General features: G+C 61.1%; 48 protein-coding genes, 1 tRNA gene and 4 pseudogenes (2 of these 53 only partly in view). 22 read left to right on the top strand and 31 right to left on the bottom strand.

Annotated features, from left to right (window positions below; all coding sequences use genetic code 11):
- The 4 genes in view from SPO_RS20610 to SPO_RS20595 are tightly spaced (at most 18 nt apart) and all read right to left on the bottom strand, a layout consistent with a single transcriptional unit that may run on beyond the window.
- Window positions 1-1,121: the 5' portion of a parallel beta-helix domain-containing protein gene (locus SPO_RS20610; protein WP_011241935.1), read on the bottom strand. It extends 256 nt beyond the left edge of the window; 1,121 of the gene's 1,377 nt are visible here — the first part of the coding sequence; it begins with the start codon at window positions 1,119-1,121; the stop codon falls past the left edge of the window.
- Window positions 1,122-1,138: 17 nt separating this feature from the next.
- Complete coding sequence (locus SPO_RS20605) at window positions 1,139-2,215, bottom strand: tetratricopeptide repeat protein (RefSeq protein ID WP_011241934.1); 1,077 nt, start codon at window positions 2,213-2,215, stop codon at window positions 1,139-1,141.
- Window positions 2,216-2,233: 18 nt separating this feature from the next.
- A complete protein-coding gene (locus tag SPO_RS20600; RefSeq protein WP_044029520.1) occupies window positions 2,234-3,352 on the bottom strand; it encodes a cytochrome-c peroxidase in 1,119 nt (372 codons plus the stop codon).
- A 1-nt stretch (window position 3,353) separates the two neighbouring features.
- A complete protein-coding gene (locus SPO_RS20595) occupies window positions 3,354-3,971 on the bottom strand; it encodes a c-type cytochrome (RefSeq protein ID WP_011241932.1) in 618 nt (205 codons plus the stop codon).
- Window positions 3,972-4,091: 120 nt separating this feature from the next.
- On the opposite strand from SPO_RS20595, the gene SPO_RS22345 reads away from it, so the two are divergent.
- Window positions 4,092-5,108 (top strand): helix-turn-helix transcriptional regulator, encoded by a 1,017-nt coding sequence (locus SPO_RS22345; RefSeq protein WP_051420471.1) that lies wholly within the window; start codon window positions 4,092-4,094, stop codon window positions 5,106-5,108.
- A 24-nt stretch (window positions 5,109-5,132) separates the two neighbouring features.
- Here the strand turns inward: SPO_RS22345 and SPO_RS20585 are convergent, their stop codons facing one another.
- The gene (locus tag SPO_RS20585; RefSeq protein WP_011241930.1) at window positions 5,133-6,449 is read right to left on the bottom strand and encodes a PLP-dependent aminotransferase family protein; all 1,317 of its coding nucleotides are present in this window, start codon (window positions 6,447-6,449) and stop codon (window positions 5,133-5,135) included.
- Window positions 6,450-6,553: 104 nt separating this feature from the next.
- On the opposite strand from SPO_RS20585, the gene SPO_RS20580 reads away from it, so the two are divergent.
- Window positions 6,554-7,711, top strand: a complete 1,158-nt coding sequence (locus tag SPO_RS20580) for an MFS transporter (RefSeq protein ID WP_011241929.1) — start codon at window positions 6,554-6,556, stop codon at window positions 7,709-7,711.
- Window positions 7,712-7,812: 101 nt separating this feature from the next.
- Here SPO_RS20580 and bhcD read toward each other — a convergent pair whose 3' ends face one another.
- Genes bhcD through bhcA form a run of 4 tightly spaced genes read right to left on the bottom strand, consistent with a single transcriptional unit; the run spans window position 7,813 to window position 12,161 of the window.
- Complete coding sequence (gene bhcD, locus SPO_RS20575) at window positions 7,813-8,775, bottom strand: iminosuccinate reductase BhcD (protein ID WP_044029519.1); 963 nt, start codon at window positions 8,773-8,775, stop codon at window positions 7,813-7,815.
- A gap of 60 nt (window positions 8,776-8,835) precedes the next feature.
- On the bottom strand, window positions 8,836-9,999 hold the full coding sequence (bhcC, locus tag SPO_RS20570; RefSeq protein WP_011241927.1) for a 3-hydroxy-D-aspartate aldolase BhcC: 1,164 nt from the start codon (window positions 9,997-9,999) through the stop codon (window positions 8,836-8,838).
- A gap of 5 nt (window positions 10,000-10,004) precedes the next feature.
- Window positions 10,005-10,958 (bottom strand): beta-hydroxyaspartate dehydratase BhcB, encoded by a 954-nt coding sequence (gene bhcB / locus SPO_RS20565; RefSeq protein ID WP_011241926.1) that lies wholly within the window; start codon window positions 10,956-10,958, stop codon window positions 10,005-10,007.
- Between the two features lie 12 nt (window positions 10,959-10,970).
- Window positions 10,971-12,161 (bottom strand): L-aspartate--glyoxylate aminotransferase BhcA, encoded by a 1,191-nt coding sequence (gene bhcA, locus SPO_RS20560; protein ID WP_011241925.1) that lies wholly within the window; start codon window positions 12,159-12,161, stop codon window positions 10,971-10,973.
- 186 nt (window positions 12,162-12,347) lie between these two features.
- Between bhcA and bhcR the strand changes: the two genes are divergently transcribed.
- A complete protein-coding gene (bhcR, locus tag SPO_RS20555; protein WP_011241924.1) occupies window positions 12,348-13,193 on the top strand; it encodes an HTH-type transcriptional regulator BhcR in 846 nt (281 codons plus the stop codon).
- 511 nt (window positions 13,194-13,704) lie between these two features.
- Here the strand turns inward: bhcR and SPO_RS20550 are convergent.
- Window positions 13,705-14,217, bottom strand: coding sequence for an RES family NAD+ phosphorylase (locus tag SPO_RS20550; RefSeq protein WP_011241923.1), 513 nt, complete (start codon window positions 14,215-14,217; stop codon window positions 13,705-13,707).
- On the bottom strand, window positions 14,217-14,567 hold the full coding sequence (locus SPO_RS20545) for an MbcA/ParS/Xre antitoxin family protein (RefSeq protein WP_011241922.1): 351 nt from the start codon (window positions 14,565-14,567) through the stop codon (window positions 14,217-14,219). Before SPO_RS20545 ends, SPO_RS20550 begins: the two co-directional genes overlap by 1 nt.
- A 405-nt stretch (window positions 14,568-14,972) precedes the next feature.
- Between SPO_RS20545 and glmS the strand changes: the two genes are divergently transcribed.
- Window positions 14,973-16,796, top strand: a complete 1,824-nt coding sequence (gene glmS, locus SPO_RS20540; RefSeq protein WP_011241921.1) for a glutamine--fructose-6-phosphate transaminase (isomerizing) — start codon at window positions 14,973-14,975, stop codon at window positions 16,794-16,796.
- A 24-nt stretch (window positions 16,797-16,820) separates the two neighbouring features.
- On the opposite strand, the gene SPO_RS20535 is transcribed toward glmS, so the two are convergent.
- Genes SPO_RS20535 through SPO_RS23240 form a run of 4 tightly spaced genes read right to left on the bottom strand, consistent with a single transcriptional unit; the run spans window position 16,821 to window position 19,263 of the window.
- A complete protein-coding gene (locus tag SPO_RS20535; protein WP_044029518.1) occupies window positions 16,821-17,360 on the bottom strand; it encodes a GNAT family N-acetyltransferase in 540 nt (179 codons plus the stop codon).
- Window positions 17,360-17,836, bottom strand: coding sequence for a DUF2948 family protein (locus SPO_RS20530; RefSeq protein WP_011241919.1), 477 nt, complete (start codon window positions 17,834-17,836; stop codon window positions 17,360-17,362). The genes SPO_RS20535 and SPO_RS20530 overlap by 1 nt, the downstream gene beginning before the upstream one ends.
- The gene (gene murA / locus SPO_RS20525; RefSeq protein ID WP_011241918.1) at window positions 17,836-19,101 is read right to left on the bottom strand and encodes a UDP-N-acetylglucosamine 1-carboxyvinyltransferase; all 1,266 of its coding nucleotides are present in this window, start codon (window positions 19,099-19,101) and stop codon (window positions 17,836-17,838) included. The genes SPO_RS20530 and murA overlap by 1 nt, the downstream gene beginning before the upstream one ends.
- Window positions 19,102-19,107: 6 nt before the next feature.
- Window positions 19,108-19,263: a hypothetical protein gene (locus tag SPO_RS23240; RefSeq protein WP_011241917.1), complete on the bottom strand. Its 156-nt coding sequence runs from the start codon at window positions 19,261-19,263 to the stop codon at window positions 19,108-19,110.
- A gap of 127 nt (window positions 19,264-19,390) precedes the next feature.
- Here SPO_RS23240 and SPO_RS20520 point away from each other — a divergent pair.
- Both SPO_RS20520 and SPO_RS23380 read left to right on the top strand, forming a co-directional pair.
- Window positions 19,391-19,465, top strand: a tRNA-Thr gene (locus tag SPO_RS20520).
- 278 nt (window positions 19,466-19,743) lie between these two features.
- Window positions 19,744-19,893, top strand: a pseudogene (locus SPO_RS23380) (IS6 family transposase); the annotation flags it as partial.
- Window positions 19,894-20,248: 355 nt separating this feature from the next.
- On the opposite strand, the pseudogene SPO_RS22685 reads toward SPO_RS23380, so the two are convergent.
- Window positions 20,249-21,007, bottom strand: a pseudogene (locus tag SPO_RS22685) (IS5-like element ISSpo7 family transposase).
- Window positions 21,008-21,116: 109 nt separating this feature from the next.
- Between SPO_RS22685 and SPO_RS20505 the strand changes: the two are divergent.
- The 9 genes and pseudogenes from SPO_RS20505 to SPO_RS20465 all read left to right on the top strand — a co-directional run.
- A pseudogene (locus SPO_RS20505) lies at window positions 21,117-21,670 on the top strand (IS6 family transposase); the annotation flags it as partial.
- Window positions 21,671-22,049: 379 nt separating this feature from the next.
- Window positions 22,050-22,994 (top strand): PDR/VanB family oxidoreductase, encoded by a 945-nt coding sequence (locus SPO_RS20500; protein WP_011241916.1) that lies wholly within the window; start codon window positions 22,050-22,052, stop codon window positions 22,992-22,994.
- Window positions 22,995-23,016: 22 nt separating this feature from the next.
- On the top strand, window positions 23,017-24,357 hold the full coding sequence (locus SPO_RS20495) for a Rieske 2Fe-2S domain-containing protein (protein WP_011241915.1): 1,341 nt from the start codon (window positions 23,017-23,019) through the stop codon (window positions 24,355-24,357).
- Complete coding sequence (locus SPO_RS20490) at window positions 24,354-24,827, top strand: aromatic-ring-hydroxylating dioxygenase subunit beta (protein ID WP_011241914.1); 474 nt, start codon at window positions 24,354-24,356, stop codon at window positions 24,825-24,827. The genes SPO_RS20495 and SPO_RS20490 overlap by 4 nt, the downstream gene beginning before the upstream one ends.
- 1 nt (window position 24,828) lies before the next feature.
- Window positions 24,829-26,448, top strand: coding sequence for an AMP-binding protein (locus tag SPO_RS20485; RefSeq protein ID WP_011241913.1), 1,620 nt, complete (start codon window positions 24,829-24,831; stop codon window positions 26,446-26,448).
- Window positions 26,448-27,623 (top strand): thiolase family protein, encoded by a 1,176-nt coding sequence (locus SPO_RS20480; protein ID WP_011241912.1) that lies wholly within the window; start codon window positions 26,448-26,450, stop codon window positions 27,621-27,623. Before SPO_RS20485 ends, SPO_RS20480 begins: the two co-directional genes overlap by 1 nt.
- Window positions 27,620-28,858 (top strand): SDR family NAD(P)-dependent oxidoreductase, encoded by a 1,239-nt coding sequence (locus tag SPO_RS20475; protein ID WP_011241911.1) that lies wholly within the window; start codon window positions 27,620-27,622, stop codon window positions 28,856-28,858. Before SPO_RS20480 ends, SPO_RS20475 begins: the two co-directional genes overlap by 4 nt.
- A complete protein-coding gene (locus SPO_RS20470) occupies window positions 28,855-29,646 on the top strand; it encodes a cyclase family protein (RefSeq protein ID WP_011241910.1) in 792 nt (263 codons plus the stop codon). Before SPO_RS20475 ends, SPO_RS20470 begins: the two co-directional genes overlap by 4 nt.
- Entirely contained in the window at window positions 29,643-30,368 is a 726-nt protein-coding gene (locus SPO_RS20465; protein WP_011241909.1) for an SDR family NAD(P)-dependent oxidoreductase, read from the top strand. The genes SPO_RS20470 and SPO_RS20465 overlap by 4 nt, the downstream gene beginning before the upstream one ends.
- 259 nt (window positions 30,369-30,627) lie before the next feature.
- On the opposite strand, the gene SPO_RS20460 is transcribed toward SPO_RS20465, so the two are convergent.
- From SPO_RS20460 to SPO_RS20450, 3 genes are read right to left on the bottom strand one after another with little or no spacing between them, the layout of a single operon-like run.
- Window positions 30,628-31,521 (bottom strand): hypothetical protein, encoded by an 894-nt coding sequence (locus SPO_RS20460; protein WP_011241908.1) that lies wholly within the window; start codon window positions 31,519-31,521, stop codon window positions 30,628-30,630.
- Window positions 31,522-31,534: 13 nt separating this feature from the next.
- Window positions 31,535-34,495: an AAA family ATPase gene (locus SPO_RS20455; RefSeq protein WP_011241907.1), complete on the bottom strand. Its 2,961-nt coding sequence runs from the start codon at window positions 34,493-34,495 to the stop codon at window positions 31,535-31,537.
- 36 nt (window positions 34,496-34,531) lie between these two features.
- Window positions 34,532-37,432 carry a CHAT domain-containing protein gene (locus SPO_RS20450; protein ID WP_051420469.1) on the bottom strand — a complete coding sequence of 967 codons (2,901 nt, stop codon included), beginning with the start codon at window positions 37,430-37,432 and terminating at the stop codon, window positions 34,532-34,534.
- 289 nt (window positions 37,433-37,721) lie between these two features.
- On the opposite strand from SPO_RS20450, the gene SPO_RS20440 reads away from it, so the two are divergent.
- On the top strand, window positions 37,722-38,654 hold the full coding sequence (locus SPO_RS20440; protein WP_011241905.1) for an IS5-like element ISSpo9 family transposase: 933 nt from the start codon (window positions 37,722-37,724) through the stop codon (window positions 38,652-38,654).
- A 444-nt stretch (window positions 38,655-39,098) separates the two neighbouring features.
- On the opposite strand, the gene SPO_RS20435 is transcribed toward SPO_RS20440, so the two are convergent.
- The 10 genes from SPO_RS20435 to SPO_RS20390 form a co-directional block, all read right to left on the bottom strand.
- Window positions 39,099-40,757, bottom strand: a complete 1,659-nt coding sequence (locus tag SPO_RS20435; RefSeq protein WP_011241904.1) for an alkaline phosphatase family protein — start codon at window positions 40,755-40,757, stop codon at window positions 39,099-39,101.
- Between the two features lie 56 nt (window positions 40,758-40,813).
- Window positions 40,814-41,752 carry a tripartite tricarboxylate transporter substrate binding protein gene (locus SPO_RS20430; RefSeq protein ID WP_011241903.1) on the bottom strand — a complete coding sequence of 313 codons (939 nt, stop codon included), beginning with the start codon at window positions 41,750-41,752 and terminating at the stop codon, window positions 40,814-40,816.
- Between the two features lie 135 nt (window positions 41,753-41,887).
- Complete coding sequence (locus SPO_RS20425) at window positions 41,888-43,429, bottom strand: tripartite tricarboxylate transporter permease (protein WP_011241902.1); 1,542 nt, start codon at window positions 43,427-43,429, stop codon at window positions 41,888-41,890.
- An 11-nt stretch (window positions 43,430-43,440) separates the two neighbouring features.
- Entirely contained in the window at window positions 43,441-43,980 is a 540-nt protein-coding gene (locus SPO_RS20420; RefSeq protein ID WP_011241901.1) for a tripartite tricarboxylate transporter TctB family protein, read from the bottom strand.
- Window positions 43,981-44,017: 37 nt separating this feature from the next.
- A complete protein-coding gene (locus SPO_RS20415) occupies window positions 44,018-44,794 on the bottom strand; it encodes a maleate cis-trans isomerase family protein (protein WP_011241900.1) in 777 nt (258 codons plus the stop codon).
- 1 nt (window position 44,795) lies between these two features.
- A complete protein-coding gene (locus SPO_RS20410; protein ID WP_011241899.1) occupies window positions 44,796-45,713 on the bottom strand; it encodes a fumarylacetoacetate hydrolase family protein in 918 nt (305 codons plus the stop codon).
- Window positions 45,714-45,730: 17 nt separating this feature from the next.
- Window positions 45,731-46,855, bottom strand: a complete 1,125-nt coding sequence (locus SPO_RS20405; RefSeq protein ID WP_011241898.1) for a cupin domain-containing protein — start codon at window positions 46,853-46,855, stop codon at window positions 45,731-45,733.
- An 18-nt stretch (window positions 46,856-46,873) separates the two neighbouring features.
- A complete protein-coding gene (locus SPO_RS20400) occupies window positions 46,874-47,908 on the bottom strand; it encodes a carbon-nitrogen hydrolase family protein (protein ID WP_011241897.1) in 1,035 nt (344 codons plus the stop codon).
- Between the two features lie 2 nt (window positions 47,909-47,910).
- On the bottom strand, window positions 47,911-49,299 hold the full coding sequence (locus SPO_RS20395; protein ID WP_011241896.1) for an aspartate aminotransferase family protein: 1,389 nt from the start codon (window positions 49,297-49,299) through the stop codon (window positions 47,911-47,913).
- A 5-nt stretch (window positions 49,300-49,304) separates the two neighbouring features.
- Window positions 49,305-50,819 (bottom strand): aldehyde dehydrogenase family protein, encoded by a 1,515-nt coding sequence (locus SPO_RS20390; RefSeq protein WP_011241895.1) that lies wholly within the window; start codon window positions 50,817-50,819, stop codon window positions 49,305-49,307.
- Between the two features lie 115 nt (window positions 50,820-50,934).
- On the opposite strand from SPO_RS20390, the gene SPO_RS20385 reads away from it, so the two are divergent.
- From SPO_RS20385 to SPO_RS22340, 5 genes are read left to right on the top strand one after another with little or no spacing between them, the layout of a single operon-like run.
- Complete coding sequence (locus SPO_RS20385; RefSeq protein WP_011241894.1) at window positions 50,935-53,109, top strand: indolepyruvate ferredoxin oxidoreductase subunit alpha; 2,175 nt, start codon at window positions 50,935-50,937, stop codon at window positions 53,107-53,109.
- Window positions 53,106-54,677 (top strand): indolepyruvate oxidoreductase subunit beta family protein, encoded by a 1,572-nt coding sequence (locus SPO_RS20380; protein WP_011241893.1) that lies wholly within the window; start codon window positions 53,106-53,108, stop codon window positions 54,675-54,677. The genes SPO_RS20385 and SPO_RS20380 overlap by 4 nt, the downstream gene beginning before the upstream one ends.
- Before the next feature lie 17 nt (window positions 54,678-54,694).
- A complete protein-coding gene (locus tag SPO_RS20375) occupies window positions 54,695-55,174 on the top strand; it encodes an acyl-CoA thioesterase (protein WP_144084096.1) in 480 nt (159 codons plus the stop codon).
- 20 nt (window positions 55,175-55,194) lie between these two features.
- Window positions 55,195-55,668, top strand: coding sequence for a MarR family winged helix-turn-helix transcriptional regulator (locus SPO_RS20370; RefSeq protein ID WP_011241891.1), 474 nt, complete (start codon window positions 55,195-55,197; stop codon window positions 55,666-55,668).
- On the top strand, window positions 55,652-56,137 hold the full coding sequence (locus SPO_RS22340) for a MarR family winged helix-turn-helix transcriptional regulator (RefSeq protein WP_051420468.1): 486 nt from the start codon (window positions 55,652-55,654) through the stop codon (window positions 56,135-56,137). Before SPO_RS20370 ends, SPO_RS22340 begins: the two co-directional genes overlap by 17 nt.
- A 299-nt stretch (window positions 56,138-56,436) precedes the next feature.
- On the opposite strand, the gene SPO_RS20360 is transcribed toward SPO_RS22340, so the two are convergent.
- Window positions 56,437-56,856 carry a PhoU domain-containing protein gene (locus SPO_RS20360; protein ID WP_044029512.1) on the bottom strand — a complete coding sequence of 140 codons (420 nt, stop codon included), beginning with the start codon at window positions 56,854-56,856 and terminating at the stop codon, window positions 56,437-56,439.
- Here SPO_RS20360 and SPO_RS23000 point away from each other — a divergent pair.
- A pseudogene (locus tag SPO_RS23000) lies at window positions 56,794-56,952 on the top strand (IS5/IS1182 family transposase); the annotation flags it as partial. The gene SPO_RS20360 and the pseudogene SPO_RS23000 sit on opposite strands and share 63 nt — an antisense overlap.
- Here SPO_RS23000 and SPO_RS22680 read toward each other — a convergent pair.
- Window positions 56,943-57,050 carry the end of a 2-thiouracil desulfurase family protein gene (locus tag SPO_RS22680; RefSeq protein WP_230981826.1) on the bottom strand. 144 nt of this gene lie beyond the right edge of the window, so only the last 108 of its 252 coding nucleotides appear in the window; its start codon lies off the right edge, out of view; the stop codon is at window positions 56,943-56,945. The pseudogene SPO_RS23000 and the gene SPO_RS22680 sit on opposite strands and share 10 nt — an antisense overlap.

Raw genomic sequence — 57,050 nt, 5'->3', positions numbered from 1 at the left:
TAGACCGGCTCGTCCGCACCGCCCTCGATCCGCGCGGTGACAAGAGCGGCACTGTTCTCGTCGGCGCAGTCCTGCCAGCGGTTGGTGCCCAGCGTATCGACCCCGTCGGCCGGCAGGACACAGCTGTCGCGGCCCTTGCCCATGGCCAGAACCTCGATCCCGGTCCGGCCGGTCGCCGTCAGCATGTCGGCCAGCATCCCGTTCATGTTCTCGCCGTTGTTGCGCCAGGTGTTGCCCAGCACCCGGACCCCGTCGGAATAGGGGTCCAGCTTGGGGTCGCTGTCCATGCCAAAGGTGATCAGGTCGGCCACGAACACGCCGACATTGTCATTATCGGCGATCTCGTTGTCCACGATGGTGATGTTGTCGGGCCCCACCACCAGAATGCCGGTGCCGCTGGGAACGCCCGCCGCGATCGAGCTTGCGGGGGCAAAGTTCTCGTGGTTGTTGCCAATGATGCGGTTGTCGCGGATGACCTGAGAATGCGCGTCCTTGACCGGCAGGCCAGGCACCAGCGTCAGCGTGATGCCGGCGGCATTGTCGTAGACATGGTTGCCCGCCATCAGCGCGTTGCGGGTGTTCTCGAACTCGATCCCCATCACATTGCCGAAGGCCACGTTGTCGATCACGTCCACATTGTCGGACATGCCCACATAGATGCCTGCGTCCTCGGCACCGGTGACGGTGTTGCCGACCACCAGCCCGTTGCGGCCGAATTGCGGGAAAATGCCGTAAAAGGCGCCTTCGACATAGTTGTTGGAGATCTCGAAGTTGTTGGCCCCCTGGGTCATGATCCCGTTGCCCTTGTAACCGGTGACCTTGAACCCGTCGATGACGATGGAATGGCCCGAGGCGATGATGCCGTCGTTGAGCTTCATCTCGCCATCCAGCAGCGCCCAGGCGTCGCCCTTGCGCAACCCGCGCAGGGTGATGTGCGGTTTGTCCACATAGACCGACTGGTGATAGGCGCCCGGTTCGACCAGAATGGTGTCGCCCGGTGCGGCCAGATCGACGATAGCCTGAATATCGCCGCCCGAGGGTACGGTCAGCTCCGCCGCCATCGCGGTCGACCCCAGAAGAGAGGCGATCACCGCCCCTCGCAGAATGCCAGTGTTTTTCATCGCGTGTCTCCGTTCACTCAGTTGAGGTCGTCGGGCTTCTTGCCGGTCAGCGGGTCGGCGCCGCCATGGCCAAGGGCCGCCATTTCCTTGCGGGGGTCGAGTTGCGGATGCGCCGCCAGTATCGCGCTGCGGTGCCCGGCCATCTGCCGGGCCAGATCCGGCGCACCGGCCCGCAGGGCCAGGCCGCCGAGATATTTCATCTCGTCTGCGTAATCCTGCGGGTTCTCTGTCGAAGGGTCGATGCTGGCCGCGTGCCGCAGAAGCGCCAGCGCCTTGTCGGTCTCGCGCTCGCCCAGATAGGCCTCGACCAGGGTGTGATGGACGCTCAGATCGGTGGGATTGAGCGCATGGGCCTGTTCGAGCAGGTCGATCGCGGCCAGGATATCGCCGCCCAGGAACTCGGGCAGCACCGCCAGGACCTGCCCCAGCAACAGCGGCCCCAACCCGTCGAGGGCCTCGGGATTCTCGGCGATGGCGATCTGCAGATCCTCGAGCGCAGCCGCCACGGCAGTATTCTGCACCTCTGGCGGAGTTTCACGCAACGTAGAGGCCAGAAGATAGGCGGCGCGCAGCAACCGCGCCTCGGTCAGCTTGGGGACCAGCGGGTCGATCCGGGTCATCAGCGTTTCGGACCGCTCGCGCGCCTGCTCCCAACGCAGGCCCAGTTCGGTTGCCATTTCGATGCCCTGATAATGGGCTGAATAGCTCTTATCGAGGACCTCGAAGTAATCGAGATGGGCACCCAACACCTGCAGATGGGTCTCGATATTGTCGGTTCGAAAGGTCGCGACTGCCCAGATCAGGTTGGTCGGCAGCGACAGGGCCTCCATCGCGCGCGCCCCGTACTCGGTGGCGCAGCCCATCGCGGCGCGGTCCCATTTGCTGGCTGCGTCCTTGGCAAAGGCGGCCATCAGCGCCGCGTCGCCTTCGATTCTGGGGCAAGCGATCCGTTCGGCGGCGGCGGCGCGATATCTCGCCTGCACCTCTTCGTTTTGCAGGTCCGACAGGACCGATCCGGTCTGGGCCGAAAGCGGCGGGCCCAGCAAGGTGGCGCAGGTGCCCAGCAAGGCGAATGTCTTTCCATATCCGGTCATCTCAAGTCTCTCCTTGTCTCAATCCTGGGGAAGCAATCCAGATGGCAGCGTGTCGGGGCGGCGGGGCATCAGGCTCTCGTCTTCGAGCGCACCCAGAAAGGCGACGATATCGGCCACGGTTCCGGCGCTCAGCTTGGGCCCATCGGTCATGTGCACATGCCAGTGAATGCGCAGGTCCTGCCCCTCGGGTGCGGCATGGCCGGCGGTGTTGTTGTAGAAATCGACCACACCCTTCAGCGTGTCGAACTGGCCTGCGTGGAAATAGGGTGCGGTGCGGGTGATGTTGCGCAGCGTGGGCGTCTTGAACGCGCCCAGACGCGCCGGGTCCGCCGCGAGCGCCCCGGCGCCGGGATCGGCAAAGCCGCGCTCATCAGCGGGCGCCCCCACCACCGCCAGTTCGAAATCGGTGAACAGCGGCGGGATGTGGCATTGCGAGCAGCGTGCGACAAAGCCGCGAAACGCGTTCATGCCACGAATTTCCTGTGGGTTCAGCGCCGTGGCATCGCCATGGGCATAGCGGTCATAGCGGCTGTTGAGGCTGATCAGGCTCGACTGGAACGCTGCCAGCGCAATTGCGGTGGTCTCAAGGCTCGGGCTCTTGCCAAAGGCGGTCTGGAACAGTGAAACGTAACCCGGTGCGGCGTTCAGTGCCGTTTCGATCCCATCGGCGTTTGCCGCCATTTCGGCGGGGTTGAACAGCGGCAGCAGCGCCTGCTGTTCCAGCGTCTCGGCCCGCCCGTCCCACATCAGCGACGACGCAAAGCCGACATTCCACAGGCTCGGGGTCGAGCGGTTCAGCTCGGTCACACCAAGGCCGCGCTTGCGGCCATCGGACAGGCCCTGTGCCGGATCGTGACACGAGGCACAGCTGAGATCGCCGCCACTCGACAGGATTGGATCAAAGAACAGATAGCGGCCAAGGTCGATCTGTTGCGGCGTATAGCGGTTCGCTGGCGGATCGAGCCGGGCGCGCAGCCCGCCATGCTGAGGCGGGCTGTCGTAGAACTGGTAGAGCGTCACCAACTCGCAAGTGCCGTCGGCCAGCAACTGAAAACTGGGCGGACAGGTTTCTGCCAGCGTGATCTCGTCCGCCATGACGGGCGCGGCCAGTGCCATGAGAAAGAGCCAGGCCCGCATCTCAGGGGTCCAGCGTCGCGATATAGGATACCAGCGCGGCGATATCGGCCTCGGATCCGATCGCATCGGCCATCGCCTTCATCTGCCGACCCGGGTCATCCTCGGGATGCGCGCCGCGCCGCCCGACGCGGAAGGCGTCCAGTTGCTCGGCCAGATACCAGCCATATTGCCGGGCCAGCCGGGGTGCATTCAATGCCTCGATGCCCTGCGCCCGCGCGCCATGGCACGAAATGCAGCCGGAATAGAGGCCCCGGCTGCGAAATCCGGGCGGATCGTTGTCATCCTCCAGCACCGGCAGCGGCAGGCTGGCCAGGTAGCTGGCAATTTCGGCGGTATCCGCCTCGCTCACATCGGGCAGCAGTTCGACCATGGCAACGGCCATGTCGTTGTCCGGGTTCACCTGTCGAACGCCGGATCGGAAATGCCCGACCTGCCGGATCAGATAGCCCGCGTCCAGCGCCGCCAGTGCCGGAGCGCGCAGCTCGCCATTGCCCTGACCCGTTTCGCCATGACAGCCCGCGCAGCTCTCTGCGTAAAGCGCAGCACCATCGGCGTCGGCGGCGCTGGCGGCCAACAGCGCCACAGGCAGGACAAGGACTGAGAATGCGCGAAAAATCATCGGCGGCGGGACCCTTCTGAAGCGGCGATTTGAACAAGCCTATGCAGGGACGCGGCGGAAATATTGACAGGCTCGGCAAGAGAATTGACATTTTCGGCCATGAATCGTGCCACGCTCTCTATGCAGAACACCCATGCCCCGGTCACGCCCTGCGGCTGGCTGGTCGCGGCGCTGCTGGAGGCCGGGGTGCCGCTAGCCGAGATCGAGGCCTGGCTGGGCCAACGGCTGCCGCCGGATCATCGGGACCGGACGGTCCTGCCGTCAGAGCAGTATTTCCGCTTGTTCGAATGGGGCGCCGGCGTCACCGCAAACCCCGATCTGGGCATCCAGATCGCGGCGCATCTGACCAGCCGGGATTTTGGCCTGCTGGGCTATCTGCTCGAGAATTCGGATAGCCTTGGCACCTGGCTGCATCATCTGACCACCTATAACGCGGTGTTTTCGCAGGATGCCGAGATTTCGGTTATGCGCGCGCAGGGCAGCGTCGTTGTCGGGTATAGCCCGGTTCCGGTTGCGGGGTTCACGCCGCTTCAGGATATCTGGAGCAGCATTGGGATGATCGTGCACGCCATTCGCGTCGCGACAAGATGCGATTGGTATCCCGCGCGCTGCCGGTTCAGCACGCCCTGCCCCGCCGATACATCGGCGCTTGAAGCCCTGCTTGGGCCAGAGCTGCATTTCGATCACAAGACCAACCAGATCGAGCTTCCCGTGCGCGATCTGGACCTTGCCATTCCCGGCGCCGACCCGGTTCTGCTGGAGATCCTGAAGCGGCAGGCCGACGGAATCGTTGCCACGCTCAGACAGCAGGAAGAGATCGTCAGCAGGCTGCGCCTGATGATCACCGCTCATCTGGCCGAAGGTGGCTTCGACACGGTTCGGGCGGCGCGTGCCCTCAATATGTCGGTGCGCAAGCTGCACCGCACGCTGGCCGAACGCGGGACATCATTTCGCAATTTGCGCAACGAGGTGCTGGGTGAAACCGCCCGCGCGCATCTGGCAGACCCCGGCATTCAGATCACCGAGATCGCGCACAGGCTGGGATTTTCGGAAACCAGCGCCTTTACGCGGGCCTTCAAGGCGTTGGAGGGGATGACACCCAGGGACTTCCGGGCGCGTTCGCTGGGCAAGACGTGAGCCCGCATCGCCGTGGCCTGCCGGTTACGCCATGTCCAGAACCGTGCTGATGGTTGTCAGGCTTGACCGCAACAGCGCGTCGTTCAGCCCGCCAAAGGCCAGACGCAGGGCGTTCGGCGTGGTTGGACCGACGGCATAGGGTTTTGCCGTGGAAACGGCGATGCCGCGATTGGCAAGTCTGGCCACCACCTCTTCGGCGCGCAGTCGACCGGGCAGCGGCACCCAGGCAAAGCCGGCGTTGCGATGGGCGCTGAAATCGTGGTGGCCCAGGCAGGCCCGGCAGATCGCCTGCGCCCGCGCGCCTGCGGCGCGGCGGGTCTGTTCGAAATGCCCGATGGTGCCGTCCTCGATCCACTGGGTCACCAGCGCGGTGATCAGCGCTGGCGTGTTCCATGTGGTCGCCCGGATCGCCATGCTGAGCGCCCCGGCCAAATCCGGCGGCACCACGACATAGCCCAGCCGCAATCCGGTGGCGAGCACCTTGGAGACGCCGCCGATATAGACCGTCCGCTCGGGTGCCAGTTCCAGAAAGCTGGGCGGGGGATCGGTTTCGAGAAAGTCATAGGCCCCGTCCTCGAAGATCAGCAGGTCGTGGTGCCGGGCAATGGCGACGATGGCGCGGCGGCTGTATTCGTCCATCACCGTGCCCAGCGGGTTGTGCACGCTGGGCATCAGGTAAAGCGCGCGCAGCCGCGTTTTGGCGCAGACCCGCAGCAAGGCAAGCGGATCCATGCTGCCAAGCTGCCCGGGCACCGGATGCAGTTCCAGATCGCGCAGCCCGACAACGGCGCGAAAGCCCGGATAGGTCAGCGGATCGGTTGCGATCCCGTCGCCGCGTTTGAGCAGGCCAAACGCAACGACGGAAAGGCCGTGTTGCGCGCCAGAGGTGATGAACAGCCGCTCGGGCTCGATCTTGCCCAGGCGCGGTGACAGGTAGTTGGCGATGACACGGCGTTCGGCCAGCACGCCGCCATGGGGCTGATATCGCAGCAGCGCGTTCAGATCGCCCCGGCCCGCCAGCCCGCGCAGCCCGGCGCGCAGAACCTCGCCATCGCCCGGATCGCCGGGCATGTTGAAGACAAGGTCGATGCCGGGCGCCTCCTCGGGCTGTTCGATCCCAAGCGTTGGCGGCACCTCTGGCTGGCGCACGAACATGCCCCGACCGCCCTCGCCCACGATCAGCCCCCGCTGTTTCAGCGTGTTATAGACACGGGTGGCGGTGGCCAGCGCGACGCCATGTTCCTCGGCAAAGGCGCGATGCGTCTTCAGGCGGGTGCCCGGCCTGATCTCTCCGGCCTTGATCCGGGCCGCGAGCGTTTCGACGAGTTTGGAATATTTCATCACGGCCCTCGGAGCGCTTCCAGCGTACTTGATACAATAAGTTTATTGTACTGCATTTGATCGCGGGTCAACCATTGCTGCATCGCTCCGAGAAAGGGAAACCGATGCGGGATCATGTCAGCCGCGCCATTCTTGCCAGTGCCCTGTTTGCGGCCACCTATGCGGTGAACCTGCAAGCGCCGCTTTATGCGGTTTATGCCGGGAACAGCGGGGTTGGTGCCGCCGCAGTGACCGTCGCCTTTGCCGCCTATGTCGCCGGGCTGATGCCGACACTCATCCTGTTGGGTGGCCTGTCCGACCGGATCGGGCGGCGCCTGCCGATCGCGCTGGCGCTGTGTCTGGGCGCGGCGGGAACGGCGCTGCTGGCTGTTGTGCCGACCTGGCCGTCTCTGGTGCTGGCCCGCCTGCTCCTCGGTGTCTCGACCGGGCTGGCCACCACCGCGGGCACCGCCTATATGGCCGAACTGTTTGGTGCCGACCGGACCCGGCAGGCCACGCTGCTTGTCACATCGGCGACCTCGCTGGGCTTTGGTGGCGGCGCGCTGGCCACCGGGCTGTGCCTGAGCCTGGGCGGTCCAAGCGTGATGCCGGCCAGCTTTGTTGCGCTGTTCGTGGCCGCGCCCCTGCTGGCGCTGGCGGTGCTTGGCTTGCCGCGCGCCGATACACCCCACCCGGTCGCGCTGTTGCGGCTGCCGGTCTTTCCGGCGGGCAGCTGGCAATTCGGCGCCGCGCTGGCGCTGGCCTGGTCGGCCACCGGCATGACCATCGCGGTGGTACCGCTGCAACTCGCGGCGCAGGGGCTGGGCGCCTATACAGGCATGGTGATCTTTCTGGCGATCTTCGTGGGCTTTCTGTCGCAACCCCTGGCGCGCAGGCTGGGTAACAGGGTGGCGCTGTCGGTGGGTTTCGTGCTGGTTCCGACGGGTTTTGTGACCTTGCTTCTGGGGGTCTGGACGCAATCCATCGGGCTGGTTCTGGCCGGAACCGCCATAACCAGCGCGGCAAGCTACGGGTTCACCTATCTCGCCAGCCTGGCCGAGTTCGCCCTGCGCGCGCCGGACAACCGCGCCCGCGCCGCCGCCGGGCTGTTTGTCTACGCTTATGTCGGGTTCTCGCTGCCCACGATTGGCAGCGGCGCGCTGGCCGATCGGTTTGGCCTGTTGCCTGCGATGACGGTCTTTGCTGCCCTGCTGGTAACGCTCACCTGGGCTGTGGCCTGGCGTGGGGCAAAGGTGGCCGAACTGCGCCAACCCGCGCAGTAGAACCGAAGCCCGACATGCGCAGACGCGCCGGGCGGATCACTCTGCCGGCGCGTCTGTCGAACATGTCGGCCGCTCCGCCGCCGCTCCGCCTGTGGACCGCGTCAGAACGCGATCTCGGTGCCAGCGCCGGCGGCGCGGGCGCGCTCGACCACGGTGGCGGCGACCGCCAGATCCTGCAATCCCACACCCGTGCCGTCAAACAGGGTAATCTGCGCATCGGAGGTCCGGCCCGGGTTGGTCCCGTTGATGACCGCGCCAATCTGTGCCACGTCAGCCGCCTGGATCAGGCCATGCGCCACCGCGTGCTGCGCTTCGCCGATAGAGATGGACTGTGCGACCTCATCGGTGAACACGTCTGCCATCACCAGCAGTTGGGGATCGACCTCCTGTTTGCCTTTGGTGTCTGTACCCATGCAGGCAATATGGGTGCCGGGGCTGACCTGATCCGCCTTCAGGATCGCGTCAAAGGACGAGGTGATCGTGATGATCACATCCGCCTCGCGCATGCCGTCCAGCTCTACCGCCTCAAAGGGAAGGCCGGCTTCGTCCGCCACTTCCTGCAGGTTCACCAACATCTCGGGATGGAGGTTCCAGCCGATAACCTTCTCGAAGTTGCGCTGCTCCAGCGCCGCGCGCAGTTGGAACTTGGCCTGGTGTCCGGCGCCGATCATGCCGATCACCTTGGCGTCCTGGCGGGCCAGATGCTTGATCGAGACTGAAGAGGCCGCGGCCGTGCGCAGCGCGGTCAAGAGGTTGCCGCCCACCACAGCCTGGCATCTGCCCGTGTCGGCATCGAACAGGAACACGGTCGATTGGTGGTTTGTCAGCCCCTTGTCGGCGTTGCCGGGCCAGTATCCGCCGGATTTCAGACCGAGATTGAGCGCCTGGCGATCAAACCCCGATTTGAACCCGTAAAGCGCATCCGCATGGCCGATCGCCTCGCGGATCACCGGAAAATTGCGGGCGGTCCCCGCCGCCATGGAGGCAAAGACCTGTTCGATCGCCTCGAAACAGTCCTGGCGGCTGATATGGTCTTTGATGATGGCTTCCGGAACGATGTACATGCTCTGTGCCTCTTGTGAAAAAACGGGGCGGGCGCACCCGCCCCAGTCAGGGGAGGTAAATCAATAGGCCTTGCCGCGGGCCGAGACCGGCCAGACGCATTCGACCTTGCCGCCGCGCACGCCGACATACCAGTCGTGCACATTGGCGGTGGGATCGCAGTGACCGGGCACCAGACGCAGCTTGTCGCCTACCTTGAGTACACCGTTCGGGTCGGCGACCACGCCATGCTCGTCCGAGCATTTGATGTATTCCACATCGTCGCGACCATGGACAAAGGGCAACCCGCTATCGACCGACTGCGCCTTCAGCCCGGCATCGACAATCGCCTTGTCGGCTTTGGCGTGGCTCATCACCTGGGTCAGGATGAACATGGCGTTTTCCCATTCGCCCTTGTCGATCCGCTGGCCGTTCTGATCGAGGATCCGGCCGTAATCGGCATCCATGAAGGCGTAAGAGCCGCATTGAAGCTCGTTATAGACGCCTGAATTGGCCTCGAAGTAATAGCTGCCGGTGCCGCCGCCGGACACAAGTTCGGGGTCCAGCCCCACCGCTTTCAGACCCTGAACAGCGCTTTCCACCATCTCGATGGCGATATCCAGCTTGGCCTTGCGGTCCTCGTATTTATCCAGATGCTGCATCGCGCCCTGATAGGCCTGAATGCCCGTGAATTTCAGGTTTTCGGCCGCATCGACCGCCCGGGCGATGGCGACCACATCCTGGGTCGTGCCGACCCCGCAGCGCCCGGCGCCGCAGTCGATTTCGATCAGAACCTCCAGTTCGGTGCCATGTCTGAGCGCCGCCGCTGACAGATCGGCCACATTGGCCAGATCATCGACACAGACGATGATGCGGCTGCCCAGTTTGGGCAGTTGTGCCAGCCGGTCGATCTTGAGCGGGTCGCGCACCTGGTTTGACACCAGCACGTCCTTGATGCCACCGCGCACAAACACCTCGGCCTCGCTCACCTTCTGGCAGCACACGCCCACGGCGCCGCCCAGGCGTTCCTGCAACTTGGCCACATCCACCGATTTATGCATCTTGCCATGCACCCGGTGGCGCATCCCATGCGCCTTGGCATAATCGCCCATCTTCTTGACGTTGCGCTCCAGTGCGTCGAGGTCCAGCACCAGGCAGGGGGTCTGAATTTCGGCCGCATCCATGCCCGGTTTGGCCGGAATGTCGAAGCCGACTTCGAAATTGTCCAGATTGGTCATGTCTTTCATCTCGCTCACCCGTTCATCCAAGGAAGTTTGTCCAGATCGACGTTGCCGCCGGTAATGATTACGCCCACGCGCTTGCCCGCAAATGCCTTGCGGTTCTTCAGGATCGTCGCCAGCGGCACCGCGCTGGAGGGTTCCATCACCACGCGCAGGTGTTTCCATGTCAGCTTCATCGCCTCGATGATCTCCTGCTCGGAGGCCGTGTAGATTTCGGCCACATGGTTGCTGACGAAATGCCAGGTCAGATCCTTGAGCGGTACCAGCAGACCATCGGCAATGGTCTTGGGTGCGTCATCGGCGATGATATGGCCCGCCTTGAAGCTGCGATAGGCGTCATCGGCCTGTTCCGGTTCGGCCGCGATCACTCGGGTCTCGGGCGCCAGTGTCGACAGGGTCAGGCAGGTGCCAGAGATCATGCCGCCACCGCCGATCGGTGCCACCACGATATCCAGACCATCGGTCTGTTCCATCAGTTCGCGCGCGCATGTCCCCTGCCCCGCGATCACCCGGGGGTCGTTATAGGGATGCACGAAATCGCCCCCGGTTTGCGCCTGCACCCGGGCAAAGGTCTCTTCGCGCGCGCTGGTCGAGGGGGCGCATTCGGTGATGACCCCGCCATAACGGCGCACCGTGTCCTTCTTGGCCTGCGGCGCGGTGCTTGGCATCACCACGTTGCAGGGGATACCGCGCAGCATCGCGGCATAGCTCAGACACGAGGCATGATTGCCCGATGAATGCGTGGCGACCCCCTTTGCGGCCTGGGCATCGTCCAGGCCAAACACCGCGTTGGTAGCGCCGCGTATCTTGAACGCGCCCGGCTCCTGAAAGTTCTCGCATTTGAAGAACAGCTGCGCACCGGTCAGCTCGTTGAGGTAATCCGAGACCCGAACCGGCGTGCGGCGGATATGGGGTTCGATCCGCGCATGCGCGGCAAGCATGTCCTCAAAGGTCGGTATATACATCTCTCACCTCTCTCAGGCCGCCGCGAGCAGGGAGGTCGCGCTATGGGAGCGGAAGTACTCCTGCGCGGCCGCCACGCCCGATCCAAGCCCTATGTCGAGACCCAGATCGGCCATGCACATCTCGGCGGTGGCGATGCCCGACAGCGTCATGACATCGGTCAGGCTGCCCAGATGGCCGATGCGGAACACCTTGCCCGCGACTTCGCCCAGCCCGACGCCAAAGGCGACGCCATATTTGCTGGCGGCATGGGTCACGATATCGGTGGCATTGAACCCCTCGGGCGTGCGGATGGCGCTGACCGTGTCGGAATAGAGATCCGGCGAGGCGGCACACAGCTCCAGCCCCCAGGCGTGAACCGCCGCGCGCACCCCTTCGGCGATGCGGTGATGGCGGGCAAAGACATTCTCCAGTCCCTCGTCCAGCAGCATCCTGCAGGCCTGGTTCAGCCCGTTCATCAGGCCCACGGCGGGGGTATAGGGATAGGCGTTGTTGGCATAGCCCCTGGCCATGTCATGCACATCGAAGAAGGTGCGCGGCAGAGTGCCGGTCGCGGTGGCCTCCATCGCTTTGGCACTGAACCCGACAATTGCCAGCCCGGCGGGCAGCATGAATCCCTTTTGCGAGCCGGTGACGGCCACATCGACCCTCCATTCGTCGAAGCGGAAGTCCATCGAGCCGATCGAGCTGACCCCATCGACGAACAGCAGCGCCGGATGGCCCGCCTTGTCGAGCGCGCGGCGTACCGCTGCGATATCCGAGCGCACGCCGGTGGCGGTTTCGTTATGGGTGGCCAGAACCGCCTTGATCCGGTGATGCGTGTCGGCGGCCAGGATCTCTTCGTAGCGATCCGCCGGCAGCCCCTCGCCCCAGGGTGTTTCGACCACCTCGACCGCCAGCCCATGACGCTGGCACATGTCGATCCAGCGATGGGAAAACATGCCGTTGCGCGCGGCCAGCACTCCGTCACCCGCCGACAGCGTGTTGGTCAGCGCGGTTTCCCAGCCCCCGGTCCCGGTGGAGGGGAAGATGAAGATCTCGGCGGTTTCACTCTTGAGCACCGCCCGGACCCCCGCACGCGCCGGGTGCAGGATTTGCCCGAACAGCGGCGACCGGTGGTCGATCGTCGGCATGTCGCAGGCCTTGCGCAGGCTTTCCGGTATATTGGTCGGCCCAGGGATGAAAACGGGGTTCTGGAAACTCATCTTGTGCCTCGTTCAACGGATTCGATGCCCCATCATCGACCGGATCAAACCACTTGACAATTTTTTTGAAATTGTTTTTCATTTACTGATGAAGAGACATTATTGCTTTGATAGCAGCGATTTATAATTTTTCACTTGTAACATTCAAAGATCAGAGAAACGAAAAATCGGCAGGAGTGCAGCGGTTTGGCGACGGAGAAGCGGAAAAGAGGGCGGCCCAAAAGCTTTGCCGACAAGAGCGAGCAGAACACCAATCAGTCGCTTGACCGGGCCATCGACATCCTCGAATGCCTCGCCTCGGCCCGCGGGCTGGCGCTGTCAGAGGTGGCCGAGCGGCTCGATCTGGCGCCGGCCACGGTGTACCGGGCACTGCACACTTTCGAGAGCCGTCGCCTGACCGAGATCGATCCGGAAACCCAGACCTGGCATATCGGGCCCGACCTGTTCCGCCTGGGCTCGGCTTTTCTGTTGCGCAGTTCCCTGGTGGAGCGCGCCCGGCCGGTTTTGCGCAAGCTGATGGAAGTCACCGGCGAGACCGCCAATATCGGGATCGAGCGCGACGGCGAGATCCTGTTCCTGAGCCAGGTGGAAACCCAATCCAACATTCGCGCCTTCTTTCAGCCCGGCACCCGCGCGCCGCTGCATGCCTCTGGCATCGGCAAGGCGCTCCTGTCGCAATATGACCGCGCCCGCATCGACAGGCTGCTGCCCGAGATGCGGCTGGAACAGTTCACGATGAAAACCCGGTTCGACAAGGAACAACTGCTGAGCGAGCTCGACCTGATCCATCGCCGGGGCTGGGCGCTGGATGACGAAGAGCGCACCCATGGCATGCGCTGCGTGGCCGCCCCGATCACCGATTTCACCGGCGAGGCTATTGGCGGCATCTCGGTATCGGGCCCCTCTGACCGGATGCCCGACGCGCGGCTGACCGAGATCGGCAATATCGTGCGCGACGCCGCGCTCGACCTGTCACGCAGGTTGGGTGCGCCCTTGTCCGTCAGCATCCGCCCCTCCACCGATGAGGCGTGAGCGCAAGGTAAAATCATGACTATGCATGATTGCGATGACTCATTGGGGCAGCAGCAACGAGCAGGTCGACGAGCAAGCCCACCCGGGCATGCGTATCGCTGACAAGCGCACGTGCCAGGCTCAGCATCGGCACGATGACCGACCAATGGCCAGGCCGCGGCGCGCGCCGGCCGGCCTATTCGGCGGAAAGACTTTGCAACGTTGTCCAGTGCCCCGAAGATGCCGCGAAGGCCCTCACCCAGTTCGGGGGTCTCGCCAAACAGCGTGCCCTTTTGGTTGTGCCAGAACCGCGCCGTGCGAGGGGTTCGCGAGCGTGCCGATCGCACCGAACTCCTCGGCGACCCGTGCTACGGAGCCGCCGGTCCGGGCGTGAACTCTTTTTCCCGCTACAGCATGACCAGCCGGTGAGTGGCCCGATCATGCCACTTGTCATTTGTAGCCGTCTTGCATTCTTGAACATCTCAGATGGCTTCGCACCGCCTCAACGTGGAAATCTATATCCTCCGGGGATTTACATGCGGCCCAGACGGTTCTCCTCGTCGATTACCCCGAGGGTGCAGCCATCCCCCGCCCATCGCCACAGCACGATGTTCAGGTCGCTGTCCGAGGCGCCCTTGGCATGGCTTTGGACGAGAAGACCCACATAGCCATCTGCCACAAGCCCGCGCGCGAAATCCTGTGTCGGCACCTCTCGCCCGTCCAGCATTGCCTGACGCCAGCCGGGATCGGCAAGCATCCGGGCGCTGACGCCCCGCTGTTCCAGTTCTCCTGTGTCGCGGCTGTCAAACACGGGTCCAAGATCGGCGCGGTATGAAACCAGGATTGTCGGTTGCAAGCTGCCGACCTGATTGGCTTCGCGCAATGCGCTGGCCGGATCAAGCGCGGTATAAAGCGCCGGGATACCCCTGGCGTTGAACCGCCCGCCATAGCGTTCAGCGCCGCGCCCGGACAAGGGCTCGCGGGCATAGACCGGGTTCAGGGCACGGTAGAGCGGCCCCCTATAGCGCCCGTGCCGCAATGGCATCAGGCAAAGACGCCTGCATCGACCGCGTCGACATAGTCCAGAACCTGCTGCACCTTGCCCTCTTGCACAAGCTGCATCGCCGTGCGGCCATCAAAACCGGGCAGTGGTTCGGATCGGTACCAGGCATAGGCCATCAGTTCCGATCCAAAGCGCGGCTCGACCTTGTTGAGCACCTCCACCAGTTCCCGCAGGCGGCGTTGGGTCTTGTCCGAATTGATGCGGGCACGGCGTTGCAGCGCGTCCTTGCCCAGACCCACCGTCATAGCGACCTCTTCGGCCGAGGTCCGCAGCGCCGCGGCGATCTTGCGCGGTTCGAACTGTCCCCCTTCGGCAAATTTTGTGATGTGCATAACTGCGCCTCGCCGGTAACTTTGACGATATATAGCGTCATAATCGCCGAATTACAAGGCGCTGCCCGTCTTGGATCAGACGAAGGTACCCGATCGTCAGAGGGGCATAGGGATCGGCTCGCCGCTGCGCCCGCCGGTTCCAGGCAGCGAATTTGAGCAAAATTCTGCTGGCCGCGCGGTATCTCAGGGGGGGTGTTTCCCCCTCTCCGCCCCCGGGAAGGTATCGCTTCGTCGCGGAAAGACAGGCATTTGGCGGGGCCGGTTCCCCTTTCGCGGGATGCAAGGCGCCGCAGCTCACACCCTACAGTTCTGAAACAGCGCGTGATTTCGGGTTCGATTGCCATCGCGATATCAGAAGACAATTGCGGGCGTCACAAGGGCCCGGGCAGGACAAGGGAAACGCCTATGTGTGGAGTGGTCGGTGTCGCCGGTGTGGGTGACGCACAGAAAGAGATCCTCGGGATGCTGACCAATCTGGAGTATCGCGGCTACGACTCTTCGGGCATGGCGGTGCTCAGCAACGGGCGGCTGCATGTCGTCAAACGGCAGGGGGCGCTGTCAGAGCTGAAGAAGGAACTGGCCAAACCCTCGGTCCCGTTGCACGGCTCTTCGGGGATCGGCCACACCCGCTGGGCCACCCATGGCGCGCCCTCGGACATCAATGCACATCCGCATCTGTCCAGCGACGGCAAGGTTGCCATCGTGCACAATGGGATCATCGAGAATTACAAACCGATCAAGGAACAGCTGCTTGATGACGGCTATGTGTTCCAGTCCGAGACCGATAGCGAGGTCATCGCCAATCTGGCCGCGAAACTCTATCAGGAGTGCGGCGCCGGCAGTTACCGCCAGGTCCTGTCGCGCTTGCAGAGCCGGCTGGTGGGCGCCTATGCGGTGGTGATCCAGTTCGCCGACGCGCCCGACCTGATCGGCGGCATCCGCAACGAATGCCCGCTGAACTATATCCAGAACGACGGCCAATCGGCGATCTCGTCCGACCTGTCCAGTCTGGTCTCCTATGGCAGGGACGTCTTTTGCCTGAAGGACAAGCAATGCGTGATCCTTGGCAATGAGGGGGTCGAGGTGTTCGACGAGTCGGGCGCCGAATCCGAGGCGATTGCGATCACCATCAACTGGTCGGTCGAAAAGGCGCGAAAGGATGGCTATGACACTTTCCTGCAAAAGGAAATCCACGAGGAGCCGGCTGCGGCGCAGGCGTTCTGTCGCGAGATCCGCAATCACAGGGCAGCGCTTGACGCCTATCTGAAGCAACACAGCTTTACCAAGATCGTGGTTGTGGCCTGCGGTTCGGCCTCGTTCAGCGCGATCTTTGCCGAAGCCCTGGCACGGCAGTTCGAACTGCCGGTCGACGTGATTTCCGAGGTGGGTTCGGAGATGCGGTACAATCCTCCCATCATTTCGTCCACCACTCTGGTGCTGGCGATCAGCCAATCGGGCGAGACCGCCGATACCATCGGCGCGGTCAAGGCAGCCAAGCAGAAAGGGGCGCAGGTCGTCGCTTTCGTCAATGTCGCGGGCAGTACGCTGGAATTTGTCTCGGATCTGGTGCTGCCGCTTTCGGCGGGCCCCGAAATCTCGGTGCCCAGCACCAAAACCGTGACCAACATGTTCCTTGCGGTCTATTTCTTCCTCGACGCCATGCGGCAGGCCCTGAGCGGCGCGCGCGACGAGAGCTGGTTCACCTCGGCCGAGGACTTTCGCGCGGCGCTGGCCGAAATGGTCGGGCGGGAGCGTGAGTTCCGCAGCATCGCCGATCGGATCTCGGGCTATCAAAGCTGCTTTGCCATCGGGCGTGGGGTCGACTTTTCGATCGCCAAGGAAACCGCGCTCAAGTTCAAGGAAACCTCGTATCTGCATTGCGAGGCGATGAATGCGGGCGAGTTCAAGCATGGCAGCATATCGCTGATCGAATATGGCATGCCGGTGCTGTGCATCCTGACCGACCAGGCGCAGCGCAAGAAAATGGTTTCCAACATCAACGAGGTCCGCGCGCGCGGGGCGCAATGCATTGTCATTTCCGACCTGCAACCCACCGAAATCGAGGATGCCGAGGCAATGACGGTGATCACCGTTCCCGCTGTCGGCCCCGTCTGGAACACCATCCTGACGCTGGTGGTTGCGCATTACATCTCGTTCCTGATCGGCACGCTCAGGGGGATTGATGTCGATCGGCCGCGAAACCTGGCAAAATCGGTCACGGTGGAATAGGCGGCACACGCAGGGTGCGGGTGATCAGGGTGCGAGGGTCTTGGCCATCGGGTGGCCCAGGATCCAGCGGCCCCGGCGCGGCGGACCATCGGGCCGCCAGCCGCGCGACAGATAGAAATCGCGCGCGGTGGCGGTGCTGGTCAGCAGCCCGCGCTCTATGCCCTGTTCGCTCAGCCGCGCCTCCAGCCCCGCCAGCAGGGCGGCGCTGGCGCCCTGACCGCGACAGGCAGGATCGACATAGTTGAGCGTGACGCGCCCGGTGCCCGCGGTCTGGTCGATCTCGGCCAGGGCACCCACCGCCGCGATCTGGCCGGCGCGGGTGAGCAGCCAGAACTCCGCCCCCTCGTCCATCATCTGCGCGCGCAGGGCCTGCGGTGTCTTGTTGGCGCACCAGCGCGCAATCGCCTCCGCATCACCGCCGTGATCGGCGGTGCACAGCTGGCTGATCGACCGCGTCAGCACCCGGGACATGTCAAAGAGGTCAAAGAGGGTGGCACGCCGCAACAACTCGCCCCCGGTGCCGGCGGGGGAAAAGGCCTGCGATATCCCCCGCTTGTTCTGCATCAGTCCGAGTGATGCGGGGCCTGGCGCGAGGGGGCCAGATAAGGGCGGGTGACATCCTTGAGCGTGACATCCAGCGCCTCGACGGTCAGCCGGATGGCGCCGTCGCCCGCAAGCGTCAGCAGGATCTGTCCGGCGCCATCGGTCTCCGGCTCGAATGTCACCGACAGGAGCGACAGCACCGTATCGGTGTCGGACCGGTCGATGCCCTGGCTGGCGACGCCCAGCACGCTGTCGATCACCAGCAGCGATTGCACCCGCTCATAGCCGCGCCCGCGCTGCTCGGCGGCGGTGCGGTCCTCCCACCGGAACCGGTTCAGCAGCAGGGCAAACCGGCGCGTTCCCGGACGCCAGGACATTTCGGTGATCGGAAACACCGCATCCTGCACCAGGGTCGAGATGATCTTGAGGTCATCGCCGTCCTCTGCGCCCAGGTTCAGCGGCGCCTCGCGCCCGTCCTTGAATGTTGCGTCCGACATCAGCCCTTGATCCGTTCGATTCTGGCGCCCACAGCTTCGAGCTTTTGCACCACATGCTCATATCCGCGATCCAGATGATAGACCCGGCTGACCAGGGTCTCTCCCTCGGCGGCCAGCCCCGCCAGAATGAGCGAGACGCTGGCGCGCAGATCGGTGGCCATCACCGGCGCGCCTTTCAGCCGTTCGACCCCGCGCACGGTGGCGGTTCCGCCATGCACCTCGATCCGGGCGCCCATGCGGGTCAGTTCCGGCGCGTGCATGAAGCGGTTCTCGAAGATCTTCTCTTCCAGCACGCTGGTGCCCTCGGCGGTGCACAACAGCGCCATCATCTGCGCCTGCAGATCGGTCGGAAAGCCAGGGAAAGGCTCGGTCGTGACATTGACCGCACTGACCCGGCCATTGCGGCGACTGACCTTGAGACCCTTGTCGGTCTCGGCAACGTCGATACCGGCTGCATCCAGCTTTTCCACAAATGCGCCAACCAGGTCGAGACGGCCGCCCAGCAACTCGACCTCGCCGCCGCAAATGGCGGGGGCCAGCATATAGGTGCCCAGCTCGATCCGGTCGGTCACCACCTGATGGGTGGCCCCATGCAGACGGTCGACGCCCTGGATTTCAATGGTCGATGTACCCTCGCCCTCGATCTGCGCACCCATCGCACGCAGGCAGCGTACCAGATCGACGATCTCGGGCTCGCGCGCGGCGTTTTTCAGCACAGTGGTGCCCTTGGCCAGAGTGGCGGCCATCACCATGTTCTCGGTCGCGCCGACCGAGGCGAAGCGCATTTCGTGCACCGCCCCTTTCAGCCCGCCGGGCGCCTTGGCATGCAGATAGCCATCGCGCAGCTCGATCTCGGCCCCCAGCGCCTCGAGCGCCTCGATATGCAGGTCCATCGGGCGGGCGCCGATGGCACAGCCGCCGGGCAGTGACACCACCGCCTGACCCAGCCGCGCCAGCATCGGCCCCAGAACCAGGTTCGAGGCGCGCATCTTGCGCACGATATCGTAGTCGGCAGTATGGCTGGTCAGGTCATGGCTCGACATCGCCAGCACCTTGCCATCCTGCAGCGACGACACCTCGGCCCCCAGAGACTGCAACAGCAGCGTCATCGTCTTGATATCCGACAGCCGCGGCGCATTGGTCAGCGTCAGCGGCTCGTCGCTGAGCAACGTGGCGGGCATCAGCGTGAGGCAGGCATTCTTGGCCCCTGCAATGGGGATCTGGCCATTCAGCGGCCCGTTGCCGGTAACGAGAATCGAATCCATCTGCTCTTAACCTTTTTTGTTGTGATCCGCGCCGTCCTGCGCGGTCCGCGCCTTGGCCTGCGCCTTGCGCCGGGCCAGATTGGCCTTGAGCGCGGCCTTGAGCCTGTCCTCGCGGTCAGCCGGTGCGGATTTGCTTTTCGAAGGGTTTTTTTGCTCTGCCATGTCCTTTCTCTACAGGAGGCGAAAAAAACCGTCCAGATGCCCTTGCGCCGCGTTTCGTTTGAGTCTAATCACCCGCTCACCGCGACGCTGCGGCCCACCAGAGGGTCCTGCCGCGTCGGTACAGCGGGCTGCTGTAGCTCAGTGGTAGAGCACTCCCTTGGTAAGGGAGAGGTCGACAGTTCAATCCTGTCCAGCAGCACCACCCACCCTACGAAAGCAAGCACTTACGGGACCGGTGGCGGGACAGCACTGCGTTACCCTAGGGTTACCCGGGTGGACCTGAGCCCGGGTGAAACATTGACTACATGTTGTGGAATCTGCCCAATGCACCGCAAGGCGCGGAGGCAACGCATTGGCAGAAGAGCGGTTTCACATAGCGGAGTGGTATGGGCACCCGTTCCGGGACCTGGGCGACTGACACAGGGTGGGACTGTTGCATTAATCACCTAACTTGGCGAGATTTGGGTTTTGAGGTCGATCTTGGCGAGTAGATCACCGTTCAAGCACCAACGCTTTCCACGTGACGTTATCCTTTGTGCGGTGCGGTGGTATCTACGCTACCCGCAGTCCTACCAGGATGTGGTTGAACTGCTGGCGGAGCGCGGGATCACAGTTGATAGGCCGACCGTGTAATGCAACAGTCCCATTCAGAGAACGCAACGCCGCCAGAGACCCCGACCGCCAGACGGCCGACATCCACATCGTGCTCATGAACCGCTTCAACGCCGCCTAGATCGTTAGCATCGCCTGATGTCAATGAGGTAAGGGGACAGCACGCCTCAAGCCTAAGTTCTGCAGCGATGCCGGTGTGGGTGAAATAGATCAATCCTCATAAATTTGCTCCTGCGCTTCTTTCCCGTGCTCCATTCTATCGATGGCCGCTGCGCGAGAGAGCCTTGGATTTCCCGTCTGAACAGCTATCACTTCAATTACGGAATCTTCATACTTCCTGAGGGGTCTTTTAGGCTCAGGACTCGTTCTCGGGTCATAACCAGAACAAAACGGTTGCGGCTAGCATGATCGCGGAGAAGAACGTTTCCGCGCACCGGTCGTATCGGGTGGCGACGCGCCTCCAATCCTTCAACCGGCCGAACATGATCTCGATCCGGTTGCGCCGTTTGTAGCGCCGCTTGTCGTATTTGACGGCCTTCTTGCGGGATTTCCGGCCGGGGATGCAAACCTTTATCCCCTTGTCTTTCAACGCTTCTCTGAACCAATCGGCGTCATAGCCCCTGTCGGCCAGCAGCCAACCCGCCTTCGGCAGACTGCCCAGAAGAGCCGCGGCGCCGGTATAATCGCTGACCTGCCCGGCGGACATGAAGAACCCGATCGGCCGCCCCTTGGCATCGGCAACGGCGTGCAGCTTGGTGTTCATACCGCCTTTGGTGCGCCCGATTTGGCGCCCGCGCCCCCCTTTTTCACGCACAGGCTCGACGCAGTGCGGTGTGCCTTGAGATAGGTCGCGTCGATCATGATCGTCTTGTGCTCGGCGCTTTCGGTGGCCAGGCCCACCATGATCCGGGCGAAGGCCCCGTTGTCGCTCCAGCGTTTCCAACGGTTGTAGAGGGTCTTGGCCGGGCCGTATTCCTTCGGCGCGTCACACCAACGCAACCCATTGCGATTGATGAAGATTATGCCGCTGAGGACGCGACGCGTCATCGACGCGGGGCTTGCCATGGCTCTTGGGAAAGAACGGCTTCAGGCGCTCCATCTGGGCGTCGGTCAGCCAATACAGATTGCTCATCGATCAGATCTCCTTGCGGAGCCTGAATCACGCCAGAAGCATGAAATCAATGGGTCTGGAGCCTAGCCTGTCGATAGTCTGAACAAGGTTGTCCTCGATGTCATAAGTGTACGAGGCGCTTTGGACCGTCAAGTTCGGACCCGTGATCGTCCATGCTCTACAGAGACGGCAGCCGCGCCCTGGCGATGTCTGGCACCTGGACGAAGTCGTCGTTAAGATCGCGGGCCGGCCGTACTGGCTCTGGCGTGCGGTCGATCAACACGGCGCCGTTCTTGATGATATCCTGCAGCCCAGGCGGGACAAACGCGCGGGAAATCGGCTTCTGGTCAAGCGGATGAAACGGTGGGGCTTCGTTCCCAAAAGGGTCAGCACGGACAAACTGCGCTCATATGGGGCCGCAAAGCGCGAGGTCGCGCCTGGCCTCGACATTGGTCACATCAGGGGCTGAACAAGCGCGCAGAGAACAGCCATCTACCTTTTCGAGAACGCGAGCGGGTGATGCAGGGCTTTCGATCGCCGGGGGCATTACAACGCTTCGTTTCCATGTAGTCCGCAACCCGTAGTCGTTTCTCAGTTCCAGCCCGCCGCCGCGCCGCCCTCACCATCCGATACCACCGTCTCGAAGCACTCGAGGCCTGGAACTATGCGTCAAATGTCGCCTGAGAATCGACCGCTACGTTCGCTCACAAGCTGCTCGAGTTAATATGAAAACACCACCATTCTCATCATCTGTAGATGTTGGCGGATAGATGCGCTGGCCAGCTGTCGGTCCCAGGACCGAATGCGGCGATTACAATGGCGTCCAGCATTCTGTGATCATCCGGGCGCACGGCCGAAACCAAGCAGTTCAAACAATACCTTTCACGCCGTCGCAATTCTGCAGGTGTCTCTACTGGGTGTCAAACTCGACGTTGGTCACGGCAAAAGCAATTTGTCTAAGGCAAGATGACGAATCCACCCTTCTTGAGCAGGCATGCTTGACAAACTTTATTTTATAACTAAACCTTTGCAAATGCATACGAATGATTCATGAGGAGCATACATGCCGTCCGTCGCCGCAGAAGTCATCGCCGTCTCCTCGGAAACTCGTGACATCAAAAGATTTATTCTGAAACCTCAGGACCAGGGTCTGTGCACATGGGAAGCAGGGGCGCACCTGCGAGTCGTGGTTTCCGACGGCAGCACCCGCGCCTACTCCTTGCTGCGGTTGCCCGACTTGTCCGATGATCAGATCGCGCTTGGCGTCTTGTTGGAGGCCAAAAGCGCCGGTGGCTCGAAATTCATGCATGCGCTGAAACCCGGTGACATGGTCAAGGTTTCGGATGCGGCCAATCAGTTCCCCCTAGGGGGCCACGAAGAACACGCGGTGCTGATCGCAGGAGGCATCGGTGTTACGCCAATCCTGTCCATGGCGTCCGATCTTGTGGCGGCCGATCGTTCGTTCGAAATGCACTATGCCGGCCGGACCGAAGGCGCGCTTAGCTTTGTTCCGGAACTCAAGGCTATCTGCGGCGATGCGCTGCACATTCACTATGACGATCAGCCAAGCGCCATGAACATCCAGGCAATCCTGGAAAATACGCCGACAGGATCGCATGTCTATTTCTGCGGCCCGTCGGGCATGATCGAAGCGGTGAAACGCACCGCGAAAGAGCTTGGATGGAGCGACGAGCGCATTCATTTCGAACTGTTCGCGACGGCCGCCGACGAAAGCCAGAACACCGCCTTTGACATTGAGGTCAGCGATACCGGCCAGATCATCCACGTGCCTGCCGACAAAAGCATCATCGAAGCGCTGGAAGAGGCCGGTCTGGACCCGCTTTACGACTGCCAGCGCGGGGATTGCGGCATTTGCCAATGCGATGTCATCGAGGGCATTCCCGATCACCGCGACGTCATCCTGAGTGACGCCGAAAAGGCATCGAACACCGTCATGCAGATCTGCGTTTCGCGGTCCAAGACGCCGAAACTGGTCCTTGACCTTTAACCGACAGACGAAGGAGAGCAGCATGGATCGCTATCGTGGCAATGCCGAGGCCGTCAAGAACCTGGTCAGAGGACATGCCGTGCACCGGGATGTCTATGTCGACAAGGAGGTTTTCGATCTGGAGATGGAGCAGTTGTTCCCGAACTCCTGGGTCTATGTCGGCCATGAAAGCCAGCTGAAAGACCCGGGCGACTACATCACCAGCAAGATCGGCCATCAGCCCATTCTGATTTCGCGGCACAAGAACGGAACCATCCACGTTCTGCACAACCGCTGTCCTCACAAAGGGGTCAAGATCGCGTCCGAGCCCTGCGGCAATACCGGAAAGTTCTTTCGCTGCCCCTACCACGCGTGGAGCTTCAAGACCGATGGATCGCTTTTGGCGATCCCGCTGAAGAAGGGCTACGAGGGCACCGGGTTTGACAATGACAGGGCAAAAGACGGGCTGCCCCGGGTCGAAAACGTGCACATCTACCGGGGGTTCATCTTTGCCCGCCTCTCTGACACCGGCCTGAGCTTCGAAGACTATTTCGGCGATTCCCTCTCGACGATCGACAACATGGTGGACCGGTCCCCCAAGGGCGAGGTCGAGATCATCGCCGCGCCGATCCGCTATATGCACACCTGCAACTGGAAGATGTTGGTCGATAACCAGACCGACACCTGCCACCCGATGGTCGCCCATGAGAGCAGCGCGGGAACCGCCGTCAGCGTGTGGGAGCGCGAAAAGCACCGCTTTACGGAAACACCGATGGCGGTGCAGCTTTATGCGCCTTTCATGAGCCCCTATGAATTCTACGAAAGCGCGGGCATCCGCGTCTGGCCTAACGGGCACGGGCATTCCGGCGTCTCGGGCTCGATCCATCAGGATTACGACGACGTTGATGGCTATCTGGAGATGATGGTCGAGGCCTACGGCGAGACCCGCGCCCGCGAGATCCTTGGCGATATCCGGCACAACACGCTGTATTTCCCGAATGTCATGGTCAAGGGGCCGGTTGGCATCCTGCGCAACTTCATCCCCGTAGCGGTCGACAGGACGCTGGTGGAAAGCTGGGCGTTCAGACTGGTTGGGGCGCCGGACAAGATCTATGAGCGCGCGCTGATGTATAACCGGTTCATCAACGCGCCCACGTCGATTGTCGGACATGACGATCTGGAAATGTATGAGCGCGCGCAGGAAGGCCTGCTTTCGGACGCCAATGAATGGATCAATCTGCGCAGGCTCTACGAGGAAGGCGAACCGGAGGATGTGACCGAGGTGGTCAATGGCACCTCGGAACGGCAGATGCGCAACACCTTCTATGCTTGGCGGAAGTTCATGGTTCAGGGGATGGAACAGAAGCAGGAGGTCAGCGCATGACCCCTGAGACGCTGATCGATTTCGTCTATGACGAGGCGGCCACCCTGGATGAGATGCGGTGGGAGGACTGGCTTGCGCTGTTCCACGAGGATGGCCGCTATTGGATGCCGCTGGAGTGGCAGCAACAGGACCCGATCCTGCAACCTTCGCTGATGTATGAAGACCAGCTCTTGCTGACGGTGCGGGTGGAAAGGCTGTCGGGCGAACGTACCTTCAGCCAGAAGCCCAAAAGCCGCTGTCACCACCTGTTGCAGCGCCCGCGCGTGCTGTCGCTGGGTGAGGGTGACGGTATCTTCAGACTGCGGACATCCTTCATCTACACGGAAACCCGGGGCGACAATCTGGAGCGCTATTCGGGCTGGGTAAGCCATAAGCTTGTCGAGGTCGACGGTGCGCTGAAGATCAAACTCAAGCGGGTCGACCTGATCAACTTCGATGCTCCCTTCGGCAATTTGCAGCTGTTCATCTGAGATGCGCAGGATGAACAAGACAGTCTTTGGACGTTTCACAGAGACGGCGCATCGACGCGGAGACGCGCCTTTCCTGCATGTGTTGGAGGAAACCGCCGTAATCTATGGCATTCCCGCCGGAGACATTTCGTATGGCGAGATGGGCGCGCGGATTGCGGACTGGGCGGATCGGTTGTCCTTGGCCGGGTTCGGACATGGGCACAGGGTGGGCTTGTTGCTTCAAAACAGGCCCGTCTTTCTAGAAATCTGGTTGGCATTGAACAGCCTTGGCGCTTCGGTTGTCCCGATTAATCCAGACCTTCGGCTGGCAGAACTGGAATACATGGTCGCGCATTCAGAAATGGCGTTGGCCATCGTCTTGCCAGAACGGCACCAGGAAATGTCCGAAGCAGTCGCCAATGCCGGGTCTGAGGCCCTGGTGATCACTTCAGACACCGACATCCCCCCTGCCCCTGCGCCGTCTACGCCCACCGTGGATCTCGGCCCTGAGACCGAATGCGCGTTGCTTTACACGTCAGGAACGACCGGACGTCCAAAGGGGTGCATCCTGACTAACGAGTACTTCCTGCACTCCGGGGATTGGTACGCCGAAACTGGCGGCTATATCAGCCTCCGCCGCGACGCTGAGCGCATGCTGACCCCACTGCCTCTGTTTCATATGAACGCGATGGCGGTGTCGGTGATGGCGATGATCACCACCGGCGGCTGCCTGACCATGCTGGACCGGTTCCATCCCCGCTCCTGGTGGGAAGCGGTGCGCAAGTCCGGAGCGACGGTTGTGCACTATCTTGGCGTCATGCCGCCGATGCTGATGGGGGCCGAGCCGTCTGAGGCCGATCGCGACCACGATGTACGCTTTGGCTTTGGTGCGGGGGTCGATCCGAAGCTCCATGCCGCGTTCGAAGAACGATACGGGTTCCCCCTTATCGAGGCCTGGGCCTGCACGGAAACAGGGAGCGGAGGCGTGATCAGTGCGCATGAAGAACCGCGAAAGGTGGGCACATCCTGCTTTGGCCGGCCTTGCGACAATGTAGCGGTTCGTGTTGTCGATGACTCCGGGCAGGACGTGGCGCCGGGACAGCCCGGTGAGCTGCTGGTGCGGCGCGCAGGCGACAACCCGCGGTATGGCTTCTGCGCGGGTTACCTCAAGAACCCGGAGGCAACCGAGGAGTTGTGGAAAGGCGGCTGGCTGAACACAGGTGACGTCGTGCTGCAGGATGAGGATGGTTCGCTGCATTTTGTCGACCGGAAGAAGAACGTGATCCGCCGGTCGGGCGAAAACATCGCAGCGGTCGAGGTCGAAAGCATCCTGAACCGGCATCCGGATATTCGCATCTCGGCCGCGGCCGCATACTCTGACGACCTGCGCGGCGATGAAGTCGCCGTCTTCTTGATTCTCGAGAACGGCGGCGGTGACGAGGCAAAGGCCGTGGAGATCGTGACCTGGGCCCTGGGCCAGATGGCCTATTACAAGGTTCCGGGCTGGATCGCCTTTGTCGAAGACCTACCGCTGACCGCCACCCAGAAAATTCTGCGCGGCAAGCTCAAATCGCTGCTGGAAGATACCGCCGCCCGATCGGGTTTCATCGACACGCGTCACCTCAAGAAGCGGCAGCAATAATGGGGATGCAGGCGCGATATGACGGCGTTGCGGTCTGCGCACCGATCACCGTGCCTTATGTGCGGTTTTCGCCGGAGTCTGCCCATTGGTGGACGGGCGCGGCGTTGCGGGCGCTTGGTCAAAAGACCGGGCTGAATGCCGGTGATATCGACGGGTTTTGCTTTGCCAGCTTTTCCTCAGCTCCGGATACGGTCGTGGGCATGGTACAGCATCTGGGTCTGAGCCCGCGCTGGATGGATCACATCCCGACCGGCGGCGCCAGCGGTATCATGGCGCTGCGCCGGGCGGCGCGTGCCGTGCAATGCGGCGATGCCGAGGTGGTCGCCTGTGTGGCCGCCGACACCAATCAGATCGACAGCTATCGCCAGACCCTGGCGGGTTTTTCACGTTTTTCCCAGGACGCGACATATCCCTACGGCTTTGGCGGCCCGAATGCGACTTTTGCGCTGATCACCGACAACTTCATGCGCCAATTCGGAACGACACGAGAAACTTTTGGCAAACTCTGCGTGGCCCAGAGGGAAAACGCGCTGTCCAACCCTTTGGCATTGATGAAGAAACCTTTGACGATTGAACACTACATGAATGCCCGTCCAATATCGGACCCGGTCCACTTGTTTGACTGTGTGATGCCCTGCGCCGGAGCTGAAGCGTTCCTGGTCACGACCCCTGACAAGGCAGAGCAACTGGGACTGTCCACGGCGAGGATCCTGTCGACAATCGAACGCCACAACGCATTTGCCGATGATACGGTTCAGTTTCGCGGCGGATGGGAGCGTGATCAGGAGGCGCTGTGGGATCGTGCCGGCTGTGGCCCCGGGGACGTTCAATGCGTGCAGGTTTATGACGACTACCCCGTGATCGTGGCAATGCAGCTTGCCGATCTGGGGTTTTGCAGCAAGCCCGGCTTGAATGATTTCATCGCGGCAAATGAGTTTACGATATCCGGCTCGCTGCCACTGAACACCAATGGCGGCCAGCTCTCGGCGGGACAGGCCGGTGCTGCGGGTGGATTTCAGAATGTCACAGAAGGGTTGCGCCAGATCCTGCAATGTCCGCTGGGCGAACAGGTATCCGATGCGCATCGCGCCCTGGTGTCGGGATTTGGTCTGGTGAACTATGATCGCGGCACCTGTACGGGCGCGGCCGTTTTGCAACGCGAGGCGCTACGATGACGGATCCGTTGCAACGACCCCGGCGCAAGGACCCGCTTCGGCGTACGACGCTGGGCCATGTTCCGCCGCGCCTGCGCAGCCGCGCCGCCATGGAGATGGCCACCCATGCGGCGCAGGGGCGATTTGTTCTGCAAACCTGCGAAAGCTGCGATCGGGCCACCTATCCACCGCGCGATCGGTGCCCGAATTGCTGGGGAGAGCTGGTGTGGCGTGAGCAGGACGCGGGCGGACAGGTCGCGGCGGAGACCACCATCCGGCATTCAACCGACACCTACTTTCGCAATCACATGCCCTGGCGGATCGGAACGGTCCGGCTGGACGCAGGGCCGACGGCAATCGTGCATCTTCACGGCGAAGCCGGGGTCGGAGACCGGGTGAATATGGTTCTGAAACTCGACCGGGGTGGCAACCCCGCCCTGTTCGCCATGCCAAGAGGGGATGTTCCGAACATGCAGGATGACCCGCAATTCCGCAGCTTTACCGCTGATCCGAAACATCGCCGCGTTCTGGTGACGGACGGCCGCACCGACACGGGCCAGGCGATAGCGCGCGCCCTTCTCGACGCAGGTGCCGCGAAGGTTTTTGTGGGCGACTGCGCCCCCCTGATGCGGTTTGCAGGCAAGCAGCAGCTTGCCGCCCTTGATGGGGCAGAGCTGGTGCCGCTGGACGTGACGGACACACACAGCGTCGGAAACCTTGCGGCACAATTGGGCGGGCGGATCGATATTGTGATCAATACCGCCGGACAGGTCCGCGAAGGTGGCGTAGCCTTTGGGGCCAAGCTGTCCGACCTTCAAGCCGGGCTTGACACTGGCGTCGTCGGGTTGATGCGGCTGGCGCAGGCTTTTGGCCCCGCTCTTGGCGCTCGGTCAGATGACGGGGTGAATTCCGCTGCCGCATTTCTTGATGTGGTCCCTGTGTCAGGGCTGAGCGGGCAGTCCGGGTATTCCGGCACGGCGGCCAGCGCGGCGGCAAGGCTGTCGCTCTTGTCCGGGTTCCGCGGAGAAATGCAAAAAGCCGGGATTCGCGTCATGTCCGTGCTGACCGGCCCGGTGGACGACGCCTGGCACCAACGTCTGCCGCAACCAAAAACCGCCCCATCGCACCTTGCCCGAACTGTCGTTGCCGCCTTGCGCGACGGGCAAGAGATCAGCTGCGCGGGGGATGTGGCAAAGGACCTGTTCGCGCGTTGGCGGGCAGACCCGCTGCTGACCATGAGGGAGGAAAACAGATGACCCAAACGCCGCTGGCCGCACTTTCCCAAGCACTGATCACAGGCGGTGTCGAATGCATCGATCTGACCAACACACTCAGCCCGGATTTCCCGGTCATTGTCCTGCCCGCCGAGTTTGGCCAATGCGCGCCCTTCCGGATGGAGAAAGTCTCTCGCTATGACGACAACGGCCCGGCCTGGTATTGGAACAACATCTCGATGAACGAACACACGGGCACCCATTTCGATGCCCCGGCGCATTGGGTGACCGGCAAGGATTTGCCCTCAAACACGGTTGACGCGGTGCCTGTGCAGGATTTCGTGGCGCCAGCGGTGGTCATCGACATCTCGGACGAAGCCGCGGCGGATGAGGACTTTGTCGTGACCCGTGCCTTTCTGGAGGATTGGGAAGCCAGGCATGGAAAGATCCCGGACCGGCACTGGATCGCCCTGCGCACGGATTGGTACAAGCGCGTCGGAACGCCGGATTACCTGAACCTGAAAGAAGACGGCGCGCACTCTCCCGGACCTGATGGTGGGGCGATGGATTTTCTTGTGCATCAGCGCAACTGCATCGGCCTTGCGGTCGAAACCGTTGGCACGGATGCAGGACAGGCGTTTCATTTTGACCCGCCGCTTCCTGCCCATTCCATTCTGCATGGCAACGGGCGATATGGTCTGCAATGCCTGACGAACCTCGACAAGCTGCCAACTTTCGGCGCGCTGATCGTCGCCTGCCCGCTGAAGATCGAGGGCGGATCGGGCAGCCCATTGCGGGTGATCGCCCTTGTGGAAAGGGCGCAGGCATGAGCAAACGCACAACACTGATCACCGGAGGAAATTCCGGCATTGGCGCCGCGATCGGGCAAGCATTGTTGGAGCGCGGAGAGGCCGTGGTATCCCTTGGGCTTGAGATGCCAGAAGACCGCCATAATGACTTGCATGGCTATACCGCTGATCTGACCGACGCGGACGCTACGGCAGAGGTGGCCTTGCGTATTTGCAAGGATCACCAGATCGACGCGCTGGTCCACAATGCCGGCCTGATCCTGCCGAACCTGCTTGAGGACGCTGACCCGGCGGATGTTCTGACGCTGGCTCAGCTGCATCTTGCCGCCCCCATGGCCCTGACCCAGGCGGCGCTGCCCGGCATGGTCGAACGCGGGGCTGGGCGCGTTGTTTTCATCAGCTCGCGGTCACTACAAGGCATGCCGACCCGGTCGGCCTATTCGGCGACCAAGGCAGGGATCAACGGGCTGGCGCGCACCTGGGCGCTGGAGCTTGCCCCAAAGGGCATTACGGTGAATGTGATCGCTCCGGGTCCTGTGCTGACGGATAATTTCTGGGCTATTGTGCCCAAAGACGGTGAACAGCAGCAGAAAATCGCAAATGGTATCCCCGTGCGCCGGATTGGGACATCAGACGATATCGCCAATGCTGCCTTGTTTTTCCTTGATGACAAGGCGGGGTTCGTAACGGGGCAGGTGCTGTTCGTATGCGGCGGGACAAGTCTCGCGGGCTTGTCGGGGTAGAAACCGGCAGAGTGCGGGATCGCAGGACAAGCCGTCTATTCTTCGCAGGAGCAGAAATTGGCGACAGTGAGCCCGGTTGTGTCGAATGCTGCATCTTGTACAAAGTGCAGCGAAGTATCTAAAGCCGACATTGACCTTGGCAAGGTCTTCCCGAAGCCGTTTTTCAATCAGACTTGGGATTGTCGCGCCGCGGTACGATATTCCGGAAATTCACGCGTGTGAGGTCGTGGACAAAAAAGTCGGCGTTGCGCGGGGGCAATCACCGCGGCGCATCTGCTGATGGATCGCCTCCGGTCTTTAGGACTTTCTGGACCAACTCACCGATTTTCAGGTCGACCCCTAAGTCATCCAGCTTCTTCAATTCGCCGAACAATCCAAGCCGGTAAGCCGACAGGAACTCGATGGACCCGTCGATGATCTTCTGAAGCAGTTCCGCCTTCTCCATCTGCTTCTTCGCCTTTTCGTTCTTTACGGCATCCAGGAATTCCCAGACGACCAATTGGCCGCGCTCCAATGCGACGCTGCGGCGCTCGATCAGGTCCGCGCGGCGATTCAGGCCAAGAAGGTCGATGGTGTATTGCCCGCGGTCGTTGTGCGCCTGATACAGGTTCTCGCCGTCCAGCGTGAGGTCCTTCTGCGGGTCGCCATCCACCGGATGGACCAATAGCGGTAATTCGTCGTTCAGGTCGTCACATGGATCAACGGCTCGTTTTCCCAAGATGTCGAACCGATCCTGTTTGCCGAATTTCGTCCTGCCGTCTTGGTCGGAGTGGTAACGCGCCTTGTTGCAGTCACCGCAGGACAGAAAGAGATTGTCCCAGCTATATGCTCTCCAGAAATACCCCGGATGATTCATCTCGCCATGTTTGGGGTGCTTGATCGTAAGGACCTTCCCGGAATCCAGCGTGACGCGGTTCTTCGGACGGTAGTGTTCCACGTCGCCGGGATGGCCGGACACAAGCTGTTCGCAATAAGCGCAGTTGCCATTTTGGCACGCAATCAGATCGTCCTTGAATTTGGTATAGAACGTGCCGACCTCCACCGAAGCCGGGTCTTCTTCGAAGGCATCGATCAGTTCCTTGGCTTTTTCCTGACCGATTTCTATCAGCTTCTTCAGCGCCTCGCTTGTGTAGTTCGGATCAAGCCTGTGCATTTCGATGCCTTACCTAGAAATACTTCTGACTCAAACGCTGAATGTCTTCCGCTGTCACCACCGGTGCGGGTTCTTCGGAAATACCCGCCCAATTGGCGTCTTGCAGTTCGCTGCGCAAATCCTGGTATCGGTCTTCCTGGTCGGGGTTGCGGGAGGCAAGCTTCCGAAGGTCCAGATACTCAACGACCTTTTCGTCGAAATCCACCGTTCTGGCGTTTTGGACCCCAAGCGCCTCGCCCTGCATCAGATCGGTGGCGCTTCGACCATAGGTCTCGCGAGTGGGCCGGACTAGCTGGAACTCCCCATCGTCGATACGGCGGAAAATCCGTACCTCGTCTGCCGTCACCGACGACACGATCAGGGCGGAATGGGTCGAGGCGATGACTTGCACGTTCGGGAAAATATCCTTAACCAAGGTCACCACACGGCGCTGCCATTCCGGGTGTAGGTGAACGTCGATCTCGTCGACAATCACCGTCGCCGCGACCTTTGACGGGTCTTCGTCCTCGCCGGAGATGTCGTGCAGCCTCTGCAACAGAACCCCGACCCAGTTGAAGATCGCCGACATGCCCTGGCTGAGCTGCTCGAACGGCACCTCGCGTTCGACACCGCCGTCGCCCGGCGTGCGGATTGAGAGCTTAAGGACGTTGGCTTCGGACAGCGGCGCGAAACCGACGACACCGCCGGGCATGATCTGGGATACTATCGAATCCAGAGTCTCGGCCAGCCGCCGGTTCTTCGCATCGCCGCCGCGCGCTGCGCTAAGCACGTTCACGATCCACTGTTTCAGGTTGAGCATCCGGTCATCGACGCTGCCCAGAACAAGGGGATAGACGTCCTGCGGCCCGGGCGGCTGCTCGTCAAGTTCGCGCGGTCCTGCCGGTTCGCCGCTTGGCGCGCCGCGAAGCGCCGGGAAGCCAAGCACCAGAAACTGTCCTGCGGCGAGTGGCGAAATCTGCCGCGACGTGACGATGACCTTCCGGTCTCTCACCAGCCGCACCTCGATCTTTCGTGTGCCGACACTCAGCGTAACCCGCCCGCTTTGCTTGCCCAGTTTCAGAAGTGACCCCGCCCGCGCGGCGACAAGGGGATCGCTGGCCGAGAGCACCAGCGCAATGGCCCGCAGGATCACGGTTTTTCCCATTCCGTTTTCGCCAGTGATGATCGTCCATGGCTCGCCATGCACTTCCGCTGTGTCATTCGGTATTCGGCCCGTGGGAAGGTCAATCTCAAGCGTATTGAAGGGGCCGATGTTTTCCAGTTCCAGTCGCGTGAGCGGCTGCCACGCTAGAGGGTTCGCCCGATCTTCCTCGGGCTGCCGGTATTGGCCAAGGTTCCGCGCCTGCTGAAGCAGGTCGTCGATGAAGTTCTTTACCTGCGCGTGGTCGCCGGCCGGGTCGTATTCCAGAAGCTCGATCCCGTATTGCTCGAGCGGACGGACAAACAACTCATTCTCGTAGGATGCCGGGACAAGCGCGAAATGGCGGCCCTGCGTGACTTCCAGATACGGGTTCAGGGCGGTCAGGTATTCCCTCAGCGAAATCGGGCTGAGGCCCAGGAACAGGAAGGTCCGTGTCTGCAAGAGAAGCGTCAGTTGACGGCCGAATTCCGGGCGTTCTTCCAGGAGCTTTCGGAATTCCTCGAAGGTCAGCACGATGTTCTCACCGCTGGCCTCGGTCAGCCCGCCCCATCCGCGCAGAAGCAGCTTCTCGCCCGCCTTGATTGCCTGACGCATTTCATCCGTGTCTTCGGGGTTCAACCGCAGGAACGGCGGATTGGCCGCCAGGAAATTCTCGTCGGCCATGTCGTCCCAGACCAGGGACAACGCGCCCGACCAGCCAATTCGCGAAAGCGTCTCGTAAAACCCGGTGTTGCGCCGCATATCGGCGAAGATGTCCTGCACCGCCTCGATCAGCGCCGGGCGCGAGACCTGATCGCTCAAGGCTTCGACAATCGCGGAAAAGCGGTCGGGTTCGACCACGCCCTCCTCATTGGCGCTTGTGGCGTATTGGATGTTCTGGCGCAGCCGGTCCGATATCTGCGTGTCGAACCTGTCCACGAGACGCAGAATCAGCTCATGCGAGGTTGGCAGCCCGGCCTGCGCCGAAGCCCCCGAGCCGAAGGCGACCATCGCCGTCTTGTCCGCCAGGGCGTCCAGCAAGGCCGGAGGCACGGGCGGGCGCGGCACGTCGAGGGGCGGAATGCTCGTCGATTGGCGTTCCGGCTGGTCGGTCAGACGCTCGGCCCTGAGTTCGGCCTTCTCCAGCCGGGTCTGAAGTTCCTGCAATCGTAGGGAAGCTCTGCCGCGGTCGCGAATCCGCCGGATCGTCCGAAGGTAGAAATAAACCCACGCCGCAAGCAGGCCGGCGAAACCGCCGATCAATGCGCCGAGCTTCGTGTTGTCAAATACTCGGTATTGCAGGCTTATCGCGTTCGATGCGCGCGTGATCGACGAGGGATCCGCGTTGGTATCGCTCCGGTGAACGACCCTGACGGGGACGGCCTGGTAGAACAGCGACAACGAAACGCCGTCTTGCGCGGCGACTTCCTCGCCCAAGACCTGAACGTCGCCAAAGGATTCCACGTTCCACACGAGTTCCGAGTGGGTCTTGATCGACTCCATGGTGGTATTGTTGGCGGACAACACGACACTGTTGGCGGACGACACGATACCAACCGGCGCGGTGCCGGATCCCGGAACCACGGCAAGACCGCGCCAGTAATTGTCGACCATCTCGGTCAGAAACTGGCGTTCCTTGCCTTCGGGAACCTGGAATTGCGGGACTACGAAAAATATCTCGAGGGAACCGGACGCCGTTTCGTTCCGGTGCAGTATCGGGGTGGAAAAATCGTCGAGCCGAAAGCGCGAGATGCTGTAGGGAGCTTCCGAAACGGATTGCGCCTGCGGCACACCTGTGCCAGCCAGCGCAACAAGCACCGCAAACGACAGAACCGCAAAAACACGAAACCTCATCCCGTGAACACCTTGCATTGAGCCAGGCGAAAGGCGTCAGCCAAGACCATCGCCCCCCGCAGCCTTTCTTTCCACCACCAGCCGGTCCTCGGGATCGCGTGCATAGGCCACCGGGATCGCCCAATCCATGCTTTGACCGTCTTTCTCGTAGTTTGCCGAGATCCGCGCCTCGCGGACAGATTGCGCGATCGTCTTGCCGTGGGCAAGGTATTCGTAGATCGTGCGCGCGAAGGCGACCGCCGCATTGTCCCCGACCGGAAACTGGTTGGCCACGACATTAGGCACGCCGCGACCGAACAGATCTTGCGCCACCCCAGCCAGCGAGGTTGTTTCCACGCCGGAAGCGCGGCGGCTGCGCCCGGTGTCGCAGGCGTTCAGGAAAACCAGCCGAATGCCCCGGCCCGACAGGATTTCGCGCAGGGGCCGCCCTCCCAAGGGCCTAGAATTGCCGGTCTCGTCCTCCAGCACCAGACCGGATTCACCCGATTTAGTGTTCCAGTAACCGTGCCCGATGAAGTGGACCACGTCGTAATTTCCGGTAGCGATTTCGTGGTGCAGGTTACGCGGCGTCGCATTCTTCCGGATTTCGAATTCGATAAGCCCGTCCCGCTGCAGTTCGGTTATCGCCTTGCGTAGCTTGGCAATCTCTTCCGTCGCAGAGACCCGTCTCTGATCTCGTGGTTCTGAGGTTGCGATCAGTATCTTCAGGCTTTCCCGCGGGCTCAGTTTTTCGACCGGGGTCTGTGTCAGGACGTTGCGGATGAAATGCACGTCCTCGGTGGCAAGATAGGTGCCGCGTTCCGGGTCGCGAGCAAATTCCCAAGGCATGTCGAAGACCCAGTGGATCATCGAGGTGAAGATGACGAACAGTTTGTCGTGCTCTCGTGAACGGGCGACGTCGTACAGTCGGCGAACTTCCTGGGGCAACAGCGTTTCGAACAACAGTTCGCCGAAGATGCGTAGTTCATCCGGGCTCAGTTCTCTGGCGCGCGGATTGCCATCGAGGACGCTTTGCACCCGCCGGTGAAAGCCGAACAACTTGCCCCATCTCTGGCCCATCTCGGCCGCCATGGATTTCAGTCGCTTGTCCTCGGTTTCGTTGCCCGTCTTGGGTGGGAGATGCGCTTTTTTTAAGTAGAAGGGCACCATGACGCGGGCACCGCCATACGCGGCATAGAGAAACGGCGTGCCGTGACCGTCTTCGGCCTCTTCCTCCTCGACGCGCGGAAAACCCATCCGGGTGATCTGCTCGGGGTCGAGCACGATAAGTTCGAAGACCGATGAATTGGGATGCGCCGCAAGCCGCCGCGCGGGAGCCTTCCGGGGCGCAGCGGCCTCCGCGCGGTGCAGCACGGTCTCAAACGCGGGCAACTCTGCGACCTGCGGTTCCACCTCCTCTGCCATGGCTGGCAGCACGGCACCGTCGGCGCTGCGCGAGACCGGCAGCGCCCGTGCCAAGTCCAACTCTGGAAGGTGTTGAGGTGCGCCGGAAAGGGCGCGCAGCACGAACTGCAGCGTCTCGGCTCGGTCGAAGAAGCTGATATGGGTCACCTGACGCGGGCCTGCGGGGATATTCCCGCCGGGGCCGTAGGCGCCGATCTGATCCTTCGGGATGAAGTCCGGCACCCGGTCGATGCGCCAGCCCCCGGAGGTCGGAACCACAAGGTCGTTGGCCTCGTCGAAGAACCAGTCGATGCCTAGATCGAGCGCCCTTGCCCAGAGCTTGCCGTTGGGTTCGCAGTTCGACACCAGCGCGGAATATTGCCCGGGCGCCGGAGAGGGCGGGGATTGGAGTTGCCGGATCTGCGCGCCGGTCATGTTCATCGCGTCCAAGCCCTCGGCGGCGGCGACGCCGACCTTGGCGAACCAGGTGACCCAATGCATGACCAGAGCCGCGTTCGAGGTTATCGGATTGGGCGGAAAGAGATCGAGGAGGTTGGCTAACCAGCCAAGGGTGCCCTGCCAGCGGTCGGGCGTGGCTAGTTGGGTGCCCTCGTTCGGGCAGGCGACAAGGGCCGCCCTCTGAAGTCGGAAGCGTTTGCCCTGGGACAGATCGCCTTGCCGCTCGTTCAGTGTCCGAAGGACGAGGCCGCCGCGCGAATGGGTGACGACATCGCAGTCGATACCGCCGCTGGGCAGCGTTTTCAGGATGTCGCTTGCATTCTTCTCCGGTGTGACGCTGACCGAATAATGGTCGAAGCCATAGATGGCGTTGCCATAGGTCCTCGCAAGTTCGCCAAAGAATTCGGCACTCGCCAGATCGCCAAAACTGCCGTCGGTGGTCGAAAATGTGCCGTGGATGAACAAGAGCGCCCGCCCGTTCGGGCCGGGCTTAATCCGTCCGGACACGGGCGCCAGATTCAGTCGCCCGTTTTCGATGGAAAGCTGTTTCATGCCCGGTTCGCGTCCCAGCAATTTCCAGATCGCGGCCTCGGCAAGGTCCACGGTCTTCTTCGCGATGAAGTCCTTGACCTTGATGACGATCGCATCGACCACGGCGTCTTTGATGTCGCCGACGATGCCCCTGCGCACATCCTTCTCCGCGTAGAACGAAATCGGCGCGCGGAATTCGATAGCGTAATTCCTGGTGCGCCGCGTCCGCAGGGCCGAATTCGACCGCTTGCCGCCCGCGCCTATTTCCTGGCCGCCGATGAACTGAATGGCCCCCGAAGGATGTCGAACGGCAAGGATATAGTCCGCCCCGTCGTCCACATCCAGCCGCACCGCGATCTCGTTCGGCCCGGCGGAGCGCTTGGTCGGACGGACGACGTGCCGCTGCGCTTCGACGACTTCGAAGACTTTCCGGACTTCCGGCTGCGCGAAGAGGCCGGTCAGGGGATCGTCGGCCCCCTGTCCTAGACCGCCGCGCCTGACATGGTGGGTTCCGGCTTCTTCAACCTCGAAGGATTCGCTGCTTTGCCATGTAATTTTTGTCATGCCACCCAAAGCCATCTCTGCGGACTGTCCGGGGCGCAGGCACCGAAACTGCCGCCGCAAAATTTCTGCCAGTTGACTGAACCGGCGCTAAATAACTAACTCCAAATGTATAAGCTACGAGGTCGTGCTTGTTAAGCCTGCTGCGCTAGGTACTGGAGTAAGCCGAAACCGACGGCCTCATCGATCGAAAGTATTGGCAAATTTCCCGAGAGTTTATCCTTGGGCGGGGCTCTGTTGCACAAATCCGTGAGGGATTCATCTCGTGAATCCAGCATGGTAGCTGTGAGGCATGAGCAGACCGACACCTCCTACCTACAAGACCAGGAACTGGCCGGCCTACAACAAGGCGCTCAAGCGCCGGGGCTCGCTAACGATCTGGTTCGACCCCGCCATGACCTGGGACGCCGCGCCAACCGGCAAGCGCGGGCGGCAGCCCGACTACAGTGATGCTGCGGTCCAGACCTGCCTGACGATGAAGGTTCTGTTCGGGATGGCGCTCAGGCAGACAACCGAGTTCGTCGAGAGCCTTTTGGGCCTGATCGACCTGGACTGGGCGGTGCCCGACTTCAGCACGCTGTCGCGCCGTCAAAAGACCCTGAAGGTCAATATCCCCTATCGCGGATCAGACGGCCCGTTACACCTTTTGATCGACAGCACGGGGATCAAGGTCGAGGGCGAAGGCGAGTGGAACGCCCGCAAGCATGGCGGCACGAAACGGCGCGTCTGGCGCAAGATCCACATCGGAATTGACGAGAAGTCCTTGGAAATCCGGGCCGCCGAGTTCACCACCAGTGAGATCGGCGATGCGCCCATGCTGCCCGAACTGCTGGACCAGATCCCGCCCGAGCAAGAGATCGGCAGCGTCACCGCCGACGGCGCCTTCGACACCCGCAAGTGCCATGAAGCCATCGCCGCCCGAGGGGCCGCCGCAATCATCCCGCCCCGCAAGAACGCCAAGCCGTGGAAACCCGACACCGCCGGGGCCATCGCACGAAACGAGATCCTTCGGACATCGAAGCGCGTCGGGCGGACCATCTGGCGACTATGGAGCGGCTATCACCGACGAAGCCGGGCCGAGACCAAGATGCACTGCGTCAAGCTCCTGGGTCAGCGTCTGACCGCGCGGGACTTCGACCGTCAGGTCGCAGAGTTCCAGCTCCGTGTTGCCGTCCTGAACGGCTTCACCGCGCTCGGCACGCCCATCACAGATGCTATGGGATGACTCTGTCCGGGGAAAGGGGAAGCCCGGCCCTCAGCTGATTTGTGCAACAGAGCCCTTGGGCGGCGGAAATGTGCGGTTGCGCCGTCTTAAAAGACCCGGGAGTCAATGCTGTGAACGCCTTCTTTCTGTCTTGGTCCCAATTAGGTTATGAGTTGCAGCGAATATCCGGTACCCGTCCAAATGCTTTTCGCCGCGGTCGCGAACGCCAGAGAGTGGACATTCGTAACAAAAGTCCGAAGGGCAGCAATGTCCCGCACAGCCGACCTTGGATGTCTTGGCCCAACAAGTGATTTTTGCGACAGTTTCTGCACCAGCGAAATCAGGAGGTTATGGTGTGGAGAATTCTGTGGGCTCAAATGGCACATTGTCACTGAGATAAATCATGCGCGATCCTGCATCTTACTGGAAAGCGTTCCCCGCTGTCCTGGCCAGTGACCACAGCTCCTACGAGTTTTCACCAAGAATGCGCGCGATCCTGCGTTTTTCGGCCTCGACCTCGTCTTCGTCCCAATAGCCGATGATGACACCCGCCATCAGATCCGGGTCACTTTCACGAAGAACCGGGTCCAAGGCCCGATAGGCCGCGTCGCTTTTCGTAATCCGCTGCCGAGTGTTGCGGTGCCATGCATCCAGCGCGGAGGTAAGACGTTGCCGGACCTCTTCTGCCGACGGATCGCGGCCCAGGTCCTTCAGCTCGTCCGGGTCGACCTCAAGATCGAACAGGATAGGCGCAAAGCCCATGACTTCGACCAACTTGTAGCGACCGTCGAAAACCATCGTCGCGCGGCAATCCTGAATGTCGCGACCCAGCTTTAGTCGGGCGGGAAGGTTCGAGTAATCGAGCTCTGAGAACACATACTGTCGGTCCCATGAACTGTCGTCGTCGTGCAAAAGCGGCAACAGAGACTTGCCTTCGAGGATATGCATGGGCGGCACGCCACCGGCATAGTCCACGAATGTGGGGGCAAGGTCGATCATCTCGACCAGAGCATCCGAAACCGTTCCGCGGGTCGCATCCGCCTTGTCCGAAGGGTCGTAGATGATCAGCGGGACCTTCGCGGCGGCCTCGTAGAACAGATACTTTTCACCCATCCAGTGATCGCCCAGATAATCGCCGTGATCCGCCGTGAAAACGATCATCGTGTTCTCATCGAGGCCCCGTTCCTGCATGAACGCAAACAGTTGCCCCAATTGGTCGTCAATCTGCTTGATCAGCCCCATGTAGGCCGGGATCACCTTCTCGCGCACCTCGTCGCGGGCGAAGTTGCGGGAATAGACTTCTTCCGTCATCGCCTTGAAGAGCGGATGGGCGGCCTTCAGTTCTTCGTCGCTCCTGACGGCAGGTTTGACGTCATCGGGCCCGAACATGTCATGATAGGGCGCGGGCACGATATAGGGCCAATGCGGTTTGATATAGGACAGGTGGGCACACCAAGGCCGCCCGTCCTTCTCCGCCGCCTCCATGAACTCCATCGCGCGGCGCGTCATATACGCGGTTTCCGAATGCTCTTCGGGCACACGCGCGGGCTTGTCGGCATGGGTCAACAACCATCCGCTCTGGTTTTCTCCACCCTTGCCTTCCGCCGAGTTGGCCCAGAATTCCCAGGGGTTTTCGGCCTGAAAACCTGCATGGCGCAGGTAGTCGTTGTAGGCCGGTTCTTTCTTGCGATATCCGGTGGGGTGAACGCCGTCGTCCCGGTCAAAGGCGTCGAACCCGCCTTCGCCAACGCGCGCACCGATTTCGGAGTCCGGGTCGATCCCCAGGCGTTTCATCCCGTCCAGATCAGGGCGCATATGGGTTTTCCCGATCAGGACATTCCGCATCCCCACATCGCGCAGATGGTCACCCAATGTCGGCTCCCCCACACGCAATGGGATACCGTTTTGCGTGGACCCGTGCGACCGCACGTAACGCCCGGTATAGGCCGACATGCGCGATGGCCCGCATACCGTCGCCTGAACATAGGCGTTGGTAAAACGCACGCCGCGCTTGGCCAGCTTGTCGATGTTTGGCGTATTCAGGCGCTCATGACCATAACAGCTGAGGTAATCAAACCTCAGCTGGTCACACATGATCCACAGAATGTTGCGGTTTTGGGTCATGGATTCCGTGCCTGTAGATGAAAAGGCCGCCGAGCACGAACCCGGCGGCATCCGGTTTAGTTGCCTGCAACCAGATCGTCGATGATCTTGAGGACCTTGATATCGCTTTCGATCTGAGCTTTGGCCTCTTGTGCAGACTTCCAATAGATGACCGCGCCGGTGTTCGCCGCAAGTTCTTTCGCTGCATCGGAATTCAAGGCCTTGATCGCAACCGCCTCGATTTTCTCCCGAACGTCTGCCGGTGTGTCCTTGTGAACAAACAGACCGTTCCAGGTGGACAGGTCGAGTTCTGGTGCGATTTCTCCCATCGTCGGCACATCCGGCATGATCGAGATACGCTCGTTCGTCGCCGAGGCCAGGATTTTCAGATTGTCGAGGCACGGGAAGATCAGCTGTGCCGTCGTCGAGATCACGTCAGCGTCACCCGATGCCAATGTGTTGCAATCCAGCGCATCGAACGCGGCCTCGGACGAGAATTCAAAGCCAAGCTGCCGCGATACTGCGATCATGTGGCGGCGCGGAATTGAGCGTTCGCCGAAGTGTCCGAACAGGACGCTGTTGTCCTTCGCATGGGTGGCCAACTCCTCCATCGTGGAATAGGGGGCATCGCCCTTCGCGGCCACGACAAACGGGTAGGTCAGGAAGATGCCAATGGGTTCAAAGGGGTCGGGCTGCAAATCCGGAATACCAATTGTGGGCCCGACAACCGGGACGCCGATCACAAAAGACCCGATCGTATAGCCATCCGCCGGCGCGTTTGCGACCGACACCGCTCCCGGGAAAGGGCCGCCGCCGCCGCCCGGTTTGTTCACGACCGCGGCCGGAACACCATAGGTGTCCTGAAACTCATCGGCGATGATCCGCGTCAGCAGGTCCTCAAGGTCCCCCGGCGGGAATGGAATGACAAACTCGACCGGTTTTTCGGGATATTCCGCAACCGCAGCGGTTCCCATCAAACTTGCGCCAAGCGCTAGTGCTGAAAATAGCTTTTTCATTCAGACGTCCTCTCTGTCGGCTGGTGGATGTGCGGTCTTTGTGCCGCGCATCCTTGGTTATTGGTCTTCGCAAACATGATACAGGATTTTATTTTATATGTAAACCTTCGCATTTGCATAGACATTGACTCAAAGTCAGAACCCCTCGGGGGCAACCTTGCCTTCGGCTGCATCTTCGGGTTCACCATCGGCCGCCTTCTGCAGACGCGACCTGTGCTCAAGAATGAGCGCCCGATAGTGATTTCCGATCACGAACAGGATCAGCAGGATCAGGATCACAGAGATCGGACGATTGAACCAATCCAGCGGCTCTTCGATCCGCGCCATCGCGCTGCGGAGTTTGACCTCCATGATGGCCCCGAGGACAACGCCGAGAATAATCGGCACAATCGGAAGATTGAGTCGCTTCAGGATCAGGCCGAATATCCCGAAACCCGCCGCCATCGCGCAATCAACGGCAGAGTTCCGCATCGAGTAGACCCCGACGAAGCTCAGCACCAGGATCATCATGCCCAGGAACCGGGTCGGAATCTGGGTGATCTTCAGCAGCAGGTTTGTGGATGACAGCAGGAAGATGATCACGATCACGTTCAGCAAAAGCATGGCCATATAAAGGGCCATCACGAAGTCCAGTTCATTCTGGAACAGTTGCGGCCCCGGAATGACGTTGTGAACGTAGAAGACCGACAGCATCATCGCCGTCAACGCTTCGCCGGGAACACCAAGCGCCAAAAGCGGAATCATGGCCGCCGCAGGCACCGCGTTATTGGCGCATTCCGACGCCACGAGCCCCTCGGGAGACCCGTCGCCAAAGGCTTCCGGTGTCTTCGAAGTCTTCTGGGCATATGTGTAAGACAAGAACTGGGCTGTGAACTCACCAACGCCTGGAATAGTGCCCATCATCACGCCGAGGCTCGATGCTACGCTCGCGACCCGTTTCAGCCCCAACAACTCGGCAAATCCGCCCCAAAGACTTCCCTCGACGCGAGCCGATTCCGGCTCCTTTTCTTGCTCAAGCAAGAGCATCAACGCCTGACTAACAGCGAAGAGGCCAAGAACGATAACAATCAGATTGATGCCACCCGTCAGCCAATCCTGACCAAAGGTGAAACGATGGGTGTACTTGGCGGATTCAAGTCCCACCGTGCTCAGGAATATCCCGAAGAACGCCATCATGCCCGCCGCCATGATCTGCCCGCGATGGGCCAGGATCACCAGTATGATGCCCAGAAGGGCGGCAAGGAAGATCTCGCGGCTCCCGAAATTCGGGGCAATCCATGCGAGCACCGGCGCCAGCAATATCAGGCAGATGATCGCAAAGATCCCGCCAAAGAAACTGGCCGAATAGGCAAGCGAAAGCGCCCGATGCGCCTGCCCGCGTTTGGTCATCGGATACCCGTCATAGGTGGTCAGGGCGTTGACCGGTGTACCCGGCGTGTTGAGCAGGATCGCGGGGATAGACCCGCCGTACATCGAACTGCCGTAGATCCCCAACAGGATCGTCAGTCCGACAATTGGTTCAAATGCGAAGGTGGCCGGCAGCAGGATTGCAATGGCGACGGCGGCTCCGACACCTGGGATTGCACCGATGATCACGCCACCGACGGACCCCACGAGCAAAGCAACCAAGACCTGCCATGACAGAAGGATTTGAATTCCACCAAGAATAGCTTCCATTGTTCAGACCCTCACAGATAGACCATGGCGAACGTGCGAATGGCGTCCGGCAGATGTTCATAAATTTGTCCCGGCGGGATTTTCACCTGCAGTCCTGCGCGAAACACCAGGACGACCGCAAAGCCGAAGAACGCTGCGAAACCAAGGGCTTGCTTGCTGCGATATCCCAGCCGGATTGTCAGAAAGACCGCGAACACGATTGTCGACAACAGGTAGCCGACGATCGGGACGCACCAGACATAGATCAGGAAGTAGACCACATATTCACCGGAGCGGATCCAGAATGCCCCTTCCTTTAGGCGCCCGGGAATGCGTGGAGATACCAGCGAACCGACCAGATGCAGCCCAGCGAACAGGGTCATCCCTACAACGGCGACGGTCGGCCAGAACGCCGGCTGGGCAACAGTCTTGGCATTGTCCAGCCATTGCGCCTGATCCCGAAGGTTGAACAGAAGGAACAGGCAGAACCCAAGGAAGATGTAGGCAAAAACCAGGTCTCCCGGCCTGCGGTCTCTTCGAAAAAGCTCCTGAAAAGTCTTCAATCTGGTCATGGTCTTTTCCTCCCTAGAAGAATGATTTTTTCCCGAGCTAGGCGTATGCCCCCGACAACAAAGCACCACATCCTTTCACCTCGGCGTGCAGACCGAGGGACTTGAGCATCTGATGGGTCGTTGCAACGGATGCAGAAAGCACCGGAATGCCGCATTCGTCCTCGACCTTCTGGATTGCCGCGAGCGATGGCATTTGCACGCAGGCCGACAGGACGAGCGCGTCGATGTTCTTGAGGTTCACCCGCTTGTAGATTTCCAGCAGGTTTGTCGGGTCCTGTGCCGCGACTTCGAGGTTGTCGGGGATTTCCAGCGCGATGCTGTCGGAGACTTCGACGCCTTCGGCTTCGATATACTCCGCCACCAAGTTGGTCAGCGGGCGCATGTAAGGCGTAACGATCGAGATGCGCTTTGCTCCCATCAGATGCAGCCCATCGACCAGCGCCCCGGCCGAGCTGACCACCGGCGCGGGGTGGCCATTGTCTACCGTGACCTGATGCAGCCGCGCCTGGCTTTCGCGGTGGTATCCCTTGCCCATCGACATGATTGCGACCAGGCAGGCGTAGCCCATGACGTCGACCGCGCCGTCGCTGAGTTCAAGCGCGCAGCGGTCGCTGTCGTGGTCCATTGCCTTCAGCTCCTCCTTGGTGACCTTCTTCATCCGCATCCGGCTGGAATGGAACGAGAACCGCTCGGGGAATTGCGCCTCGCGGGCACGCATCATGGCGGGGATTTCGCGCTCCATCGTCAGGTTGGACGAGGGCACGATCTGCCCGATGCGCAGGGTCTTGTGCATGTTGTCCTGTATCGCGCTCATGTCAGTCTCCGATCTTCACAACCGGGTTGCGCAGCACGCCGATCCCGTCGACGCCGCATTCGATCACATCGCCGGGCCACATCCATTCCTGCGGATCGCGCCCCGCGCCGACGCCTGCGGGCGTGCCGGTGGCGATGATATCGCCGGGTTCCAGCGTGATGCCCGACGAGATATCCGCGATCAGCGTCGGGATATCGAAGAGCAGATGGCGCGTGTTCGAGCGCTGCTTTTCCACGCCATTCTTGGTCAGCCAGAGGTCGAGGTTGTGCGGGTCCGGCACATCGTCGGCGGTGATGATCGCCGGGCCGAAGGGGCAGAACGTGTCCTGACCCTTGGAGAAGATCCACTGCCCGGCACGGCGGTTGTCGCGCGCCGAGACATCGTTGATGACCGAGTAGCCAAAGACGTGGCTCATGGCATTATCCTTGGCGATCCGGGTGGCGCGCTTGCCGATGATCACGGCCAGTTCGACCTCCCAGTCGAGTTGTTGGGTCATGGCGGCGTTGTGCTGGATGCCTTCACCACTGGCGATCACGCTGGTGGGCGGCTTGGAGAAGACCACCGGCTCTTTCGGCAGCTCCTTGGAGGTATCGAGCGATTTCGCGCTTTCGGCGACATGTTCCACATAGTTCAGCCCGATGCCGAAGATGTTCTTGCGCGGGCGTGGGATCGGCGCGAGCAGCCGAACGTTCTCCTCGGGCACTGCAAGCCCGGCGGGGCGCGCGGCGTTGGTCGCGTCAAGCGCACGGGTGATCGCGGCCAGCGCATCCGGCCCCATGTCGATCAGATCGAGCATGCTGTCCGGCAGGGCTTCGCCTGCAGCTTCGCCCAGCCATTCGACATCGACAACCTGTCCATCCACGACGACGCCAAGGCGTCCTTCTCCGGCGGCACTATCGCGATAAGTTACGAGTTTCATTGTTCTTTCCTTCGTGTTCAGTCCGCGACGATCTGATGACCGCCATTGTCCTCAAGCGCCTGTTCCGCCCAGAAGCCGAGCTTCTCCATCACCGGAAAGTCGTTGAACGAGAACAGGCAGGCATCGTCGCGCTCTTGGGTGTTGCAGTGCTCGTGCCACGTCCAGGCGGGCACGCAGAAGATGTCGTGCTCCGACCAATCGAACCGCTTGCCGCCGACAATCGAATAGCCCTGCCCCTTGGCCACGTTGTAGATCACGTTGCCGGTGTGACGGTGCGCCTTGGTGTGCTCGCCGGGTCGCAGCATCTGCATCGAGGCCCCCATCGTCAGCATCGGATGGCCGCCGGTCTGTGGGTTCGTGTAGCGCAGGATCAACCCGTCATAGGGCGATCCGTCGCTGGCCTTGGCATAATTCAGAAGCGCCTCATAGGTCGGCTCCCAGGAGTATTTCAGAAGCGGCGAATAGGGTTTGTCCCACTTGTCCAACTGCGGCAGCAGCGCCGGGCCGCCATAGGTCAGCGGGCTGTCGTTCAGCGGGATGTCGGTGGTCTGGTAGTCGTTGGGGTGCACCTCATAGAAGTTCGCCTCCAGGCAGTTGGTCAGCGGAATATCCAGCCCGTCCTGCCAGATACATTCCGTGCCGCTTTCCAGAATGCCGTGCTCATGCCAGGTGCCATTGGGCGTCAGCACGAAGTCATTGGCGCCCAATTCAACCTTGTGCCCGTCCACGATCGTATAGGCCCCCGATCCCTCCATGATGAACCGCAGCGCCGAAGCCGCGTGCCGGTGCGCGCCCGCACGCTCGCCGGCCTTCATGGTCTGGATGCCCGAGAACAGCCAGCCACAGGCAGCACTCACATCCTTGCGCTGCGGGTTGCGCAGGTAAACCACCCGGCGGCCCGCATCCTCGGGGCGCACAAGGTCGATCGCGCGCAACACCTCGCGCCGAAGATCTGACCACTTCCAGTGCACCGGGGCGGATTTCGGGGTCGGCTCCCATGGCTCGATGTCATTGGCCACGGTCCAGAGCGCGCCCGTCTCGATCTTGGCCAGATCGTCGTAATAGGCCTCGAGCTCTGGCGTGTCGCGGACCCGGGCGCGGCCCAGGATATCGTCTTCGGGTTTGATCTCGGTCGGTGCCATCCTTTTACCTCCTTGCGTCTACTCGCTGGCCGGTTCCGTAGAACCGTCAGCCTGTTCGTGTTCGTTGGTGAATGTGACGGCGGCGCCGGAAAGGGCGACAGGGGTCTGCCGTCTCTGGTTCACCCTCAGATCGAAGATGTCGAAGCGATTGTAGTGCCCGGTGATGTCATGCATCTGCTTGGGCTGAATGCATTTGCCCAGATCGATCTCGGCATAGACGATGCCCTCGTCGTCGATCAGCCCGGTGACAACCTCGCGCCCATCCGGGCCAATGACGCCGGAATAGGCACTGGACTTGCGCTGCAGCAACTCCCGGGCATTGGGGCGGACCTGCTCCATCGCCTCGATGATCTCTTCGGACACCGTAGAGGTGGCGGTCACTGTAAAGACCTTACCCTCGAAGCTGTGCGACATGCTGCGCAGCTTGATCGCCTCGGCCATGTCGTAATCCGGCGGTGCCACAGGCAGCGAAATGTAGCTGGCCGTATGCACCAACTCGCCCTGCGCCAGCAGCGTGAAACGGGCGAGCGTGTTGGTGTTTTCGCCGCAGGCCAGCCCGCCCAACGGGCCGATGGCCGTATCGTAGACTTTCAGGCTGGACCCATCCCCACCGGTCCAGGTCAGCTTCTCCGCCCATGTGGGCACCAGCTTGCGATGCTTGCCGATAACCTCGCCATCCGGCCCGATGAACAAAAGAGTGTTGTAAAGCGCCCCCAGCGACACCGGGCTGCGTTCGTTCAACCCCATCACCACATGACACCCATGCGCCCTTGCCGCATCGCGGATCACGTCGATTTCGGGTCCGTCGGCAAAGACCGAGGCCCGCACCAGTTTTTCAAACCAGGCACCGCCCGTCACCGGATCGGTGATCCAGTTCCAATAGGGATAGCCCGGGATGAACACCTCCGGGAAAACGACCAATTCGGCGCCGTTCCCCGCCGCCTCCGCGATCAGGTCAACCGCCTTCTGCGCCGTCTTGTGTGCATCCAGAAAAACCGGACTGGCCTGAACAGCGGCGGCGGTGAACTTTGGGAAATCCTGCAATGGAAGCATCTCTACTTCTCCTCCTCGTACCGGCGCAGCGCCTTGATCAGTGCATCGACGATCTTGTCGGTTTCCTTTTCTGACAGAGTCAGTGGCGGCGAGATGATGATGACCGGGCCGGCGGGGCGCACGATCACGCCCTCGTCACGTGCGAAGGTCGCCACCATTTCGCCCTGCCCCTTGCCGGGGTCGATTGGTTCACGCGTGTCTTTGTCAGCCACCAGATCGAGCCCGACCATCAGCCCCTTGCCCCGCACCTCACCTACGAGTGACGACCAGTTGGGAATGTCCTTGAGCCCTTCCATGAGCCGCTGGCCCATGCGCCCGGCATTGCCGGGAAGGTCTTCGTCCTCGACAATCTTCAGCGTGGCATTGGCGGCGGCACATCCAAGCGCATGGCCCGTGGCCGTGTAGCCGTGCATGATGAACCCCGTTGGGTCGATGCCCTTCTGCCAGGCTGCAAAGACACGTTCATTGATCACCGTCGCACCCAGCGGGATGTATCCTGCGGTGATACCTTTCGCGAAACACATGATGTCGGGCTTCACACCCCACCCGCGCGCGCCGAACATCGCGCCCGTGCGTCCGAACCCGGTCACAACCTCGTCCGAGATCAGCAGGATGCCGTACTTGTCCAGAACCTGGCGCAGACGGGGCCAGAAGCTTGCGGGAGGAACAATGATGCCCCCGGCCCCCTGCACCGGCTCTGCAATGAAGGCCGCGATCGTGTGCGCCCCCTGATGCTGGATCAGCCGGTCGATCTGCGTGATGACCGCCTCGGCAAGTTCCTCGGGGTCTTCGGAATAGGGGTTGCGGTAAGTCCACGGGCTGTCGACCTGATAGCATCCGGGAAGAAGCGGCCCATAGGCCGAGCGGTAAAGTGTCGAACCGTTCACGGATGTGCCGCCAAACTGAATGCCGTGATAGCCCTGCTTGAGCGAGATGAAACCGGTGCGTTCCGGCTCCCCTTCCAGTTTCCAGTATTGACGGCTGAGCTTCAGCGCGGTTTCGACAGCGTCCGACCCGTTGGCCGAGAACAGGACCCGCGCCATGTCCTCATCGGCTGTCATCTCCATGATCTTGGCCGAAAGCTCGATGGAGGGTGGCGTCACGGTGCCGGCAAAGCTGGAGTAATAGCTGATCTCTTCCATCTGAGCGGTAATCGCCGCCTTTACCTCGGGCCGGTTGTGGCCAACATTGACGTTCCAGAGCCCGCCAACTCCATCGACATAGGTCTTGCCGTCGATATCCGTGACATAGGACCCTTCGCCCTTGACGATGATGCGTGGCGGGCGGTTTTCGATGATCAGCGGGTGGGTCATCGGGTGGATCTGATGACGCCCGTTGTTCTCACGAAGAAAGTTGTCGCGCGGGGTGGGAGTGTGCTGTGTCGTGGTCATTGGCCTTACCTCACCGCGATGCAGACAGATTTTGTTTCGAGATAAGCATCCAGCGCGGCGCGACCGTGTTCGCGGCCAATGCCCGACTGCTTGTAGCCACCAAAGGGCATGTTCGCGTCGGGCACGTTGTGGGAATTGACCCAGACCGTGCCGGCCTGAAGTTGCGGCACATAGCGATGCATGGTGTTCAGGTTGGTCGTCCAGATTGACGCCCCAAGCCCATAGCGCGTGTCGTTGGCCATGCGGATCGCTTCGTCTGGGTCATCAAATGGTGTGATGGTGAAGACCGGACCAAAGACCTCGTCCTGCATAATCCTCATGTCCTGGCGGACATCGGTGAAGATTTGCGGCCTGACGAAGTATCCCTCTCCATCGTATGCGCCCGTGTCGAGCAATGGGGTTGCCCCCTCTTCGACGCCGCCCGCGATGCAGGCAGACACATGCGCCTGATGCTTGGCCGATACCATCGGGTTGATTGCGTTGGCAGGATCAAGCCCAGAACCGACAGACAGCGCGCCCACCACATTGGCCATAGTTTCGCAGATCCGGTCGTAAATACCGCGCTGCGCATAGATGCGGGTTCCGGCGCAGCAGGTCTGACCCGAGTTGAACAGAATGCCAATCCGGGCCGCCTCGGACAGTTGATCAAGGTCCATGTCGTCGAACATGACCATGGGCGCCTTGCCACCCAGTTCCAGCGTCACGCGCTTCATGTCCCGCATCGCCTGGATGCCGATGATCTTGCCGACCTCGGTCGATCCTGTGAAGGTCAGCTTGTTGACACCGGGATGTGCGGTGAGCGCTGCACCTGCCTCGGCTCCGGTTCCCGAAACGACGTTTACGACTCCGGGCGGCAGGCCCGCCTCGAGGCACAACTCTCCCAAGCGAAGCGACGTCAGCGGCGTTTCCTCGGCGGGCTTCAGAACCACCGTATTGCCGCAGGCAAGCGCCGGGGCCAGTTTCCAGATCGCCATGTTGAGCGGGAAGTTCCACGGCGTTATCGCCCCAACCACGCCAACAGGCTCCTTGCGCGTGTAGGCCTGGTATTTTGCGCCCGGTGGCACAGCGATCGACACATCTATTGTCGAGCCTTCGATCTTGGTGGACCAGCCCGCCATGTAACGCAGATAGTTGGACGAGTTCCCAACCTCGACCAATCGCGACAACATCACTGACTTGCCGTTGTTCAGTGTCTCGAGTTGCGCCAGCTCTTCGCCGTTGGCCTCGATCAGATCCGCCAGATTCAGCAGCACGCGTTGGCGCTCCACGGGCCGCATCCGGCTCCAGTCGCCTTCCAGTGCCGCCTGCGCGGCCTTCACGGCAAGGTCGATCTCCGCTGCGCCGCCCCATGGTACTTCGGCAAGTTTCTTTCCCGTTGCGGGATTGAAAACATCCATCGTCCGACCATCCGACGCAGCGGTGGACGTGCCGCCCAACAGCAACTTTGCAGGCGAATCAAGATAGTCCGCAACTGCCGGAAGAATTTGCGAAACCAGGCTATCGGGGCGGGCTACTTGCATGTTTTTCAACCTTTTTTCTTACTCTCGACGCTTCGGGGCTTCATCATTAATCCGAAACTTCTTGACTTACTTTACATATAAAATTATTCATTTCCATATATTTTTGGAGGCACAGATGGCCGAACGTTCGTTTGCCAAGGAAGTGGAGCATCTCAAGCTGGGAGAGGGAGACGTCTTTCGAGGCGAGGGGATCCTCGCGATCACAAAGGCACTCCTGCAGTCCGGGATCTCATATGTCGGTGGATACCAGGGATCGCCGATCTCGCATCTCATGGATGTTTTGGCGGATGCGAATGACATCCTCGACGACCTGGGAGTGAACTTCCAAAGCTCTGCAAACGAAGCCACTGCCGGCGCGATGCTGTCGGCCTCTGTCATGTATCCCTTACGCGGTGCGGTGGCATGGAAATCGACCGTGGGCACCAATGTCGCATCCGATGCGCTTGCCAATCTGGCGTCGGGCGGGGTCACGGGCGGGGCGATGGTGATCGTGGGCGAGGATTACGGCGAAGGCTCCTCGATCATGCAGGAACGCACCCATGCCTTTGCGATGAAGTCGCAGATGTGGCTTCTGGATCCGCGCCCGGATCAGGAATGCATGGTCGGGCTGATCGAGAAGGGGTTTGAGCTGTCTGAGGCCTCCAACACGCCCGTGCTGCTTCAGGTGCGGGTCAGGTCCTGCCACATGACGGGGGAGTTCGTCTGCAAGGACAATGTGCGCCCCGACTTCACCCTGAAGGACGCCATGAACAGCCCCAAGCGTGACCTTGACCGGATCGTCCTGCCGCCCGCTGCCTATGAACATGAGGTCGAGAAGATCGAGCGGCGCCTGCCTGCGGCCATCGACTTTGTGACGGAAAACAAGTTGAACGAATTCTTCGGGCCCACCGGAAAGGACAAGAGCGGTAAAACTGGTCTGATCGTTCAGGGCGGCATGTATAACAGCACCATTCGGGCGCTTCAGTTCCTTGGCCTCAGCGATGCCTACGGCAATTCCAAGCTGCCGATTTACGTGATGAACGTCTGCTATCCGACGATCCCCAGCGAGATAGAGGCGTTCTGCGAGGGCCTCGATGCGGTTCTGGTCGTCGAAGAGGGCCAGCCGGAGTTTATCGAACAATCCATCACAACCAATATTTCGCGGCTTAGAAAGCCCACAGAGGTTCACGGCAAGAAATACCTGCCCATGGCGGGTGACTACACGGTTACGGCCCTCACAAAAGGTATCGGGCAGTTCCTGGAGGACTATGAAGCCAGCCTGCTGGGAAACCGTGCACCCGCGCCGGACCCGGTGCCGATCCTGACCAATCCGGCTGTTGCCGCACTCAAGGACGTGGTCCCGCCACGCCCGCCGGGGCTTTGCACCGGATGCCCGGAACGGCCAATCTTCACTGCGATGAAACTGGTCTTCGAGGAACTGGGCGAGCATCACGTCTCGGCAGATATCGGATGCCACCTGTTCTCGATCCTGCCGCCCTTCAATATCGGTGCGACAACAATGGGCTACGGGCTCGGTGCGGCCTCTTCGGCGGCGTTCAATGTCAAGGGGGCCAAGCGGTCGATCTCGATCATGGGGGATGGCGGGTTCTGGCATAACGGGCTGACCAGCGGCATCGGGCACGCGGTCTTCAACAAGCATGACGGCGTGTTCCTGATCATCGACAACTACTACTCTTCGGCCACGGGAGGGCAGGACATCCTGTCGTCGCGGGCTTTCAACAAGCGGCGAACCACGAACAATTCGATCGTCGATGCCGTGAAAGGAGTTGGTGCCAAATGGGTGCGCCAGATCGACCGCACCTATGATGTGAACCGGATGCGCGCGGTCCTGATTGAGGCCCTGACGACAGACGCCGAAGGCCCAAAGATCATCGTCGCCTCGTCTGAATGCATGCTGAACAAGCAACGGCGCGTGAAGCCACAAGTTGCAAAGGCGCTGAAGGCCGGTAAACGGACGGTCAAGGAACGCTTTGGCGTCGATGAAGATGTCTGCACCGGCGATCACGCCTGTATTCGGCTGTCCGGCTGCCCCTCTCTTTCGGTCAAGGAGCTGGACGACCCCCTGCGCGATGATCCTGTCGCTTCGATCGATACAACCTGTGTTGCCTGCGGCAATTGCGGGGAGGTGGCGGATGCGGCCGTGCTCTGCCCCTCCTTCTACCGCGCCGAGGTTATCCACAACCCAAGCTCATGGGACAGGTTCAAGTCGAGTTTCACCCTGCCCGCAATCACCTATCTGCAAAAACGACGCGCGCGGCGCGCCGTCAACTTTGAGGAGGCCGCACGTTGAAGGACGATACCGTAAAGCTGCCATTGCGACCAGAAGCGGACGCGACAGACCGTCCCCTGTCTATCGCCATCGTCGCCATGGGCGGACAGGGCGGCGGCGTGCTGACTAACTGGATCGTGGAATTGGCGGAATGTCAGGGGTGGATTGCACAATCCACCTCCGTACCCGGCGTTGCACAACGCACCGGCGCGACGATCTACTATGTCGAGATGATGAAACCGGGCCGGCACGGCCAAAGGCCCGTGCTGGCACAAATGCCGACACCTGGCGACGTCGATGTCGTCATAGCAGCAGAATACATGGAGGCTGGTCGCTCGATCTTGCGCGGAATCGTCACGCCGGACCGAACCACCCTGATCGCCTCCGACCACCGATCCCTGTCCACGATAGAGAAGATGGCGCCGGGCGAAGGCATCGCTGACAGCGGGGCGGTAACGGATGCGATCGGCATCGTCGCCAAGCGCCGGATCGTCTTCGATATGAACCGCATGGCCGTCGAAAACGGGTCCGTCATATCCTCGGCCCTCTTTGGAAGCCTCTCAGCCTCGGGCGCGTTGCCCTTCCCGCGCGAGGACTATCACGCCGTCATCCAGAAAAGTGGCAAAGGTGTCGCGGCCAGCATTCGCACTTTTGACGCCGCCGTGGCCCAGGTCGAAGCTGGCGAGAAAGGCGAAGCTCCGGGGACGTTGGAACAGAGAGACACAATGCCCGCCGCCCTGCCCCGGTCACTTGCCAATCCCCGCGCCAACGCGCTTTTGCAACGTCTCCGCACCGATCTGCCGGTTGAGGTTCAGGCAATGGCCTATCTTGGCCTGAAGAAGGTGGTCGATTTTCAGGATGCAGCCTACGGTGAGGAGTACCTGGAAACGCTTGCGGAGATCGCCGAAAAAGACAGAGCCGCAGGCGGGGATAATCGCGGGTTCACCTTCACCAATACGGCGGCAAAGTACCTGGCCAATGCGATGGCTTACGACGACATTTTCCGTGTAGCGGATCTCAAGACGCGGGCAGAACGGCGCAGGCGCATCGAAGATGATCTGAAGCTCTCCGAAGGACAGATTTTCGGGACCACGGAGTTCATGCATCCGCGACTGGAGGAGTTATCCTCGGCGCTTCCAGCTGGCTTGGCGGGTTGGTTGCGAGGCAAGCGCGAGCTTTACGCCTGGCTTGACCGCAGAGTCGACAAAGGGAGACGGGTTCGAACCTACTCCCTCCCGGGATTTCTGATGCTCTTTTTTCTTGCCGGGCTGAAGCGTCTGCGCCGCCGGTCGTTGCGCCATGCTGAAGAGACCGAACACCGGACGCGATGGCTGACAGAAGCCACCGGTGCCCTTCAATCCAACTACGATCTTGCCGTTTCGATCCTGAAGGTACGCCGCCTGATCAAGGGCTATTCGGACACCCACGCCCGTGGTCATTCGAAGTTCGACAAAGTCATGCAAACCATAAGGTCGATCTCGCAGCGCGACGATGCCGCCATGTGGGCGGATCGATTGCTGCGCTCCGCTCTCAAGGACGGGGACGGTGACAACCTCGACGGAACAATCAAGACAATCCAATCCTTTTGAAAGAAACCGTGCACCCCATGAAGACACACAATACCCCGCGACCGTTTGAAATGGACGACTTTCCGGACGACATGTGGTCGACCAGGACAAAGTTCCGCCACGGCCAGTGTGATCCCGCCGGGATCGTCTATACCCCAAACTTCTTCGATGTCTTCAACCGGGCAATCGAGGAATGGTTCGACGACGCCTTGCAAATTCCCTACCAGGACGTGATCGGGCGCCGTCGTATCGGGCTGGGGTATGTTGCCGCATCGGCAACCTTCTTTACACCCTTCATGATGGGTGACGAGGCCGAGGCCTTTGTTGCTGTCGACAAGATCGGCACTAAATCTTACACGCTATCGGTTCACCTCGTGAAGGATCAGCGCGAGGCGGTTCGCGGGACGCTTACAACAGTGACGACCAATCTAGATGCGCATCAGTCGACCGAAATCCCTGATGACATCCTAGAAGCATTGCTGACCTATGCAGAAGCATATAAATTGGACAAAGATTGATTGGAGCACATTGAGAGTTCATGGGCGAAGCTGCCACAAAATCAGACCGGCAACAGAACCAAACGCGTCTTTGGCTGAACATCCTGCGCTTGCACGGGTTGGTCTTCGGTGATCTCAACAGACAGTTGTTGGACGAAACAGGACTGAGCCTCGCCAAGTTCGATGCCATGGCTCAGCTTGCTAGAAATCCCGATGGCCTCAGTATGGGGAAATTGTCGGGTGCGTTGAAGGTCACGAACGGAAATGTTTCGGGCCTGGTGAACCGTTTGATCAAGGACGGAATGGTCGTCAAAGCGATGTCTGCCGACGATCGGCGCTCGTTCTCGGCAAAGCTGACCGATGCTGGTCTCACGACGTTCAAGCAGGCCAGCGAAGCCCACAATCGTATTCTCGCTGAGCTATTGAGAGCAGTTTCCGACCAAGACATGGTAGAGGCAAGCGCGGCATTGCGTGGGATACTTGAATCGATGCAAACGGGTGCAAGCCTTGACTGAGGCGCGAAAAATCCCAAAGCCGAGTTTCCCCTACGGGTCACCCGGCGAGCTTAACTCATTTCTCCCGTATCTACTGACCAGGATCACGCATATCTGGAGCTCGGAACTGAATCAGGCGCTGGCCAGCGAGAAGCTGCCCACTCCCAAGCTGCGGCTTCTTTCAAGTCTGTCAGCCTACGGGGAACTGACCGTCGGCCAACTCGCAACACTGGGTGTGATGGAACAATCGACAACCAGCCGCACAGTAGATCAGCTGGTTGATGAAGGCTTGGCAGCCCGGTCGATTTCTGACGCTGATCAAAGGAAAAGGACGGTTGTTCTAACGAGAAAGGGAAAGAAGAAACTGGCCGAGATATCGCCACTTATCAATGATTTCCACGCGGAATTGGTTGGCAATGTCGACCCGGACAAGCTCCAGACATGCATCGAGGTCCTGGGTGAGATACTTAAAGGAAAGACGGATTATTAGTGCGCTTTGACCCTTGAGGCTTGACGGGTCACTTTTCTCAGAAACTCGGAATCATTTTCGCGCCAATGCCCCTCATTCAGGCACGGTTTCGAGCCGCATCCTTCTCTTCGCCCTCTTGCTCCCGCGGGATCGGTCATTTTTTCGAAGTGAGGTACTCGCCGAAGCGGCTAGCTGTTCAAGAGCATCTCACAGAGTTAACTGTGGAGTCTGTCCAGGGGCACAAGACGCGAATCCAGCAATTGCCCATCTGCTGCGAGCGCGGGCTAGGTCAGCGTGGTAATTTTTGGCGTTCGATTCCTTTAGGCATCCAGCACGTCGAGCTGGGCCGCACTGCTGTTGTGGCCGTCAGCGACGCCTTCGTGCAAGCGCTTAAGGTGGCGTTTGTGGCTGCGCCGTTCCAGCTCTCGGATTTGACCCTTGGTTTCAGCCGCCTGCCGCGCAACATTCGCGTCACCCGTTGTCAGCACCGTTAACGCGCGTTCCAGATTTCGGGTTATGAGATCATGCATTCCCCACAATTCCTTCATACCGTTTTCAGAGAAACTGACCTGCGATTGCAGATTGCGCTCAGCATTCCGTGAGAGCTTGTAAACAACGATACTCGCAGCCGACTCAAGGTCGATCGCTGCCTCTGTCAGGATACGGGCCTTACGCCTTTGCGCAAGCGAGGACCGCTGCTGATCTGGATCGACAAGGACCTGACCTGGCGGGCGCCACATGACGGTCGGTCGGGACGCCCGCCAGTTCCCGACTTTTCCACGCTCTGCCGCAGGCAGAAGGTCCTAGCCGTGCAAATCCCTTACGTCTACGCCGATGCTCTCGACAATCCCCCGTGCCCGTCAATTCCATCGGCACCATCGAATCCCGGCACGATTTTCGCAGGTGGTCGAGGCGTCGCAAACCCCGCCGCAAT

The organism is Ruegeria pomeroyi DSS-3 (genome assembly GCF_000011965.2).
In the GTDB taxonomy this organism is placed as follows: domain Bacteria; phylum Pseudomonadota; class Alphaproteobacteria; order Rhodobacterales; family Rhodobacteraceae; genus Ruegeria_B; species Ruegeria_B pomeroyi.
Note: the sequence above shows the minus strand (reverse complement) of the source record. Positions and strands in the feature narration are given on the sequence as shown.

Bases quoted from the DNA above. Each gene is read 5' to 3' on its own strand.
- SPO_RS20420 (WP_011241901.1), bottom strand. From the start codon at position 43,980: ATGACCAGATTGAAGACTTTTCAGGAGCTTTTTCGAAGAGACCGCAGG.
- SPO_RS23240 (WP_011241917.1), bottom strand. From the start codon at position 19,263: ATGGCAGAGCAAAAAAACCCTTCGAAAAGCAAATCCGCACCGGCTGAC.
- SPO_RS20415 (WP_011241900.1), bottom strand. From the start codon at position 44,794: ATGAGCGCGATACAGGACAACATGCACAAGACCCTGCGCATCGGGCAG.
- SPO_RS20360 (WP_044029512.1), bottom strand. From the start codon at position 56,856: ATGTGGCGCCCGCCAGGTCAGGTCCTTGTCGATCCAGATCAGCAGCGG.
- SPO_RS20425 (WP_011241902.1), bottom strand. From the start codon at position 43,429: ATGGAAGCTATTCTTGGTGGAATTCAAATCCTTCTGTCATGGCAGGTC.
- bhcD (WP_044029519.1), bottom strand. From the start codon at position 8,775: ATGTACATCGTTCCGGAAGCCATCATCAAAGACCATATCAGCCGCCAG.
- SPO_RS20465 (WP_011241909.1), top strand. From the start codon at position 29,643: ATGAGCAAACGCACAACACTGATCACCGGAGGAAATTCCGGCATTGGC.
- SPO_RS20460 (WP_011241908.1), bottom strand. From the start codon at position 31,521: ATGCACAGGCTTGATCCGAACTACACAAGCGAGGCGCTGAAGAAGCTG.
- SPO_RS20370 (WP_011241891.1), top strand. From the start codon at position 55,195: ATGGGCGAAGCTGCCACAAAATCAGACCGGCAACAGAACCAAACGCGT.
- SPO_RS20455 (WP_011241907.1), bottom strand. From the start codon at position 34,495: ATGAGGTTTCGTGTTTTTGCGGTTCTGTCGTTTGCGGTGCTTGTTGCG.
- SPO_RS20390 (WP_011241895.1), bottom strand. From the start codon at position 50,819: ATGCAAGTAGCCCGCCCCGATAGCCTGGTTTCGCAAATTCTTCCGGCA.
- SPO_RS22345 (WP_051420471.1), top strand. From the start codon at position 4,092: ATGCAGAACACCCATGCCCCGGTCACGCCCTGCGGCTGGCTGGTCGCG.
- bhcA (WP_011241925.1), bottom strand. From the start codon at position 12,161: ATGAGTTTCCAGAACCCCGTTTTCATCCCTGGGCCGACCAATATACCG.
- SPO_RS20430 (WP_011241903.1), bottom strand. From the start codon at position 41,752: ATGAAAAAGCTATTTTCAGCACTAGCGCTTGGCGCAAGTTTGATGGGA.
- SPO_RS20470 (WP_011241910.1), top strand. From the start codon at position 28,855: ATGACCCAAACGCCGCTGGCCGCACTTTCCCAAGCACTGATCACAGGC.
- SPO_RS20400 (WP_011241897.1), bottom strand. From the start codon at position 47,908: ATGCTTCCATTGCAGGATTTCCCAAAGTTCACCGCCGCCGCTGTTCAG.
- SPO_RS20595 (WP_011241932.1), bottom strand. From the start codon at position 3,971: ATGATTTTTCGCGCATTCTCAGTCCTTGTCCTGCCTGTGGCGCTGTTG.
- SPO_RS20375 (WP_144084096.1), top strand. From the start codon at position 54,695: ATGAAGACACACAATACCCCGCGACCGTTTGAAATGGACGACTTTCCG.
- SPO_RS20545 (WP_011241922.1), bottom strand. From the start codon at position 14,567: ATGCACATCACAAAATTTGCCGAAGGGGGACAGTTCGAACCGCGCAAG.
- SPO_RS20480 (WP_011241912.1), top strand. From the start codon at position 26,448: ATGGGGATGCAGGCGCGATATGACGGCGTTGCGGTCTGCGCACCGATC.
- SPO_RS20500 (WP_011241916.1), top strand. From the start codon at position 22,050: ATGCCGTCCGTCGCCGCAGAAGTCATCGCCGTCTCCTCGGAAACTCGT.
- SPO_RS20440 (WP_011241905.1), top strand. From the start codon at position 37,722: ATGAGCAGACCGACACCTCCTACCTACAAGACCAGGAACTGGCCGGCC.
- SPO_RS20405 (WP_011241898.1), bottom strand. From the start codon at position 46,855: ATGGCACCGACCGAGATCAAACCCGAAGACGATATCCTGGGCCGCGCC.
- SPO_RS20435 (WP_011241904.1), bottom strand. From the start codon at position 40,757: ATGACCCAAAACCGCAACATTCTGTGGATCATGTGTGACCAGCTGAGG.
- SPO_RS20490 (WP_011241914.1), top strand. From the start codon at position 24,354: ATGACCCCTGAGACGCTGATCGATTTCGTCTATGACGAGGCGGCCACC.
- SPO_RS20580 (WP_011241929.1), top strand. From the start codon at position 6,554: ATGCGGGATCATGTCAGCCGCGCCATTCTTGCCAGTGCCCTGTTTGCG.
- SPO_RS20485 (WP_011241913.1), top strand. From the start codon at position 24,829: ATGCGCAGGATGAACAAGACAGTCTTTGGACGTTTCACAGAGACGGCG.
- bhcB (WP_011241926.1), bottom strand. From the start codon at position 10,958: ATGTATATACCGACCTTTGAGGACATGCTTGCCGCGCATGCGCGGATC.
- SPO_RS20530 (WP_011241919.1), bottom strand. From the start codon at position 17,836: ATGTCGGACGCAACATTCAAGGACGGGCGCGAGGCGCCGCTGAACCTG.
- SPO_RS20385 (WP_011241894.1), top strand. From the start codon at position 50,935: ATGGCCGAACGTTCGTTTGCCAAGGAAGTGGAGCATCTCAAGCTGGGA.
- SPO_RS20600 (WP_044029520.1), bottom strand. From the start codon at position 3,352: ATGCGGGCCTGGCTCTTTCTCATGGCACTGGCCGCGCCCGTCATGGCG.
- SPO_RS20535 (WP_044029518.1), bottom strand. From the start codon at position 17,360: ATGCAGAACAAGCGGGGGATATCGCAGGCCTTTTCCCCCGCCGGCACC.
- SPO_RS20585 (WP_011241930.1), bottom strand. From the start codon at position 6,449: ATGAAATATTCCAAACTCGTCGAAACGCTCGCGGCCCGGATCAAGGCC.
- SPO_RS20450 (WP_051420469.1), bottom strand. From the start codon at position 37,432: ATGACAAAAATTACATGGCAAAGCAGCGAATCCTTCGAGGTTGAAGAA.
- SPO_RS20495 (WP_011241915.1), top strand. From the start codon at position 23,017: ATGGATCGCTATCGTGGCAATGCCGAGGCCGTCAAGAACCTGGTCAGA.
- murA (WP_011241918.1), bottom strand. From the start codon at position 19,101: ATGGATTCGATTCTCGTTACCGGCAACGGGCCGCTGAATGGCCAGATC.
- bhcC (WP_011241927.1), bottom strand. From the start codon at position 9,999: ATGAAAGACATGACCAATCTGGACAATTTCGAAGTCGGCTTCGACATT.
- SPO_RS20550 (WP_011241923.1), bottom strand. From the start codon at position 14,217: ATGCCATTGCGGCACGGGCGCTATAGGGGGCCGCTCTACCGTGCCCTG.
- glmS (WP_011241921.1), top strand. From the start codon at position 14,973: ATGTGTGGAGTGGTCGGTGTCGCCGGTGTGGGTGACGCACAGAAAGAG.
- SPO_RS20605 (WP_011241934.1), bottom strand. From the start codon at position 2,215: ATGACCGGATATGGAAAGACATTCGCCTTGCTGGGCACCTGCGCCACC.
- SPO_RS20475 (WP_011241911.1), top strand. From the start codon at position 27,620: ATGACGGATCCGTTGCAACGACCCCGGCGCAAGGACCCGCTTCGGCGT.
- SPO_RS20395 (WP_011241896.1), bottom strand. From the start codon at position 49,299: ATGACCACGACACAGCACACTCCCACCCCGCGCGACAACTTTCTTCGT.
- SPO_RS20410 (WP_011241899.1), bottom strand. From the start codon at position 45,713: ATGAAACTCGTAACTTATCGCGATAGTGCCGCCGGAGAAGGACGCCTT.